The following is a 45,443-nucleotide window of genomic DNA, read 5'->3' as shown; positions in this document are numbered from 1 at the left end:
TCCTCTCTGAAAAATAAATGTTTTTATTGCTTATTATCCGCACCCAAAAAGTTGCATTTATAAGTTGAACTCAAGAGTTTATTGCGTGTTGGCAATTGGAAGAAAATATTTATCTTTGTGATACAAGCGATTGTAACAACGATTAATATAAAACCATGATGAAACAGAAACTTCTTTACCTTTTGCCACTCTTCCTATTGTCGGGATGTGGACAGGCTACTTACAAGAATGCATCTCTGCCGGCAGAAGAGCGTGCCGGACTTTTGCTGAAGGAACTGACGCTCGAAGAGAAGGTGTCCTTGATGATGGACAGCTCCAAACCAGTGGAACGCCTGGGCATCAAGCCCTATAACTGGTGGAATGAAGCGTTGCATGGAGTGGCGCGTGCCGGGCTGGCCACAGTGTTTCCCCAACCGATTGGTATGGCGGCATCTTTCTCGCCGGAGACTGTATACGAGGTATTTACTGCTGTTTCTGATGAGGCCCGTGCCAAGAATGCCTACTATGCATCCCAGGAAAGCCATGAACGCTATCAAGGATTGACAATGTGGACGCCTACGGTGAACATCTACCGCGACCCTCGCTGGGGAAGGGGTATAGAGACTTATGGGGAAGACCCTTATCTGACCAGCCGTATGGGGGTGATGGTTGTAAAGGGTTTGCAGGGCACGAACGATGGAAAATATGACAAGCTGCATGCTTGTGCCAAGCACTTTGCCGTACACTCCGGTCCGGAATGGAACCGCCATGAGTTTAATGCGGAAAATATCAAGCCCCGTGATTTGTATGAAACTTATCTTCCTCCTTTTGAGGCTTTGGTGAAAGAAGGAAAAGTGAAGGAGGTGATGTGTGCCTACAACCGTTTTGAGGGCGATCCTTGCTGCGGTAGCGACCGCCTGCTGATGCAGATTTTGCGCGATGAGTGGGGATTTGACGGTATTGTCCTTTCGGACTGTGGAGCTATTGCCGATTTTTACAGAGACTATGGTCATAAGACGCATCCTGATGCAGAGTCCGCTTCGGCGGCTGCGGTGCAGAGTGGGACTGACTTGGAGTGCGGTTCGAGTTACGAGGCCCTGGTAGAAGCGGTGAAGCAGGGAAAGATTGATGAAAAAGCAGTGGATGTAGCAGTCAAGCGTCTTTTGACGGCTCGCTTTGCCTTGGGTGAAATGGACGAGCCGGAGAAGGTGTCCTGGACCGGCATTCCTTTTTCTGTGGTGGCTTCTGCCGGACACGATTCTCTGGCGCTCGACATGGCGCGCAAGTCAATGACACTGCTTATGAACAAGGATAATACCTTGCCGTTGAAGCGTGGAGGGCTGACTATAGCCGTGATGGGTCCGAATGCCAATGATTCTGTGATGCAGTGGGGAAATTATAACGGTATGCCTCCGCACACAGTTACCATTCTGGACGGAATTAGAAAAGCTTTGGGGAGTGATGATCGGCTTATTTATGAACAAGGCTGCGGATGGGTGGAGAGAGCTCAGATACAGAGCGTCTTCAACCGTTGCAAGACTGCCGACGGGAAACCCGGATTTACTGCACGCTACTGGAATAACGTGACTCGTGACGGTGAGCCAGTCACTACTGCCCAAGTGACCACTCCTTTCCATTTTTGTACATCCGGTGCCACGGTTTTTGCTCCGGGTGTGAACCTTACCGACTTCTCGGCTACCTACAACAGCGTATTCACTCCCGACCAGTCGGGAGAGGTGGTCTTTGACATCTATGCTTATGGCTCAGGGAGATTGCGGATAAATGGGGAGGAAGTGAGAGGATTCTCCAATCAGCACGGTGGGCAGAAGAGTGCTTATACTTTGCAGGTACAAGCAGGAAAAACGTATGACGTTGAATTGGATTTTGAATATTTCCGTAGCGATGCACAGCTGAACTTCGACCTCGGATTTAAGAATGAAGTGGATGTGAGAAAATCTGTGGAGCGTGTAAAGGATGCTGATATCGTGGTCTTTGTGGGAGGAGTCTCTCCGAACCTCGAAGGCGAGGAGATGGGTGTTGAGCTTCCCGGATTCAGAGGAGGCGACCGTACTGATATTGAGTTGCCTGCTGTCCAGCGGGAACTGATTGCCGCTTTGCACCATGCCGGTAAAAAGGTGGTGTTGGTGAACTGTTCAGGTTCTCCTATCGGCTTGGAGCCGGAAACCGGGAGGTGTGGAGCTATCCTGCAGGCATGGTATCCCGGTCAGGCAGGCGGTACGGCTGTAGCTGAAGTCTTGTTCGGTGATTACAATCCGGCAGGACGCTTGCCGGTAACCTTCTACCGTAATGTGTCACAGCTTCCAGATTTTGAGGATTATAATATGACGGGCCGGACTTACCGTTACATGACCCAGGAACCGCTTTTCCCCTTCGGTCATGGATTGAGCTATACCTCTTTCAGCTATGGCGCTGTGGTGCTTGGTTCGGATAATATAAAGTCCGGTGAGAAATTGAGATTGAGTGTCCCCGTAACCAATACCGGCAAATGTGACGGTGAAGAGGTTGTGCAGGTCTATTTGAAGAAAAACGATGATGTAGAAGGACCGAGCAAGGCATTGCGTGCTTTCAAGCGGGTACATATCCCGGCAGGAAAGACGGTCGATGTAGAGTTTGATTTGGGCGATAAAGAGTTGGTGTGGTGGAATCCGCAAAGCAATACCATGTGCGTTTCCGAAGGCAGTTATGAACTTATGGTGGGCGGTAGCTCGCAGACTGCTGGTTTGCTGCGCCGGTCTTTTGTCATTCAGCCTTGATACATTGCTGACAAAGTCGAAAAAGAAAATTCCGCTTGAAGGTAAGTCATGACCCTCAAGCGGAATTTTTGTGTACTGGGGATACATGTTCTTAATAATCCTTAATACAATATGTTAACTTCCTTGCTTCTCTGTTCTTATCTAATTTTAATTGATATATTTGTGATATCATTATGATATCAATTAAATCTATAGAATATGGAAACAAAAGAGTGTGGTTTCAGTGGTTTCAAGATGAATGGCTTTTTGGCCTTGTTCCTTCATTTGGTAGTGCTTACGGCAGTGATAATCTTTGGGTTTATCATTTCTGTGCCTACCTTGATCCTTTCGGTGTGTCTGTGTCTGATATGGTTTATTATGTTTGCCGGCTATATGGAGCTGGAGCCGAACGAGGCGCGTGCTATGGTGTTCTTTGGTAAATATAAAGGGACGTTCAAGGAGACCGGCTTTTTCTGGGTAAACCCTTTCCTTAATAAGAAGAAGCTTTCGCTTCGTGCACGCAACCTGGATGTGGAGCCGATAAAGGTGAACGATAAGATTGGTAATCCTATTCTTATAGGACTGGTATTGGTGTGGAAGCTGAAGGACACCTATAAAGCCATGTTTGAGATTGATTCACAAACAATGGCTGCATCCGCTCCGACAGCGGGTAATGCGAACCAGGTCAGTCTTGGCAATGCGGTGGCCAACCGTATGAATGCGTTCGAGAATTTCGTCATGATACAGAGTGATGCCGCTCTTCGCCAGGTTGCCGGTCAGTATGCCTATGATGATAATGAGGCTGATACGGAAGAGTTGACACTTCGTTCGGGCGGTGAGGAAATCAATGAACAGCTGGAGCAGAAATTGAATGAACGCCTGGCCATGGCAGGTATGGAAGTGGTGGAAGCGCGTATCAACTATCTGGCATATGCGCCCGAAATTGCCGCTGTGATGCTGCGTCGCCAGCAAGCATCTGCCATTATTACGGCACGCGAGAAGATTGTGGAAGGGGCAGTCTCTATGGTAAAAATGGCGCTCCATAAACTTTCTGAAGAAGAAATTGTTGAACTGGACGAAGACAAGAAAGCAGCAATGGTCAGCAATCTGTTGGTAGTGCTTTGTGCGGACGAGGCTGCCCAACCGGTAGTCAATACGGGAACGTTGAACCATTGATAAAGGATACGGATGAAAGAGATGGGAGGCATAGGACGGTGGGCTCTTATACTGCTCTTGCTGGGCAATGTATATGGGGGCTTTGCACAAGATGCGAATACTGCGCGCGCGCAGCACATTTATGAATTGTTTGTGGCAGGGCAAGGTGACAGCATCCATGCGGCATTGAACCGGGAGTTGCAGGAGAAACTGGCTCCGGCACTCTTCAATGATTCTTTCCGGCAAGCAGAGAAAATGTTTGGTAAATCCATATCAAAAGGAGAATGGAAGACCGATTCTGCCCAGGGAATTACTATCTATTATTCCGATGTGGAATTTGAACGTTATAATCTCCGCTTTCTAGTGGCTTTTGATGCTGACGGGGCACTGAATACAATCCGGCTAGTCCCTGCACCTGCTGTTAGCACTGCCCAACCGGTAGCCTATGATAAGACAAAAATGGATGAAAGGGATATTACGCTGGGAGCCGACGGCTACAAGCTTCCCGGAACGTTGACTTTGCCCAAGAGGGCAGTCGGTTCGGATGTATGCAGGGTTCCTTGTGTTATTCTGGTACATGGTTCCGGTCCTCACGACCGTGACGAGACGATAGGTCCCAACAAGCCTTTCCGTGACCTGGCCTGGGGATTGGCGGAACGCGGCATTGCCGTCGTCCGCTATGAAAAACGGACAAAAGCATATGGTGCGGCTTGCGTTCCTGCCGGTCGCGAACTCGATTATGATACTGAGGCCGTGGACGATGCCGTTGCCATAGTGGAGCAGGTAAGGGCTTTGCCCGAGCTGGCTTCTGACAGTGTGTATGTGTTGGGGCACAGCCTGGGAGGTACATTGGCTCCCCGTATTGCCGGGCGTTCGAAAGGTTTGGCAGGTATCATTATCCTTGCCGGACTGGCAAGACCGCTTGAAGATGCTCTTGAGGAACAGTTTTATTATACCTCTTCTTTGACGGATTCTTCAGTCAATGTAAAGGCTCAACTTGATGAACTGAAACAACAGTTGGTGAATGTCAAAAAGCTTGGTACCGAAGAGTTCGATGAGGCAATTCCCTTACCATTGGGGCAGCCCCGCTCATATTGGCTGTTTGCCAACGCTTACAAACCGGTGGAGGTTGCCGCTAAACTAAAGCTGCCCATATTTGTTCTTCAAGGGGAGAGAGATTATCAAGTGACTATGGAAGACTTCGGTTTATGGCGTTCCGGTCTGTTGCGTTGTAAGAATGCGTACTTCAAATCTTATCCGAAATTGAATCACTTGTTGCAGGAAGGCAGCGGCAAGGCGACTCCGTTTGAGTATAGCCATGCTTCGCCCGTCCCGGCATATGTTATGGATGACATTGCCTCCTTCGTGCGGGGCAAGCAGAATACTCTTTGATTGGTACTTGGTTATATCAAAGTAACTTCAATCATAAATCGTAAATTGTTAAATAGTAAATAAATAGTGGCTAAAAAAGAAACTTCAACCAAAAGCTTTGTCCTCCGTGTGGATGCTGCAACGATGGATGCCATTGAAAAATGGGCAGCCGACGAGTTCCGTAGTACCAATGGACAGCTTCAGTGGATTATCGCTGAAGCATTGCGGAAGAGTGGGCGGATGAAGAAGTCCAAGAATCCTCCTCCGTCTGAAGAGAAAGCAAAGGAGGATTAGTGATAACAGATTCTAAATCGTAGATAATATGATTAATCTTGGTCCTTATTCCGGCAAGAAATGCCCTAATGTCCGTTTCCAACCCACTGTGCTTGACCGTATTCTGGAAGGTACGGCCCTGCTTATCGTGCTCGTTACGTGGATTAGCATTTTAATAGTTCTTTTACCATTTATCCTCCTTTTTCATCTTTATTTGTTGTTATAAATCTGCCATTACCTACTAATGGTTACTCTTTCTCTTCTTTTCGCAATTTTTAGGTATTGTTCTCCTTTTTAACTACCTCTACCTTTGCTCCCAACAAAATTTAAGATAAAAGATGAGAAAATTAACTGGCTTATTCGTTTTATGTTTTTTGCTTTCTGCCAATGCTTTGCAGGCTGCTGAACCTGAAAAAGTTACTTCTGCAGCAGAGAGTACGGAGATTTCAACAGACAAAGAGAAAAAGGAAAAAGTAGCGAATGATGGCGACAACTACAAGAAATTCCGTTTCGGTGGATACGGAGAAATGGTTGCAAGTTTTAAGGATTATGGTATTAACCGTTTCTATGGTGCACCTGAAGGCAATCCAGACAAACATAGGAATACAATTTCTATACCCCGTTTCGTGTTGGCTCTGGATTACAAGTTCAATTCCAAATGGATACTCGGTGCTGAAATCGAGTTTGAATCCGGTGGTACGGGTACTGCTTATGAACTTGAGAATACGGAAAACGGTGAGTATGAAACGGAGGTGGAAAAGGGTGGCGAAGTGGCTATCGAGCAATTCCACATTACCCGTTTAATTGTTCCACAATTCAACATACGTGCCGGTCACGTCATTGTCCCGGTAGGATTGACCAACGCCCATCATGAACCAATCAATTTCTTTGGAACTTATCGGCCGGAAGGAGAGACAACCATCCTTCCTTCTACGTGGCATGAAAACGGACTCGAGTTTTTTGGTTCTTTTGGAAAAGGATATGCCAGCTTTGATTATCAAGCCATGATAGTGGCCGGTCTGAATGCCAATGGTTTTGACCGTAACACCTGGATAGCAAGTGGCAAACAAGGCATCTTTGAAGAAGACAACTTTACTTCACCGGGCTATGTGGCTCGTCTGGACTACAAGGGGGTTCCGGGGTTGCGTATAGGCGCTTCGTTTTATTACTGCGCTGATGCCGGTTCCAATTCTGACAAAGCGGATACTTATTCGTCTACCGGTAAGATTCCGGTAAGAATCTACACGGCAGATGCCCAATACCGTAATAAATATGTGATTGCCCGTGCCAATATGGTATACGGAAATTTGGGCAATTCAGCGAAGCTTAGTGAGGCAAATACCAAATTGTCGAATAAATCTCCTTACAGCCGTATAACCCCCATTGCAAAGAATGTAGTCAGTTATGCAGCCGAGGCCGGTTTGAATATCAGCGCTTTCTTCAAAGGAAACAAGAAAGTTCCGGTTATCTACCCCTTTGCACGTTATGAATATTACAATCCGCAAGAAAAGGGAGAGGCTAGCCAGATAATGGAGAAACGTTGTCAAGTAAGCATGTGGACTGCTGGATTGAATTGGTATGCCTTGCCTAATCTGGTGGTAAAGGCTGATTACACTACCCGCCAAATCGGAACAAACAAGGTTTTTGGAACTGGCAAGTATAATAGTGAAAATGAGTTTTCGATCGGTATTGCCTATATCGGTTGGTTTGTCAAGAAGTAGATGAATAGTAATCAATTAATTTTATACAGATGAAGAAAAATTTCTTTTATGCGACAGCTTTGGTATTAGGGCTGGCATTTACGGCTACTGCTTGTAGCGATGATGATGACAACAGTACAGTTAATCCTGCTGACATTGAGTATAACTCGGAGAATGCGGCAAGTTGGCACAACTACATGAGAAATGTGGCGGCTTTGTTGAAGACAGATGCCACCAATCTTTATGATTCTTGGAATACGAGTTATAAGGGTGGGGCAAGTTTTGCAACTTCCTTCAAAGCTCATAATGGTGCCTATAACTTTTCAAGTGCCTGGAACTGTATAGAGCAGGTTATCGACGGTTGTGTTGAAATCTCCAATGAGGTAGGTGAGACGAAGATTGGTGATCCATATAATAAATATATGGCAAACAATGTTATAGAGGCCCTCTATGCTGTTGAGTCATGGTATAGCTGGCATTCCCGTGATGATTATACCAATAATATTTACTCAATCCGCAATGCCTATTACGGCTCTTTGGACGGTAAGGTGAGCGACAAGTCAATTTCAAAATTGGTGGCTGGAGCCAATGCGGAGTTGGATACGAAAGTGTCGGCAGCTATCACTACGGCAGCATCGGCTATTCAGGCTATTCCCCAACCTTTCCGTAATAATATCAACAGTCAGGAAACGGTAGCGGCTATCAAGGCTTGTGAAGAACTGGAAAGTGTATTGGATAAGGAGTTGAAACCTTATATCAGGGACAATAGCACCATTAACAGCAATGAAGCACTTGACCCGATTGTTGAAAATTATGTCAATGTTGTGGTTTTGCCTACCTATAAGGATTTGAAGGAGAAGAATAGTACGCTGTATGACGCTGTGGTGGCTCTTGCCAACAATCCCTCTAACAGTGCTTTTGAGACGGCATGCAATGCTTGGATAACAGCCCGTGAACCTTGGGAGGAAAGTGAGGCGTTCCTATTTGGGCCGGTGGATGAGCTGGGGCTTGACCCGAATATGGATAGTTGGCCTTTGGACCAGAACGCCATTGTCCAGATTCTGAATTCCCAGAAATGGGGCGATTTGGAATGGAGCGAGGGTGATGATGATGCAAAAGTTGAATCTGCCCAAAATGTACGCGGATTCCATACTTTAGAATTCCTGCTTTTCAAGGATGGCAAGCCTCGTACAGTTAAATAAGAATTATTTATAAACAATACTCAAGAAGTAAAGGGGGGGATTTGGAGAATCCTGCCTTTACTTCTTTGGCATGTTTGGATATGCCATTATTAAAAAGTAGATAAAGATGATGAATCATTTAATGAGATATTCATGTCTTCTCCTTTGTTTGTCGGCAGGTTTGACTGCTTGTGATGATGATGGGATTGACGTGTTGGATATAGAGATTCCTGAAGGATACGCTCTGTCTGCCGGAACGTCCACAATCTTCATGAATTCATCCAAGGCCTATGATTCACCGGCAGATTGGGTGTCGGGTGTTTACAACAGTCGCTTTAATGATGGTGACGGGCTTTACGATGATGTGCGTACGAGTAGCAATGGTATGGGAGGGGGGCTTGGCCCGGTCTATGCGGGGTATTCTTGTGGCAGTTGTCATCGTAATGCCGGCCGTACCAAACCGACGCTGTGGAGTGAAGGCGGATCGGGTAGTTACGGGTTTTCCTCGATGCTGGTTTATATAAGCCGCAAGAATGGTGCGTTTTTTCAGGATTATGGCCGTGTTCTCCATGACCAGGCCATTTATGGAGTGAAACCGGAGGGAAAGCTTTCTGTGGAGTATACTTATGAGACTTTTACCTTTCCCGACGGAGAGAAGTATGAACTTTGCAGACCGGCTTATTCCATATCCGAATGGTATGCTGACAGTATAAAGCCTGAAGATATGTTCTGTACGGTGCGTATCCCGTTGAGACATGTCGGTATGGGGCAAATGATGGCTTTGGAACCTACGGAGATTGAAGCGCTTGCTGCAAAAAGTAATTATCCGGAGTATGGTATAAGTGGCCGTTGCAATTACATTACCGAACGTGGTGTGAGAAGCTTGGGGCTGTCGGGAAATAAGGCTCAACATGCGGATTTGACTGTTGAACTTGGTTTTTCAAGTGATATGGGTGTTACCAATAGCCGCTATCCGGAAGAGATATGCGAGGGGCAGGCCCAGGTGAATCAAGGCAGCATGATGGGGCTTTCTTATGCCCAGTTGGATGTTTCTACAGAAGATATGGAAGATGTTGACTTGTATATGCAGAGTCTTGGTGTTCCTGCACGGCGTAATGTGAATGACCCGCAGGTGATAAGGGGAGAACAGAATTTCTATAAAGCCAAGTGCCATCTTTGCCATGTCACCACGTTGCATACCAAGCCTCGGGGCTCCGTGCTGTTGAACGGTACCCGTTTGCCATGGTTGGGAAGTCAGACAATTCACCCCTATTCGGATTTTTTGCTGCATGATATGGGCTCCGAAATTATGGGAGTCGGTCTGAATGATAACTATGTAAGTGGGTTGGCGCGTGGCAATGAATGGCGCACTACTCCGCTTTGGGGTATCGGGCTTCAGGAAAAGGTAAACGGACATACCTACTTCTTGCACGATGGCCGTGCCCGCAATCTTGTTGAAGCCATAATGTGGCATGGGGGAGAGGGAGAAGCATCGAAAAATCTCTTTAAGAACATGAGTAAGGATGACCGTGATGCCCTGATTGCATTTTTAAATTCACTTTAGAACTAATAAGCTTTATATAAAAAGTAATTATGAAGAAATTTTTATATGTCGCCATGCTGGCTGTTTTGCCTTTGACCGCTATGGCGCAACATGAGGAAGATACGGAGAATGGTGTAGTGTCATTGGCCGGAAGAGAAGGTTTTACCATTGAAACAAAGAAAGGTGATTTTGTTTTCAAGCCTTATCTGTTGGTACAAACGAGTGCTAATTTCAATTGGTATGATGATGAAGGCTTGGATAAGGCTTATAACCAAGATAATATTGCCAATTCGGGTTTTTCCATTCCTTATGCCGTACTTGGCTTTACTGGCAAGGCTTTTGGAAAAGTGGCTTTCAATCTGTCCATCAATGCTGCTGCAAGTGGAGGAGCGCTGTTACAGCAGGCGTGGTTCGATGTACAGCTGAAAAAACAATTTGCGATTCGTGTCGGAAAGTTCAAGACTCCATTCTCGCATGCCTATCTGACAACTCTTGGCGAAACACTGCTTCCCCAGTTGCCGGTTTCTCTGACGTCTTCTGTAATTTTGCCTTATTCGTTGAATGCCGTGACGCCTAATATCGGTACGGGATTTGACCTGGGTGTTGAAGTTCACGGTCTGGTGGCAGATAAGTTCGGTTATGAAGTCGGCTTGTTCAATGGAACCGGAGCTTCCGTGAATACAGCTTCAAAGACGATGAGTGATGACTGGCATATCCCTTCATTGCTGTATGCCGGACGTCTGACTTATATGCCCAAGGGGGTGATGCCTTCCACACAAGGTAATCCTAACCGTTTGAACGAGGATAAGATATTATTCGGTCTTTCGGGTTCTATCAATGTGGAGAGTGAAAATGAGAGTACCAATGATACCCGTGTGGGGCTGGAATTTGCCATGTTGAAGAACAAGCTCTATCTGGCGGCTGAAGCTTATTATATGAATGTAGGTTTCACCAAACGGCAAAAGATAAATGAATCGTATAGCTTTTTAGGCGGTTATGTGCAAGGTGGTTACTTTGTCGCTCCCCGCCTACAGCTTGCCGCACGCTACGATATCTTCAATCGTAACGGTACGGATGACGACGGTTTCCTGAATATGCCTGCTGTAGGTATGAATTACTTTTTCAGAGGATGCAACCTGAAATTGCAGGCAATGTATCAGTATGTAGCCCGTTGGGGACACGACACGCAGCTCGACCGTGATAATGATAATTTAGGTCTGGCCACTCACTCTGCCACGGTGATGCTTCAATATACATTCTAAATGAAGTCAGGAAAGGATTCGTCTATGAAAAAATACATTCTTTTCTTTTTTCTGCCCGTGCTTCTTATAGGTCTGCATGCATGCGATGAGGGGAGAATTTATGAGAATGCCGTAGTGGCCACGGGTGAAGGACGCACAGTGAAGATGACAGGCCGGATTAGTGGTGTGGATAAGTGGTCGGGCGACTATAGTGTGGTAGTGGCAGGATTTGATGATGAAAGCGATTATGCCATTGTTTCAAAGGTTGTTCCGGTATCCGAATCGGATAATGATGAAATCCAGTTGACAATGTCCGGCATAACGGATGAGGTGACAACAGTCGAGCTATGTGTAATCAATAAGTTGAGAAAGCGCATTGTCAGTTTGGTGGCAATGGAATGTACTGAAATCGCTGATACTATACTTATGGATGCAGGAACAGTTGATGCAAGTATGTACAATGCCATTCAACAAAAAATATTCAATGCCACTTGTACGGCTTGCCATGGTCTTAGCACCACTCCGGGTGGTGGCTTGAATCTGCTGGAAGGACATAGCCATGCTGAGCTGGTCAACCGGGCTTCAACAACGGTGGACGGTAAAATGAGGGTTATGCCCGGCAATGCGTCAGAAAGTGTCTTGCATCTCATATTGGGTACGGACATCAGCTCGGATTGGCGTATAGACCATTCTCAGATGATAACCTCATCTGATATGCAGTCTTTGATTGGCAACTGGATTGACGATGGTGCACAGCCGTAATAATGATGGGCCTTACTGGTAATACCGGTACTTTTTTGAACAACAACGACTAATTGATATTTAATATGAAAGATAAACAACAACAAACTAATCAATCGGAGAATACCTTAACCGAAATCTTTAAATATGAGGTAGAAGCGGGTGTTTCGGAATATCATGTAATGATTCATGCCACCAGACCGGGAGCGACTTATGAAGAACAGCTGAATGCGGTGGTCGACACTTACTGCCAACTGCGTGAAAGTGAACTACAAGGTGCTGTTGCCATCTTTAAACGCTACTTTCTAAGTGACGCCGCCAATCAGGCAGATATGCTACTGGCGCTTTCGGCAGAATGTTCGGATTGTGCACTCTCCGTGGTAGAGCAGCCGCCGTTGAACGGTACAAAGATTGCACTGTGGGTCTATCTGCAGAAAGGTGTGGAAACACAGGTGCTTCATAACGGATTGTTCGAAGTGAGACATGGCGCCTACCGTCACCTTTGGGGAGGCGGCTCTTTCAATCGTGCTGCCAATTCGGAATACCAGACCCGTCTGCTGTTGAATGACTATGTGATGCAGCTGATGGAACAGGGCTGTAAGCTGGCTGATAATTGCATACGTACCTGGTTCTTTGTACAGAACGTGGATGTGAATTATACCGGAGTGGTGAAGGCGCGTAATGAGGTGTTTGTTACCCAGGACTTGACGGAGAAGACTCATTATATTTCCAGTACCGGTATCGGTGGCCGTCATGCCGACCCAAAAGTGACGGTTCAGATGGATACTTATGCTGTAGATGGTTTGAAATCTGAACAAATTCACTACCTTTACGCACCGACACATCTGAATCCCACATACGAATACGGTGTGAGTTTCGAGCGAGGTACGTATGTGGATTATGGCGACCGTCGCCAGGTGTTTATTTCGGGTACTGCGAGCATCAATAATAAAGGTGAGGTGGTATGCCCCGGAGACATTCGCAAGCAGACGGAACGTATGTGGGAGAATGTGGAGGCTTTGTTGAAAGAGGCTGGCTGTACGTTTGATGATTTAGGACAGATGATTGTTTATCTGCGGGATGTTGCAGACTATACCGTGGTCAAAGGAATGTATGACGAGCGTTTTCCGGATACTCCGAGAGTGTTTGTATATGCTCCCGTATGTCGTCCGGGTTGGCTGATAGAGATGGAATGTATGGGAGTCAAGTCTTTAGAAAACAAGGAGTTTGCTCCATATTGATTTTTTACTTTTAATTGATAGCTCTTAATTGAAAAAGTTTCTCATAGTTGTTTATGGTTGTTTGCTGCTCTTACTTGCTGCAACTACGTTTGTAGAGCAGACATACAGTACGGATTTTGTAGAAAAGCATGTTTATCATACGATTTGGTTCTGTTGTTTGTGGGGAGCCCTTGCTGCGATGACTGTTGTTGTGCTTGTAAGACAGCGGTTGTGGCGGCGTCTCCCGACGTTGTTGTTGCATGGCTCCTTCCTCGTGATTTTGGCGGGAGCCATGACTACGTTTCTTTGTGGCCGAAAAGGATATGTGCATCTTACTGTCGGCAGTGAGGTGAACTGCTTTTTGGAACAAGACGGCAGGCAGGTTGTAGAGTTACCGTTCACCTTACGTCTGGACAGTTTCCGGATTGAGTACTATCCGGGTACGGATGCTCCTGCAGATTATATCAGCTATATTCACGGTGAGACGCCCGTCTCCATGAACCGTATTCTTTCACGGCAGGGGTTCCGCTTTTATCAGTCTTCCTTTGATGAGGATATGCAGGGGAGCTGGCTGACAGTGAATTATGACCCGTGGGGGATAGGGGTTACCTATAGTGGATACCTCTTGTTAGGTGTCTCCATGCTCTGGATGCTGGTCAGCCGGGGTGGAGAGTTCCGCAGGCTGCTGAGGCATCCGTTGTTGAAGAAGGGAGGAATGTTTGTTCTATTGTTGCTGTGTCTGGGAAGTGGGGTACATGCGCAGAAGAGAAGCCTTCCGGCACTGGCACGCAAGCAGGCGGATAGTCTCGCCCGTAAGCAGGTGATTTATAATGACCGTGTGGTTCCTTTCAATACCCTTGCGCGCGATTTTGTACTGAAACTGACGGGAAAACCGTCTTATGGAGGCATGACGCCGGAGCAGGTGATTGGTGGATGGCTTCTGCGTCCGGAAGTTTGGCAGAATGAGCCGATGATTTATATCAAAAACGAGGCACTCCGTCGCCTGCTTCATTTGGAGACACCCTATGCATGTCTGGCTGATTTGTTCGACGGTGAGAAGTATCGCTTGCAGAAGTTCTGGAAGGGGAAGCAAGACCATCATCAGAAAATGACTTCTCTGGAAAAGGCCATTGTAGAGGCGGATGAAAAGGTGGGACTGATTTTGATGCTCCAAAATGGTACATTGATTCGTCCTTTGCCGGAAGACGGGAGTGTGGAGCCTGTTTCCGATACTAAAATACAAGCCGAATTGCTGTATAACCGTATTCCTTTCAGTAAATTGCTGTTCATGTTCAACCTTACGGTGGGGATGCTGGCTTTCTTCCGTCTGCTGTATCGCGGCCTGCGTCGTTCGTCGGCATTGTCAGACTCTTCCGGTAGGATTGTAGCGCTCTCTTTCTCTTCGCGTTTGGCAGATACTTTTTTCCCGTTTTCTCTTTATGCGGCGTTTCTCTTTCAGCTCTTCGGGTATGGCCTGAGGTGGTACATCGGTGGGCGAATACCGTTGGGCAACGGATACGAAACGATGCAGTTCATGGCATTGTGTGCGCTGTTCCTGGCTTGTCTGTTTCGGCGGCGCTTCCCGTTTATGGTGCCTTTCGGCTTTTTGCTGTCCGGTTTTGCCTTGCTAGTGTCTTATTTGGGACAGATGAATCCCCAAATCACTCCCTTGATGCCCGTGCTTGTTTCTCCATGGCTCAGTACGCATGTGTCGTTGATAATGATGTCTTATGCTTTGTTTGCCTTTATGATGCTGAACGGCATACTGGCATTGTGTCTTCGCCGTTCAGCCCGGATGTTGATGCTGCTCAGCCGATTGCTGCTTTATCCCGCCGTTTTCTTTTTGGGAGCCGGTATTTTTCTGGGTGCGGTTTGGGCCAATGCTTCTTGGGGGCGATATTGGGCTTGGGACCCGAAGGAAGTATGGGCGCTGATTACCTTTATGGTTTATGGAGCGGCGTTCCATGCGCGCAGCCTACGCATTTTCCGCAGGCCGTTATTCTTCCACATCTATATGATTGTCGCCTTTCTGACAGTCCTGATGACCTATTTTGGGGTGAACTACATCCTTGGAGGAATGCATAGCTATGCCAATGCTTGATTTACGGGTGGTTCTACCTATTTATAATGACTGGCTTTTTTCATTATACCTAATTTGAGCGATTGCGCACTGTCTGCCGATGCCTTATCTTTGCAACATCAGATTTGAATGAATTAGTTAGTCATAATTACGTAACCACTTTTATGAAGATAAAAGGATCCCCACTTTCCGATGTGATATCGTGAAGTGGGGATTTGTGTATGGCGTGGCGGATACTGTGGGCAAGGTTGGTTAAGGCTACTTGTCAGACTGCTTGAGCCATAGCATGGGGAGGGCTGACATAGGGGATGAGCTTTGTCTTCAGCCTGAAGATGCACATCTCTATGCTGAAGATATACATCTTTACGCTAAAGATGTATATCGCCAGTCACAAGATAAACCTTAATCAATAGCCAGAGGCCTTTTCCCGTATGGGGGAGAATACTTTTGCAAGGGATTCATCCGTTTTTTCCCTATAGGCCGTAGTGGGTAGGGAAACAGTTGCCGGAAGAACCTTATAGAGAGTCCTTGATGTCGCCCAATTCCACCAGCTTGTTCACAATAGCGTAGATGGTAAGCCCTGCCGGAGAATGTATCTGCAGTTTGCGTGCAATGTTACGGCGATGGGTAATGACAGTATGAATGGAGAGGTAGAGTTTGTCGGCGATGGCTTTGTTGGTCATGCCCTTCACAACGCAGGTGATGATTTCTTTTTCGCGCTGGCTCAGGGTTTCTTGTTCGCTGTCTTTTTCCTCTTCCTCCTCGGTGTGCAGCAAGTGGTTGATTTTGGAGGTGATGACATCTATGTCATCGCACATGGCGAAGTTCTCGTCATATTCCTTCAATATGTTGTTGTCAATGACGGAGCATACCATAGCAATGTACTTGATGCCGGATTTTCCGTGTTCTGCCTTGAAGGCGGGCAGGTCGAACCAGCCACCGAAAGTGGGGTTGATGATGATAATGTCTGCCGGATGCATGTGAATATAGTTTTGCAGCGATTCCGGAGAAGAAACCTCAATAGGGTGTGCATTCAAGTTGGGAATACGCTTCAAAACAGCCGTCAGACCACTCCGGATGATGACCGAAGTTTCTGCAATGACAATCTTCAAAGAAGTATTATTGTTCATTTTTCAGTTTCCTTTCTATTTGCGCTACGGCGGGAACAAACATATAATCTTCTACCTGGCAGTGGGTGGCAAGGTCTTGTTCGCAGTTGAATATATCGAACAAGACCGCATTTAGGAGATTGTTGTTCTCCTTTTCCGGGTAGTATTTGATGATGATGTTCTTCAGCTCTTTCAGTTTGGTGTCTATCTGATTATGTTTGCTGGCAAAAGTGGCGATGTTGTATTCGTCCGATAGTCTGCCTTGGAGCAATTGCTCTACATAGGTGAATACGGCCTGGTTTTCATATTCCATGTGGCGGCGTACCTCCTTGGCATATTCATCGAAGAACTTCAGGATGAGGTAGGCTACATCGTTTGTACTGGAACAATCGATGGCTTCGATGAGTTTGCGGCGGATGGCCGGCAGGTTGAAGTCGAGGAAATACGTGTGGGCACGCTTCAGATAATCCATAAGGGCGGGAATGGAAAAGTCACTTTCATTGCCGCTGTAAGAGTATTGTTCTTCGCTGATAAAGTTGGCTACGGCGAGGAATGTGGGGCAATCTACGCCTTGCGCTTCGCAGACGTCCTTCACGCTCTTGTCTCCGAATCCTAATGACAGTCCGAAGCGGCTCATCACCATTAATAAGGAGTAATTGTCACAGATGAGGTCACTCATCTTGTCCGTGGAGCGGTACTTATGTTGCTCATTCATTGTATGTTATTGTTTTTAATTCTTTAATTCGTGCGCAAAGTAACGGCTTTTATCCGAGAACTGCAATCACTATTAGTAGGTATTTTGCTTGTCGGGAGATGGTTGGAGAGTGGTGTTTGCCGGATAAACTAAAAGCTTTAGTTTTATTTAACGAGAGAAATTAGTTTTTGAACTAAATAATTTAGTTATTTGCAGAAAACAAAGAATGTTATGAAAGGATTGACTGCAAAAGAAGAAGAAATCATGGGCTTTTTCTGGGAAAAAGGACCCTTGTTTGTGAAGGAAATGCTGGCATTCTATGAAGAGCCGAAACCCCATTTCAATACTTTGTCCACCATTGTGAGGGGATTGGAGGATAAGGGATTCCTGAGCCATCATACATATGGTAACACCTATCAGTATTATGCGGTGGTCAGCGAGGAGGATTTTCGCAAGCGGACACTGAAGAACGTTATCAGTAAATATTTCAATAATTCCTACCTCAGCGCAGTGTCGTCTTTGGTGAAGGAAGAGGATATATCCTTGGAAGAATTGAAGCAGTTGATACAAGACGTGGAAAAGGGAAGGGACTGAGATTGTTGAGACTCTAATAACTCTGGCTTATGAAAAATATCGGATTGGTTTGTTTGCTGCTGGTAAGTATTTGCTGCGGATTGCAGGCAAAGAAAATCGTAGAGGTACCCTATTTCATGGCATGCAATACGCGTAGCATTGAAGTGGAGCAAGTGACGCTTGGAAAAGATACGACCTGGCTGGCGGTAAGGCTTTATGGTATGCAGGGCGATAAGGTCAGGATTGATTCGACAGCTGTGTTGCGGGCATCCGGAAAGGATTACGGATATTTGGGAAATACCGGTTTTGCCAGGGATGAGTGGACGCATATTCCCGCTTCCGGTGAAATGGCTGCTGTTTTGAAGTTTAGTCCGCTTCCGATGGATACTGAGAGCTTTGATTTCGTAGAGATGCCGGGTAGTGATGAAGGATGGATAATTTATGGTATACAGCTCAACGGAGAGAAACCTCGGGTGGATATTCCCGAACGTTTGCGGAATAAGAAACCGGATGAGGTTTTGCCATTGCCCGGACCGGAACTGAATGTGGGAAAGACTGTCATAAAGGGGCGGATATTGGGGTATAAACCAGAGTATGGAGTGACGTTACGCTACTATGACTCGCCTTGGTTCTTCATGTATTTCACCGGTAAGGACTTGAAGATAGCGGAGGATGGCACGTTCCGCTATGAGACGGAGGTGCTGTTGCCGAGCGGTGCTACGCTGTGGATATCCCGTTCGAAAATAGAATTGTTTCTCGTTCCGGGTGGAGAACTGGATGTCACAATCAATCTGCCTGAAATATTCTATTCGCAAAGCCGTCTTTTAAGCCGGAAAAGGGATGGTGTAACGGATAGCCGTGTTTGGTTTGAAGGAGACTATGCCGGTCTGAATACCGAGTTGCTGCGGTTCGGTGAAATGAAAAGCTTATCGGGAACTGATGATTTTTATGCAGATATTTGTGGGATGACTCCGCAGGCATATAAAAAGTATCTGTTCAGGCATTATGAAGATGTGCAAAAGAAACTTGTAAAAAACAAGGATATGAGCCAGGCTTGCCGTACTTATATCCGGGCAAATCTGGATATGAATCTGTTCAGCCTTATCTATAATTACAAGAGTAACCTTAGTTATGCCCCGATGTTTTCGGGCAGGAAGGGGGTGAAAAGGGCGGACATGACGGTGGACAGTACCTCATACTTCAAGGAAATACTGCAACTGGATATTCTGCATACCCCCGAACAGAAATATTACAATTATTATACGGACTTTGTGAAGACCGCTACCGGAAATTTCCGGGATAAGTTTGTGCAAGACCCTCTTTGGCCGGACATGCTTCTTGCCGGGCGTGCTTCCCGTAATCTGAGCAAGTACATGCCTTTGACTGAGGAAGAGCGTCGGACGGTGGACAGCATCGCTTCTCCCGACCTCAGGCAATTGTTCCTGATGAGAAACGGGAGGATTGAAGCCGAACTGAAATCAGAGTTGGAAGCTACTAAGGGAAAGACCGGATATAAGATTGTTGAGGTGGAAAAGGAGGTAGCGGCAGACAGTTTGTTGCAGGTCATTACTCGTCCTTATCGTGGCAAGATGGTACTGGTGGATATGTGGAACACCTGGTGTGGTCCTTGTATGCGGGCCATGAAAAGCCTGAAACCGTTGAAAGAGGAGCTGAAAGAGGTGGTTTATCTATATATTGTCGACGAAACATCTCCTGAAGGAAAATGGAAAGTAATGATACCGGATATACCCGGTATTCACTGTCGCATTAGCAATGAGCAAAGTACGGCATTGGCAAAGCTGTACGAATATCCGGGTATCCCGACCTATTTCGTCGTGAACCGTGAAGGAGATATTTCCTACAAAGCAACCGGATTTCCCGGAGTGGAGATGCTACGGAATGAACTGACCAAGTAACTGTAAATAGTAAATCGTAAATCCCTAAATAGTAAATAATACCATGGGTCTGTTTTTTGTTTATATACTCAAATCTTCTGTTTGCCTGGCGATATTCTATTTGTTTTATCGCTTGTTGCTGGCACGCGAGACGTTTCATCGTTTCAACCGTTTTTCATTGTTGGGCATTTTGCTGTTGTCCTGCCTATTGCCTTTGGTAGAGGTAAGTGTGAAGCAGGAGACGGAAGTGCACCAGACGATGCTGACATTGGAGCAGTTGCTGATGATGGCGGATGCAGTGAATGCCACTGAGGCCGGAGCAAGGACTGAAACGGCAACAGTCACCTGGATACAAGTGGCGCTGCTTGTCTATCTGGCAGGAATCGTTTTCTTTGCCTTCCGCAACGTATATTCGTTGGTACGGTTACTGATGTTGCTGAAATCGGGTAAAAAAGAGGATATCGGCAGCTACTTACCGGGCAGGAAAGAGCGCGTTACTTTGATTGTACACAACTGTGACATCGCTCCGTTCAGTTGGATGGGATATATTGTCATTTCACGGAAAGACTTGGAGGAGAACGGACGGGAAATCCTTATCCACGAGCTTGCCCATATCCATAACCGCCATTCCTGGGACTTGCTGGTGGCTGATGTCTGCATTTTCTTTCAGTGGTTCAATCCGGCATCATGGCTCCTGAAGCAGGAATTGCAGAATATCCATGAGTTTGAAGCGGATGAAACGGTGATAAAGGAGGGTGTGGATGCAAAACAGTATCAACTATTATTAATAAAAAAAGCTGTCGGCACAAGGCTCTACTCTATGGCCAACAGCTTTAATCACAGTAAACTTAAAAAACGTATCACTATGATGTTAAAAGAAAAATCAAGCCCGTGGGCACGTTTGAAGTATCTTTATGTACTTCCGGTAGCTGCCATTGCAGTGACAGCTTTTGCCCGTCCCGAAGTCTCCGATAAAGTGGAGAAGATTTCAAGCGTCAAAGTTAACGATTTGGCTGCAATTGTAGAAACAAAAGTGGCGGAAAGTGCAGGTGACACTACGAAGCCTGCCGATGTGAAGTATGTACCGGCGGAAGTCCGCAAGCGGTTGAAGGGAACTCTGGTCTTCGAGGTGGCAGAGGAGATGCCGGAATTTCCTGGAGGTGGAATGAGTGCTCTTATGAGTTATCTGAAAGACAATATGCGCTATCCGGCATCTGCCAAAGAGAAAGGTACGCAAGGGCGTGTGACTGTCCAATTTGTGGTGGATAAAGATGGAAGTATCAAGGAACCGAAACTTCTCCGTTCTGTAGATAAGGATATGGATGCTGAAGCGTTGCGTTTGATAAGTAATATGCCGAAGTGGAAACCAGGGAGACAGAAGGGGCAGCCGGTGGCGGTGAAATATACGGTTCCGGTGATGTTCAGTTTGGATGATGACAAACTTGAGAAAACTTCTTCTGCCAATGGTATTACAGTTGAAGGATATGCAGGTAATGGGAAAGAACCACTGTATATTGTGGATGGAAAAGAGGTGACGCCATCTGTCATGAGTGCATTGGATCCTAATAAGATAGAGCGTGTAACGGTTTTGAAAGATAAATCTGCCACGGAATTATATGGAGAAAAGGGAAAGAATGGTGTTCTTTTGATAACCTTGAAACAAGGAACTCCAGGTATAGTTATCCGTCGGGATAAAGAGGTGACAGAGAACGCTAAAGTACAGCATAACGGTAGTCTTGATTTAACGAAGACTATTTATATTGATGGAGAAAAGGTTGATTTGGGTACTAAAACTATCGATGATTTAATACCTGCGGAGAATATTGAGAGCATTGAGGTGAAGAAAGAGGCAGGTGGAAAAGGTGAGATTTACATTGCTACTAAAAAAACTAAAGCTGTAGAAAAGACTTCCGTTCAAGGTAATATGAAAGTGGAAGGCAAAGTGGTGGATGAGCAGGGCGAGCCTATTATTGGTGCGGCTGTTCTGATAGAAGGTACCACTACGGGAAGCGTTACCGATGTCAATGGTAATTTTGTCCTTTCTGTACCTTCTAAGGATGCTGTATTGGTTGCTTCGTATATAGGCATGGCTACCGGCAAAGTGAAGGCACGACCCAAGCTTACGATTACACTAAAAAATGAATAGTCTCTAACAACTATGATAAAGAAAATTCTCTCTTTGTTTCTAATTCTGATAGCTGTGGGGGCAGGGCTTTGCTCTGCCCAGACAGCCGGTAAGAAATATTATTTGGTGGACGGGCTTTTCTTCGAAGGCATGCCGCCTTGTGTGAGTTCGGACAATGTGGCAACCTTCATTACACATGAGGACGGCGTGGGACACGAGGTTACGGAACTCCGTTTGCGCAAAGGCTTTGCGCTGCCTGAGGATGTAAGAAAATACGCCACTCCTGCCGAAGAGGTCCTTGGTGCGGAAGCCTTCTTGATGAGTTACCGCGGAGGGATGGGGAAGAAATGGCCGATAAGCGGTGCCGTGCAGACTTTGAAGAAGGAAGAATGGATAGGGAAGGCTTTCCCGGATTTTAAAGTGAAAGATACGGAAGGGAAGGAGTGGAGCAATACCGATGTGACGGGACGTCCTATGGTCCTGAACTTCTGGTATACCGGCTGTAGTCCTTGTATCCGTGAAATGCCGGAGCTGAACAAATGGATGGAAGTCTATCCTGATGTAACCTATCTTGCTACGACTTTTGACAGTGCTGCACAAATAAAGAAAATTGTAGAGAGCCGTCCTTTTCTCTTTACCCAGATAGCCGATGACTTGTTTTTCTTCGAGACCTTTCATGTGAGCGGTATGCCGGTCACTATACTGGTGGATAAGAAAGGCATTATCCGCCATATAGAACAAGGTACTGGAACTGCGAAACTTCGGTATATGCAGGATAAGTTGCAGAAACTTGTCAGCGAATAATTCTTTCTTGATGAATAGGGGATAAGGATTTCAGAGGATTTCTTTTGCTCTTTCACAGATTATCATACCTTTGCGAATATAAATCTAAGGAAGGGGAAGGTTATGATAAAACATCTTTTTTTAATATTGGGACTGCTTGCGGCACTCACTGCTGAGCCGGTTCTGGCTTGTACATCTGCCGTCGTTTCTGGAAAGGTTACTCCTGACGGCCGTCCGTTGCTATGGAAAAACCGTGATACGGACTATCTGCGAAATCATGTTGCTTATATAAAAGGGGAGAAGTATAACTTCATTGCCGATGTGAATAGTGCTAACTTTCCTGCCTTGAAAGAGGCATGGATGGGTACAAACTCCGTTGGTTTTGCCTTGATGAACACCCAATCCTACAATCTGGTGGAAGTGAAAGATGGGGAAGAACGGGGGGCAGCCAACGGGAGGATTATCTACCGTGCTTTGGAGGTTTGTGCCACGGTGGAGGACTTCTGCCATTTTCTTGATACCATCACCAAGCCCAGCCTGATAGAAGCCAATTTTGGCGTGATTGATGCCAAAGGCGGTGCCGCCATGTTTGAGGTGGATTACTATAAATATACGATGTATGATGCCAATGATCCGAAGGATGCTCCTTACGGTTACATTGCCCGTACGAACTTTTCTTTTGCCGGTGAGGTGAACCGGGGAGCGGGTTATGTACGCTATATGGAGGCAGACCGGGTACTGATGAGAGCTTCTGCAATGGGGGGAATTACGCCACAGGGTATCTTCAATGATCTTTCACGTTCGTTTCGCAATGGCATGCTCGATATTGATTTGAGGAGCGGGAAGTTTAATCGCCCGCAAGGTTCCGGTTGGTTTGTCGACCAGGATTTTATTCCCCGTAACAGCACTTCTTGTTCCATTGTGGTGCAGGGCGTAAAACCGGGTGAGAAGGCGGAACTTACTACGATGTGGACAATGCTGGGATATCCTCCTACGGGCATTGCCGTGCCACTTTGGGTGAAGGATGCGGATAAATTTCTGCTTTCGATGGTATGTTGGGACAAGGCGTGTGCTGCCGCTCCGCTCAGTGATTGGTCACTCCGGCTTTCCAATAATGTCTTCTGTTACAATCAGGGGATGGGAACCAATCGTTATCTGAATTGGGAAAAACTGTACAATATGGAGAATAACGGCTATATGCAACAGCTTGTTCCGGTGGAGGCGGAGGTGTTTCGCCGTACATGCCCATTGTTGGACAGTTGGAGACAGCAAGGAAGCATTGATTCTCAAGAAATGCAGAAGCTTTATCAAGATGTGGAAGCACTTGTCCGAAAGGCTTATACGCCTTTGATGGAGCAATGACAGTATTCCAGTATTTCCCTTTCCTGCTCCGGGTGGAACCAGCGGATTTCCTCGTCCCGTTTGAACCAGGTCATTTGCTTACGGGAATAGATGCGTGAGTTCTGCTTTATCTTCTCAATGGCAAAGGGTAATGTCCATTCGCCGTCCAGGTACTTGAATATTTCTTTGTAGCCTACTGTATTCAGGGAATTTAGACTTTTATGCGGATAGACCATGCGCGCTTCTTCCACCAAACCCTCTTCCACCATTTGGTCCACCCGGCAGTTGATGCGTTCATAAAGCTCTTCCCGGTCACGCGTTAATCCTATTTTGATAATACGGAAGGGGCGTTCTTTCTTTTGTTGGGTGCGGAAGGAAGTGTAGGTCTTGCCCGTCATATAGCAGATTTCCAAAGCATGGACTACGCGTTTTGGGTTTTTCAAATCTACTATTTTGTAATATTCCGGGTCCAACAGCTTAAGTTCCGCACAAAGTCTTTCCAGACCTTCTGTTTCGTATTTGTGCAGCATGAGCTGGCGTGTATCGGCATCTACGGTCGGAATGTCGTCAATGCCTTTACAGACTGCATCTACATACATCATTGAGCCTCCGGTCAGCAGTATGGTGTTATGCTTTGTAAACAAGTCTTCCAGCAGCTTCATCACTTCCGCTTCGTATTGGGCGGCACTGTAATAGTCTGTCAGCTTTAGGGTACCGACGAAGTGATGCTGTACCCGTTGCAGCTGCTCCGGTGTAGGGGCAGCCGTGCCTATCTTTAAATCTGCATAGAGTTGTCTCGAATCGGCCGAGACGATACAAGTATGGAAATGTTCTGCCAATCGGAGGCTTAATTCTGTTTTGCCTACTCCGGTGGGGCCGATAAGTACGATTAGGGTGTGCATGCGGGTATAAAATTCAGGCGCGAACCATAACAATCCGCGCCTTTCTGAAGGGGAATAATGTCTGTTTAATATTTTTCTTCTTCGAAGGAGTTCCCGGCTTCGTCCAAACCGCCGAAACCCTCTTTGTCGAAATCTTCCATATCGAAGTCTTGGTCGCCGTAAAAGTTTTCGTCCAAATCCAGGGAACCGCCGGCAGCTGCCATTTCTTCAAAGTCAACGGTCTGCTTGGGAGCTTCACCCGCTTTCTTGGTGCATTTGGCGCCTTTCATTTCTTTTCCGGTAATGATTTCAGAAAGCTCGATGAAGAAGCAGCGTTCAGTCATATAATCGAATACATAGAGAAGTTTCTGCTTCTCGTCTTCAACCAGTTCGCTCAGCTGGGTCTCTTTCATCACCCAACTGTCCATTTCCGGATTGTCGTCCATTTCTTCCAGCGTAATTTCTTTCTCTTTTTCCCAGTCATCATCGCAAATGAAGAAAGAAGTCATCTGGTCGTTGGTGTAGCCTGCCGACTTTAGAATCGCTTCATGGAAGTCATAAAAGGTAGCTTCCGGGTCTATCTGTATTTCTCTGACAAAATCGTCCACCTCATCAGAGATGATTGTAAATCTGTAGATCATGATGATTTATAATTTATGATTTCTGACTTCTGATTTTGTGTAAATCATACGTTTTTCATTTTCCTGCGGGGATAATGCCGCGGGCTGATTCACGTATAAAGTTTACGATATAGCTTATTTCCGGTGTCATTTCCATTTCATCCTCGATTTTCTTCAAGGCATCCGTATTGTTCAGACCGCCTTGATAGATAATACGATAGGCATCATGGATTTTCTCGATGGTCTCGTTGGAGAAGCCACGGCGGCGTAACCCTACCACATTGATTCCCGCATAGCAGATAGGCTCGCGTCCGGCAATGATGTACGGCGGGATGTCCTTGCTGAAACGGCAGCCGCCCTGTATCATACCATAACCGCCCACATGGCAGAATTGGTGCATCAGTACATTGGCGCTGATGATGGAATAATCGTCGATGACAATTTCACCCGCCATTTTTGTAGAGTTGCCAATGATACAGCCGTTGCCTATCAGGGCATCGTGCGCCACGTGCACACTTTCCATTAGGAGATTGTTATTGCCGACGATGGTTCTGCCTTTGGCAGCTGTACCGCGGTTGACAGTTACGTTTTCACGTATGATATTGTTGTCTCCGATTTCAGCAGTGCTTTCCTCCCCTCTGAACTTTAAATCCTGGGGAATGGCACCGATAACGGCTCCCGGGAAAATGGTGTTTCCATTACCGATGCGTGCACCGTACAGAATGTTGGCGTTTGCCATAATCTTGTTGTTATCACCGATTACCACATTCTTGTCAATGAAAACAAAAGGAGCAATCTCTACGTTTTCCCCGATTTTAGCTTCGGGATGAATATACGCTAAGGGACTTATCATATTATTTACGATTTAGCTATTTACGATTTACGATTGAGAATACTTGCGATTTACTGTATATACGATTTTATCCGAATGTGATAATTCTCACGAGTAATTTGAATCGTAAATCGTAAATAGTCTAATCGTAAATTTTATTATTTGTTCTTAACTATTTGTGCCATAAACTCTGCTTCGCAGACCACCTTTTCGCCTACGAACACATAACCTTTCATGGTGGAGATGCCGCGGCGTATGGGGGCCATCAGCTCTACACGGAAGATGAGCGTGTCTCCCGGTACCACTTTCTGGCGGAATTTCACACCGTCAATCTTCATGAAGTAGGTGGAGTAACGTTCCGGTTCGTCCACTGAATTCAGTACAAGCAAACCTCCCGTCTGTGCCATTGCCTCTATCTGCAACACACCGGGCATTACGGGTTCCTGCGGGAAGTGTCCCTGAAAGAAAGGTTCGTTGGAAGTTACGTTCTTGACACCTACAATGTAGTTGGCACCTATTTCTATGACTTTGTCCACCAATTGCATCGGGTAACGGTGAGGCAGAAGTTCGCGGATGCGGTTTACATCCATAATCGGTTCGCGGTTGCAGTCGTAGGTAGGGGCTTGTATTTCGTGCAAACGGATTTCCTTGCGCATCTGGCGGGCGAACTTATTGTTGATAGTGTGTCCCGGGCGGGTAGCGATGATACGGCCCTTGATGGGCTTGCCTATCAAGGCCAGGTCACCGATGACATCAAGTAACTTGTGGCGGGCGCATTCATTGGGCCACACCAAAGGTTTGTGGTTGATATATCCCAATTGTTTGGCGTCCATATGAGGAACACCCATCACGTCGGCCAGCTTGTCATAGTTCTCCTGGGACATTTCGCGTTCGTAAATAACAATCGCATTGTCAAGGTCGCCGCCCTTGATAAGACCGGCTTGCAGCAACGGCTCAATTTCGCGTACAAACACGAAAGTACGGCTTGCGGCGATTTCATCCTTGAACTTCGTCATGTCCTCCAGCGTTGCAAACTGGTTGGGGAGGATGTTGGAATCGTATGATACCAATACATTCAAGCTGAAGTTCTCGTCCGGCAACACGATGATGGAAGAGCCGGTTGTTTCGTCACGGAATTCAATTTTGGACTTGATGATATAGAAATCTTTTACGGCATTTTGTTCTACAGTGCCTACGCGCTCTATTTCGTTGACATAATATTGGGCGCTTCCGTCCAGAATGGGAAATTCCGGTCCGTTTAGCTGTATCAAGCAGTTATCGATACCCAATGCATAGAGGGCTGCCATACCATGCTCCACTGTGCTCACCTTTACTCCGTTTTTGGAGATTACAGTTCCACGGGTAGTTTCGGATACGTTGTCTGCAACGGCATCGAAGGTAGGCTGTCCTTCCAAGTCGATACGTTGGATTTTGTATCCATGGTTATCCGGAGCAGGATTGAAAGTAACGGTTAGGTCAAGTCCCGTATGAAGACCTTTTCCACTAAGCGAAAAGCTATCTTTTAGAGTCTTTTGTTTTAACATTGGTTACTTATTTAATAGTTGTTTAAGTTCATTCAATTCTTTGCGGAGCTGGCGCAGTTCCACTTGCATTTCCGGCAAACTTCTTTGTGCGATGGATGCCTTGAAATATTGTTTCAGCTCCATAGGAGGGGTACCGATAAGCTGGCTACCGTCCTTTATGCTACTGGGAACACCAGACTGTGCGCCAAGGTTCACTTTGTTGCCAATATGAATATGACCTGCAATGCCTACCTGCCCGCCGAACATGCACCATTCTCCTATCTTGGTAGAACCTGCTACACCTACTTGCGCCGCCATTACGGTGTGGGAGCCTATTTCATCATTGTGTGCCACCTGAATCAAATTATCCAGTTTCACACCGCTATGTACGATGGTGGCTCCCATAGTAGCACGGTCCACACACGTGTTGGCACCGATTTCCACATGGTCTTCCAGGATAGTGATACCTATTTGCGGTATTTTTTCATAGCCCTCGGAAGTGGGGGCGAAGCCGAAACCGTCTGCACCGATAACGCAACCGGAGTGCAGGATGCAGTGGTTTCCTACCCGGCAATCGTGGTAGATGGTGGAGTTAGCGTAAATAATACAGTCATTGCCCACTTTGGCACCGCTGCCAATCGTGACGTGCGGATGAATGACCGTATTGTCTCCCACCTCTGCGTATTCGCCAATGCAGGCAAAAGGCGCAATGTAAACATCCTTGCCAATTTTAGCTGTCTCGGCAACAAAGGCCAGAGAGTCAATTCCCACCCGCTTTGGCTTGCTTTGCTCATAAAGATTTAGCAATTTAGCAAGACTTTCATACGCATTGTCCACTTTAATCAGGGTGGCTTTCACTTCTTGTTCCGGAACAAAGTCCTTGTTTACCAGAACAATGCTTGATTGGGTTTCGTATATGTAGGGGGTATATTTGGGGTTGGATAGAAAGGAGATGGCTCCCGGTATTCCCTCTTCGATTTTCGCAAAGGTGTGAACGGTAGCATTCTCGTCTCCAACAATTTCTCCTTGGATAAATGTTGCAATTTGTTTAGCAGAGAACTCCATGTCTTATTCTTGTTAGATGGTTTCAAAACGCAAATAACGGACTTTTTTTTTATATTTCCTTGTCCTGAGGTGAATATTTTATACTTATCTATGCAAACGTTGGTAGCATAAGTAGTACTTTTTTACTTTCTTGGACAGAAGAGAGATATTGAGCATATCCGATGCTTCGGCAATATTCTTGATGCTGCCGTCGTTGTAGAGGATGTCAATACTGTCATCTGCCTCGTCGTACATATTCTTCTCGATGCTGGGGGTAGAGATGAAATATCTCGCTTCGGAGAGAGGGATGTTCAGTTGTTCACTGATTTGCAAAGTTAGTTCTTTTTTCCGTTCCTCACTAATAGGTTCGGTAGAAATCTCGACTTTGAAGATGTTTCGGTTAATCATGCCGGCGCTCAAGGTGGACAAAACCTTGTCCGAATGGCGGCTCCATACCTTGAGGGCAGTCCAGATGTCATTATCGTCCAACTGAATGAAATTCTCCAAACATTCGGGATTGTTGTAGAATGCCTCCCGGCTGATGTCGTTGTATAGAAAGAATTTCAAGGCGGGTGAGGCAAAGAGGTCTATGCCGCGGCTTGCCAGTTCCTTGGCGCGGAGCAGGGTGCTAATCAGCATTTTCTCGTAGGCAACGGAGGTTTTGTGCAGATAGACTTGCCAGTACATCAGGCGGCGGGCAGTGAGGAAGTTCTCAATAGAATAGATGCCTTTGGACTCTACTACCAGGTGGTCATCCTTTACATCCAGCATCTTGATAATGCGGGCGGAGCCAATGTTGCCTTCGGTCACTCCGGTATAGAAGCTGTCGCGGCGCAGGTAGTCCAGGCGGTCCATATCCAGTTGCCCGCTTACCAGTTGGTGCAGGAAGCGCTTGGGGTATTCATCCTTGAAAATTTGAATGGCGAGTGTCAACTGTCCGTTCATTTCCTTGTTGATACGTTCCATCAGCATCAAGGAGATGTCTTCGTGGGAGACGCCCTGCACGATGGTATTTTCCAGTACGTGGGAGAAGGGGCCGTGGCCGATGTCGTGCATCAGGATAGCGGCTTCCACAGCTTCGGCTTCGCTGTCGAAGATAAAGTTTCCTTTGGTGGCAAGTTGCTGGATGGCCTCACTCATTAGGTAGAAGGCTCCCAAAGAGTGTTGGAACCGTGTATGCTGCGCACCGGGATATACGACAGAGGACAACCCCAGTTGCTTGATACGGTTTAGACGTTGCAAAAGGGGATGTCGTACAACATCGTACAACAACCCCTTTGGTATGTTGATGAACCCGAAGACAGGGTCGTTGATAATCTTTCTTTCGAACATTAAGCGTTAGTCGTTAATCACTTTTTTCAACTCTTCCGCCATCTGTGCCTGCACTTCTTGGGCTGCTTTTCGGCTGGCGGCGGCGAAGTTCTCTGTCTTGTCCACGTAGATGATGCCACGGCTGGAGTTGACAATCAGGCCGCAAGTCTTGTTCATGCCATACTTGCAGACTTCTTCCAGGGAGCCGCCTTGTGCGCCTACGCCGGGAACCAATAGGAAGTGTTCGGGAACAATCTTGCGGATATCTTCGAAGGCGCGGCCTTGTGTGGCGCCTACTACGTACATCATCTGTTCGTCACTGGCCCACTCCTGGGATTTGCGGAGCACTTTTTCGAAGAGGCGTTCGCCGTTGGTGTCTTCCGTCAGCTGGAAGTCGTGTGAGCCTTTGTTGCTGGTCAACGCAAGCAGGATTACCCATTTGCCTTCGTACGTAAGGAACGGGGTCACACTGTCTTCGCCCATGTAGGGAGCTACGGTTACGGAATCTATATCCAGCTCTTCGAAGAAGGTACGGGCATACATGGCAGAGGTGTTCCCGATGTCACCGCGTTTGGCGTCGGCGATGATGAATTGGTCGGGATAGTTCTGCTTGATGTAGTTTACGGTTTTCTCGAAAGCTATCCAGCCTTTCACGCCCATGCTCTCATAAAATGCCAGATTGGGCTTGTAGGCGATGCAGAGGTCGGCAGTAGCGTCGATGATGGCTTTGTTGAAAGCGAATATAGGGTCTTCCTCTTTCAGAAGATGTTCGGGTATTTTCTTGATGTCGGTGTCAAGACCTACGCAAAGGAATGACTTCTTGCGCTTGATGTTCTCGAATAATTGCTGTTTGTTCATATTATTTTTTAGTTACGGGTTACTTATCACTGCCTTACAGTTCGCTCTCTTTCAGTCTTTCTGCATTTTCCGCCACAATCAGGTGGTCGATGCAGTCTTGGATGTCTCCGTCCATGAAGGCGGCGAGATTGTAGATGGTGTAGTTGATGCGGTGGTCCGTGATGCGTCCTTGCGGATAGTTGTAGGTGCGTATCTTGGCGGAGCGGTCGCCAGTACTGACCATCGTCTTACGCTTGGAGGCGATGTCGTCGATGTACTTCTGGTGTTCCTTGTCGTAGATGAAGGTACGCAAGCGCGAGAGGGCGCGTTCCTTGTTCTTGGGCTGGTCGCGCGTCTCGGTACATTCGATGAGGATTTCTTCGACTATGCCTGTGTTGGGATTCTTCCAGTTGTAGCGCAGGCGCACGCCGGATTCCACCTTGTTCACGTTCTGACCGCCGGCACCACCGCTTCGGAAGGTGTCCCACTTGATTTCACCTTCGTTGATAACTACGTCGAACTCTTCGGCTTCGGGAAGCACGGCTACGCTGGCAGCTGAGGTGTGTACCCGTCCTTGCGTTTCTGTGGCCGGTACGCGCTGCACGCGGTGCACGCCCGATTCATATTTCAGTGTGCCGTATACATTGTCGCCCGTCACGGAGCAGACAATTTCCTTGAAACCGCCGGCTGCACCTTCGTTGGCACTGGATATCTCCATTCTCCATCCCTTGGATTCGCAGTACTTGGTGTACATGCGGAAGAGGTCGCCGGCAAAGATTGCCGCTTCGTCACCACCCGTGCCGCCACGAATTTCGAGGATGGCATTACGGCCATCCTGCGGGTCGGCGGGGACGAGCAGCAGCTTTATCTGCTCTTCCAGTTCCGGTTGGCGGGTTTGGCAGGCATCCAGCTCTTCGCGTGCCATTTCCCGCATTTCCTGGTCTGTTTCGTTGGCGATAATTTCTTTGGCTTCTTCTATGCCGCCCAGTACTTGCATGTACTCTTTGCGGGCATTCATCAGGTCGCCCAGTTCTTTATATTCTTTGGTGAGCTTGACGTAACGCTTCTGGTCCGCAATCACTGCCGGGTCTGTAATCAAGGTCGACACTTCTTCGAAGCGGGCGACAAGCCCTTCCAGCTTTTCGAGTATGGTATTGTTGTCTGCCATATATTTAATACTTGAACTCTCCGAATTCGCTCTTGATAATCAGTTCTTTCTTGTCGCTTTCTTCCACGCGGCCTACAATCTGTGCATCAATGTTGAAACTCTTCGAAATAGCAATCACCTCTTCTGCATGTTCGGGAGAGAGGTACACTTCCAGGCGATGCCCCATATTGAACACCTTGTACATTTCGCTCCAGTCCGTATCGCTCTGCTCCTTGATGGTCTTGAACAACGGTGGAACGGGGAAGAGATTGTCTTTGATGACACGGCAGTTGTCTCCCACAAAGTGCAGTACCTTGGTTTGTGCGCCGCCCGAGCAGTGTACCATACCGTGGATTTGGGGACGGAGCGCATCAAGCAGTTTCTTAACTACCGGTGCGTAGGTGCGGGTGGGGGAAAGTACCAGCTTTCCTGCATCCAGCGGACTGTCTTCGACACTGTCTGTCAGTTTTAGCTTGCCACTGTATACCAGCTCTTCGGGTACAGCCTTGTCATAGCTTTCAGGGTATTTCTCTGCCAGGTATTTGGAGAATACATCGTGGCGTGCGCTGGTCAGTCCGTTACTGCCCATACCGCCATTGTATTCTTTCTCATAAGTAGCCTTTCCGTAAGATGCCAGACCTACAATCACATCGCCCGGACGGATATTGGCATTGTCTATAACATCTGAGCGCTTCATGCGGCAGGTCACTGTCGAGTCTACGATAATGGTACGTACAAGGTCGCCCACATCGGCTGTTTCGCCACCGGTGGCATAAACGCCTACTCCCATTTCGCGGAGTTCGGCAAGCAGTTCATCCGTACCGTTGATGATGGCTGAGATTACTTCGCCGGGGATGAGCAGTTTATTACGTCCGATGGTAGAGGATACCAGAATGTTGTCTACCGCACCCACACAAAGCAGGTCGTCGATGTTCATAATCAGTGCATCTTGTGCAATGCCTTTCCACACACCCAGGTCGCCGGTTTCCTTCCAGTACATATAGGCAAGACTGGACTTGGTGCCTGCTCCATCGGCATGCATAATGTTGCAATACTCCGGGTCACCGCCCAAAATGTCGGGGATAATTTTGCAGAAAGCCTGCGGGAAAATACCTTTGTCGATATTCTTGATGGCGTTGTGCACATCTTCCTTTGATGCGCTGACGCCTCGCATCATGTATCGTTGATTACTCATGAGATAATAGGTTTGTTCAATTGAATGTGCAAAGATACATCTAATCTTCTACAACACAAAGCGAGGCACAAAGTTTCTCGCCTTTGTGCCTCGCTATAGAGTTGTGTATTTATCAGAATTGTACCTGGGGAGCTTGTTCCGCTCCTTCTGCCGCTTCGAAATAAGCTCGTTTCTCAAAACCGAAGAGACCGGCAAGGATATTCTTGGGGAAACGGCGAATGGCTGTATTGAAGTTCTTGGCTGCATTGTTGAAGTTGGTACGTGCTACGTTGATACGGTTTTCCGTACCTTCCAGCTGTGCCTGCAGTTCCAGGAAATTCTGATTTGCTTTCAAGTCCGGATAGTTCTCCGTGATGGCAAGCAATTTACCGAGGGCGGAAGTCACCGCACCTTGTGCTTTCTGATATTCAGCCAGCTTTTCCGGAGTAAGGTCTGCAGCATCCACTTTGATTTGAGTGGCTTTGCTGCGGGCTTCTACTACACCTTCCAGTGTTTCCTTCTCGTGCGTGGCATATCCTTTCACGGTATTCACCAAGTTCGGAATCAGGTCGGCACGGCGTTGGTATTGGGTTTCTACGTTCGACCATTGTCCGCTGACATTTTCGTCCATGGTTACGAGTCCGTTATAGCCAGTTACCCCCCAAATGGCGAGAAGAGCTATAACAACGATAATGATAATGGTTGATTTCTTCATACTTTTCATTTTTAGGCCTCACCTCCGATTCCTCTCCGATAGAGAGAGGGGAGGAGGGGAAGGCAGTTATTAATCATTTAATTATATTCTATGTAAACGTTTTATTTTCTTCCAGTATCCTCGAAGGTGTGTCAAAACGGTTGATGGCACACAGATGACACATCCTCGGCGTTAGAACCGGGAACCGGCTCCACCGCCACCTCCCATACCGCCTCCGAAGCTGCCGCCGCTGAAGCCTCCTCCGCCACCTCCGCCGAAGAGACCTCCACCACCGAAGATGACCGGACCACCTCCGCCTCCTCCCCGGTAATTTTCATCGTATGACTGCTGGCGGCGCACTACTTTATGTCCGCAATTGCGGCAGGTGTAGGTCACATCTTCCGTTTTCACTCCATTGCGGCGTGAGATGAGTACGCTGCTGCTACGTTGCAATTTATGTTGTCCGCAGTTGGGGCATTTGTTGGCAGCGCGTTGGGCAAGGATGCCTATAATAGATGCCACTGCGAGGAAACCGATAAGCCCCAGTAGGATACCTCCTACGGAGAGGTCATCCTCCTCTTCCGTGTCATTCACCATAGTGCCGTCAAGACGTGAACAGACTGCCTTTACACCCGCTACCATTCCGGCATCCCAATTACCGTCTTTCAGATAGGGAATCATGTATTTGGTCTGTATGCGTTTGCAGATGGCATCAGGAAGGTCCCCTTCCAAGCCGTATCCCGTATAAAACTGGATGCAGCGTTGGTCGGTTACCAGCAGAATGACCAAACCGTTGTTTTTCTCTTTTTTCCCTACTCCCCATTCATTGAGCAGCTGATGTGAGAAATCAAAACAGTCTTCTTGTCCGATGGAGGGAACAACGGCAACTACCGTTTCAATACCAGTCTGCTGCTCCAATGCATAGAGCATACGGTCTATATTGTCACATGCCTCCGTTGATAGGATTCCGGCTGGGTTGCACACATAGCGTGTCTTGTCCTGAAGGTGTACTTTAGGAATATTCTTAGTGGTGTAGACTTCTTGTGCCTGCAAGGATAAGAGCAGGCATAAGAAGGATGCTATAGAAATAAATCGTCTCATACTACCAATATTTGTTGCGGCGAAGATAGGAAAAATCACGTCAATGTATGTATTTCCCTACGAATTTCTTTACATGCTCGGTGTATTCCTGCGGATAATCCTTGTAAGACATGGCATGTGTGGCACCGGGTACAATCCATAATTCTTTGGGTTCGGGCTTGGCTTCATAGAGGGGATAAACCATCCACGTCGGTACAAAGGTGTCGGCATCACCGTGGATGAAGAGCATCGGCAAAGTACATTTCTTTACTTGCTCCAGGGCAGAAGCTTCGCGGAAGTCCCACCCGTACTCCTGCCGGCAAAGCCAGCTTGCAGTATGCAGTAGGGGGAAAGCGGGCAGTCCGAACTGTTCTTTCAACTCCCCGCGAAACTCATCCCATACGCTTGTGTAACCGCAGTCTTCCACAAAACACTTGATGAATGGCTGTTGGTATTGTCCGTGTTCCACTTCGCCGGATACCATCATGGTGGTGGCGGCTCCCATGGAGATGCCGTGTACTACCATCTTTGTACTGCGGGACGCTATGCTGTCCGCATGGTTGCGTCCGAAAAGCTCATCGGCGGTCTCGGTCCATTGCAACACGTCGAGCCGGTCTTTCCAGCCCATCTGTACATGGTTCCCTTCGCTCATCCCGTGTCCGTAAAGGTCGGGCAGCAGGATGTTGAACCCCATCTCCTTGCTGTACAGATAGCCTATCATCAGCATGCGCACGGCATTATCCGTATATCCGTGTACGATGACTGCTGTTTTGAGGGTGGGGTGGGCGGCGGCAACGTAGAGTGCATGCAGCGTCTCTCCGCGGTCGTTCTCGATGTAGAAGTCCTTCAGTGCTCCTGCGGTCATCAGGCTATCCACCCAGGGGTGCAGTTCGGGATAGCGCTCGTACATGAAATCGTAGGATGCGGCTATGTTGCGGCTGCGTGAAACGAGGTCGTCCGGTTTCAGGGAATAGCCCAGCATATAGTACCCTCCGCACAACAGTACGGTGCAGAGGGCAGCCAGACCGAGAATCGAATATTTTATGGCTTTCTTCATTATTTATTCCAAATTTCCCATGCAGCAAAGGCCTGCAGCAGCAACATCTCCAGTCCGTTCTTGGTGACGGCTCCTTGTGCCTGGCCTTTCTTCATGAAGAGGGTTTCGTTTGGATTATATAACAAATCGTAGAGCAAATGGTTGGGAGTCAGTAGCTCGTAAGGAATGTTGGGGCAGAAGTCCACTTTGGGATACATGCCTACTGGGGTACAGTTGACAATCACTGTGTACTCTTGCATGATTTCCGGTGTCAGTTCCTCATAAGTGAGGTATTTATCCTCTTTCTTGGCGCGTGATACGAAGGTACTTTTTATACCCAGGTTCTCCAGCCCGCGATATACGGCTTTCGATGCGCCGCCGGTGCCCAGAATCAAGGCTTTTTTGTGATGTGGTTGCAAAAGTGGTTCTATGGATTGTGTAAATCCTATGATGTCGGAGTTGTAGCCAACCAGTTTCACTTTGCCTTTGGAAAGGCGGATAATCTTAATGACATTGACGGCGCCTATCTTGGCTGTGTCTTTGTCCAGTTCGTCCAGGTAGGGGATGACTTGCTCCTTGTAAGGGATAGTCACATTCAGTCCACAGAGGTTGGGATTTTCCTCGATAACTTCCATGAAATCCTCGATACGTGGAATTTCGAAATTTACATATTCTGCATCAATATTTTCTGCCGTGAATTTCTCATTGAAATATCCGATGGAAAAGGAATGTTTCAACGGGTAACCTATTAAACCGTATTTCTGCATAATGAGGGTGTGTTAAAGGGGAATTAATGATTATTTTCTGGCTGTATACAACGTGCATATTCCGAAAGTGAGCCGCTTGAAGTGTACTTCACTGAAACCGGCCTTGCGGATAACTTCCTGCATCACTTCTCCTTGAGGGAAGGCGCGGATGCTCTCCGGCAGATAGGTGTAGGCGCTGTTGTCTTTCGAAATACATTTACCGAGCAGGGGGATAACGACTTTGGAGTAAATGGTAAACAGTTGTTTCATCGGGAAGCGGTCCGGTGTGGAGAGTTCCAGTATGACGAGATGTCCGCCGGCCGTCAGTACGCGGCACATTTCGGACAGTCCTTTATCCAGCCCTTCGAAGTTGCGGATGCCGAACGCTACGGTTACAGCATCGAAACTCTCATCGGCAAACGAGAGAGAGGTGCAGTCCTCCCGGGCAAATGAAATCTTGTCCGAGAGGTGCGCCCGTTTTACTTTTTCGCGCCCCACATTCATCATGCCTTCCGAGATGTCGGTACCAATCAAAGCATCGGGTTGCAGTTCGCGACATGCAAGGATGGCGAAATCACCGGTGCCGGTAGCTACGTCCATGATACGTTGGGGGTGGAAAGGAAGGAGGTATTTGATTGCCTTCCTGCGCCAGCTGCGGTCAATACCCATGGATAGGGTGTGATTCAGCTTGTCGTAGGCGGGAGCGATGTTGTCGAACATTTCTTCCACTTGTTCGCTCTTCTTACCGTCAGCGCCGTAGGGCTTGATGTGTTCTTGGGGGTAATCCATGATTTTTTTATGTGCTAATGTGCTGATATGCCAATGTGCTAATTGGCTGCGCTATTATGCCGCAAGGTCATTAGCACATTGGCATATTATCACATTAAGTAATTAGTTACATTCTTTTCAATGCGTTCGGCAATGTTGTCGGTATCTTCCTTTACGAATTTCTCGCCGGTGATGTGTTCGTACAGTTCGATGTAACGTTCGCTGATTGAAGTAACGATTTCGTCTGTCATTTCCGGTACCTGTTGTCCTTCCTTACCCTGAAAACCGTTGTCCATCAGCCATTCGCGTACAAATTCCTTGGAAAGTTGTTTCTGCGGTTCGCCGTTGGCAAAACGTTCTTCGTAGCCTTCGGAGTAGAAATAACGGCTGGAGTCCGGGGTATGGATTTCGTCCATCAGATAAATCTTGCCGTCGTGCTTGCCGAATTCGTATTTGGTGTCTACCAGAATCAATCCGCGTTCCGCTGCAATCTCTGTACCGCGTTTGAAGAGAGCCATTGTGTATTTTTCCAATACGGCATATTCTTCGGGCGTGGCAAGTCCTTGTGCCAGGATTTCTTCTTTGGAGATGTCGGCATCGTGTTCGCCGATTTCGGCTTTGGTAGTCGGGGTGATGATGGGTTCGGGGAACTTCTGGTTCTCCTTCATTCCTTCGGGCAGCTTCACACCGCAGATTTCACGGACACCGCTTTTGTAAGCGCGCCATGCACTGCCGCAGAGGTAACCGCGTACAATCATTTCTACGGGGAATCCTTCACACATCACGCCTACCGTCACCATCGGGTCGGGAGTAGCCATTTTCCAGTTGGGGCAGATGTCGGTGGTGGCATCCAGGAACTTGGCTGCAATCTGGTTCAGCATTTGTCCCTTGAAAGGAATGCCTTTAGGCAATACTACGTCGAAGGCTGAGATACGGTCGGTAGCTACCATGACCAACTTCTCGCCATTGATGTTGTACACATCACGAACTTTTCCATGATAGACACTTTTCTGTCCGGGAAAGTTGAAATCTGTTTTTGTTAATGCTTTCATCTTTGTAATATTTACGATTTGAGAATTTACTGTTTCTGTTCAATCTTGCTATCGGCTTGTTCGGCCTTGCGTCTTTCGCGCTCCGCTTTTGCTTCTTTGTCAAACTTTTCGTAGGCCTCCACAATTTGGGTGACAAGCTTATGCCTTACGATGTCTTTCTTGTTCAGTTCCACGAAGATGATGCCTTTCACTCCTTTCAGAATACGGAGTGCCTGCACCAGACCGGATGTCTGGGAGGAAGGCAAGTCAATCTGCGTCATGTCTCCCGTGACAATCATCTTGGTGTTCATTCCCATGCGGGTGAGGAACATTTTGATTTGCTGGGTGGTGGTGTTCTGCGCTTCGTCCAGAATGACGACGGCATCGTTCAGTGTGCGTCCGCGCATAAAGGCGAGGGGGGCAATCTGGATGATGTTCAGCTCCATGTACTCTTTCAGCTTGGTAGCAGGTATCATGTCCTGCAGGGCGTCATAGAGCGGTTGCAGATACGGGTCTATCTTGTCCTTCATGTCACCGGGCAGGAAACCGAGCTTTTCTCCGGCTTCTACAGCGGGGCGGCTGAGGATGATTTTCTTGATTTCTTTGTTCTTCAGTGCCCGCACAGCAAGCGCGATGGCAGTATAAGTCTTTCCGGAACCGGCAGGACCGATGGCAAACAGCATGTCGTTCTTGGCAAAAGCCTCCACCAGTTTCAGCTGGTTCTCGCTGCGCGGGATAATCGGCTTTCCGGTTACGCTGAATACAATGACATTGCCCGATTTCTCTGCTTGCGGGGCATTGCCTTTGATGATGTCTATAATGACCTCTTCTTTCAAAGAGTTGTATTCGGCACAGTATTTCTCCAGCTTGGTGATGTTCTCCTCGAATGCACACATTTCCTCCTCATCACCCAATACTTTGATGACATTGCCGCGGGCAACGATGCGAAGCTTGGGATACAAGGCCTTTATCAGCTGCATGTTGGCGTTGTTTACGCCATAAAATATTACCGGGTCAATATCTTCAAGAACAATCAGTTTTTCTATCATTGATATGTTTTAAAGTTCAATTCGTTCTTTTAGTGAAACGTTCTGCAAATGTAGTGAAACGTTTGGATACTTAAACAGTTCCATTGGGTATTTTTTTTGCAGTGGCTTCGGGTAGATTGTCGGTAATTGTTGCACGACGATGCCGTTTCCTTTTTTTGAGCATCCGATACGTTGTCGGTTCAGCGTCTGTTCCTTCATGTTGAAGATAATATTGGGGTCGAAGTGCTGCCCGTTGACGCGTGTCTCGAAGTGCAGATGCTCAGTAGAGGCGCGTCCGGTGCGTCCGGTCAGTGCGATGGGCTGTCCGGCTTTGACTGTGTCGCCACAATGTACAAGGTTTTTGAAGTTGTGGCTGTATATCGTTTCCAGTCCGAAGTCATGGCGTACGACGACGACATTGCCGTAGGCGCTATAAGGCTTGGACATCCGTACTACGCCGTTGAAGGCACTCCGTATGGTGTCTTTGGCGTAGGTCTTGATGTCTATGCCACTGTGGCGTCCCCGCCCCCGTCCGTAAGGGGAGATGACTTTTCCTCCAGGCAGGGGAAAGGAGTATTCCGTGTCCGGAATGTCCTCCAAAGGTAGCTCTATCAGTTCTCTTTGCGAAAACAGTCCCGGAGTGGCAACGCGGATATGGTTGGTTTCCATGGTGGAAAAGACCGTTTTCTTCCCTTGTGCCGTGGCACCAAGGGCTATAAGCAGGAGAGGGACAAGAATACGGATTCTCATTTATTCAAAATATTGTATAGTCCCACTGGTAGAGGAAGCATATTTCTCCAACAGTTCCAATATCATTTCGGCTGCTTCTTTCAGACCTTCCTGCCCGTTGTAGCCGTTGACAATGGCAAGGATATGGCGGGTTTCAAGTTTCATCTTGGTGCGTTCGTGGTCGCTGGTCGGGGTACCGATACCGCCTATACGGTCGCGGTAGACGGGCAGCCCTTCTATGTTCAGCATGCCGCGGCCTATACCCTCGAACAATTCCTCGGCACGTCCTATGCCTAGCTCAAGGTCGGTCCCTTGTATCTCGTCGGCATCAAATCCGCCGATAGAGTGGCCCGTACGTAGGGAGACAAGGTTGATAAGGTCTACCAACGTATCTATCTGATAGAGTTCCAATCCGCGCAGCAGTCGCCGTCTCAGTGCTTCGGCCGAGGGACGGTAGCGGCTGGGGTCCTTGCCGCAACGTTTGTAGGCTTCGCGGGTGGCGACAATGACGGGTTGGTACTTGATGCTGTCCGTGGTTTCACGGGCTCTTAGCTCTTGGGTGAAAGTTGCGATTTCTTGCCACAACCCTTCGCAATATGGGGTATTTGTCACTTCGGCAAATACGGCTGCACCGCGGAATTCGGGGCAATTCTGCTTGATTTCTTTAGAAAGTGTGATATGATACATTAATGCAATCCGTTTGAATGGGTTAACATGATTCCCGACAATATCCTTCCGGATTTGATACCCATCCGGCGTGCCGAGAAAAACTCTTCATATTGGGTAAAAGTACATATATTGGCTGTCTCCACTTGTGCGGAAGGTACTCCGAAGTCCAGTAGTTGCAGTCGGTTGGCAGCCCATAGGTCGATATGGTATTTGTGGGTGGCGGGTTTCCATTCGGAGATGTAATCCATCTGGAAACCGTTCTTGCGGAATGCTTCATAGACTTCGTCGCCTACCTCGAAGGCGGAAAGGGAGATGCCGGGGCCGATGCAGGCTATCACTTCTTTGCCCTCTGTGCCATAGCGGGCACGCATCTTGTCGAGTGTGTGGCCGAGGATGTAATTCACAGTGCCGCGCCATCCGGCATGAACAGCGGCTATCACGGCATTCTTCCGGTCGTAGAGCAGGATGGGAATGCAGTCTGCCGTAGAGATGCAGATGCAGCAGCCCGGTTCACGGGTTATCAGTGCATCAATGCCCTGCAACATGGAGTGGCGTTCTTCTGCTGTTGCATGCAGATAAGTTCCGTCAATGACAAGTGCCTTTGTCCCGTGGGTCTGAAACGGGATGACCAGTTCTTGGGGGCGTTGGGGCAGGGAAGAACATACTATTTCCTGGTTGCGGCGTACAGCTTCGGCTTCGTCTCCCGTGTAAGGTGTACAGTTGAGGGAGGCATAGTTACCTTGGCTGCATCCACCGTGGCGGGTGGTTACAAAACAAGAAATGCCGGGATATGAGGCAAGCAGCTCATATCCCAACATTTTCCTATCTTCTGTAAGAGGAATCATTTTTTATCTTCCTCCCAATCTTCTTCGTATTCAAAGTCCTCGAGGTCCTCTATGTCCTCGTCGTCGTTGACGTATTCATAGCTGAGGTCCTCGTCCTCACCCTCTTCTTTCAATTCTTCCTGCAGGTGGCTGAGGTCTTTGGCGCGATGGGCAATGCTGTCCACTTTGCCTTCTATCTTATTACTTTCCTTGTTCAGCTCTTCCCAAAGGATGTCTTTCAGCGTAGAGATGCCCATGCCGGAGACAGCAGAGATGAATATATGCGGAATCCCTTCGGGCAGTGTCGGCTCTATCTCGTCCATCAGTTCCTGGTCGAGCATGTCGCATTTGGTGACGGCAAGCACTCTCTGTTTGTCCAGCATTTCGGGGTTGAAAGTGCGAAGCTCGTTCAACAGGATTTCGTATTCCTTACGGATGTCGTCACTGTCGGCAGGCACCATGAACAGCAACAATGAGTTGCGCTCGATGTGGCGCAGGAAACGCAATCCTAAGCCTTTGCCGGCACTGGCTCCTTCGATGATGCCGGGAATGTCTGCCATCACAAACGATTTGCTGTCGCGATAGGACACGATGCCCAGATTGGGTTCCAGCGTTGTAAACGGATAATTGGCGATTTTGGGCTTCGCCGCAGAAACGGATGCCAGTAAAGTGGATTTTCCTGCATTGGGGAAACCTACCAGACCGACGTCTGCCAGCAGCTTCAGTTCCATGATTACCGTCAACTCCTGCATCGGTTCGCCCGGTTGTGCAAAGCGGGGAGCCTGGCGTGTGGCGGTTTTGAAGTGCCAGTTACCCAGACCTCCGCGTCCGCCTTTCAGCAAGATGACTTCTTGTTCGTGCTCGGTGACGTCGCAGATATATTCACCCGTTTCGGCGTTGTACACCACCGTGCCGCAGGGCACTTCAATCACCTTGTCCGCTCCGTCTTTTCCGAAACTGCGGTTTTTGGAACCGGATTCTCCGTGACCTGCCAGGATGTGGCGATCGTACTTCAGATGGAGTAGCGTCCAGTAGTTGCGGTTACCCCGCAGGATGACATGGCCTCCTCGTCCTCCGTCACCTCCGTCGGGGCCTCCGTTGGGTATGTATTTCTCACGCCGCATATGCGTAGAACCTCGTCCGCCCTTTCCGGAGCGGCAATATATTTTTACGTAGTCAACAAAATTCGATTCAGCCATATTCTGTTTTATTGTTATTTCACTGCGTCAATAGCCTTGCAAACATCGGCAAAGATTTCTTCCAATACGCCGAAGCCCTGGATGTGTTGGTATTTGCCGTCCTGCTTGTACCAGTCAATCAGCGGAGCTGTCTGTGAGTGGTAAACCACCAGACGCTTCTTGATTGTCTCTTCATTGTCGTCTGCACGTCCTGATTCTTGTCCGCGCTTGATAAGGCGTTTCATCAGTTCTTCTTCGGGCACGTCGAGGTCGAGCATTACGCTGACTTCCTGTCCGCGTTCGGCGAGCATCTTCTTTAATGCTTCAGCCTGGGCGATTGTTCTGGGGAAGCCGTCGAAAATCACGCCTTTGCTATCCTTGAAGCTGTCGAATACGCTTGCCAGAATATCAATCATCAACTCATCGGGAATCAACTGGCCCTGGTCGATATAACCTTTAGCAGTCTTGCCCAGTTCTGTACCGTTTTTCATTTCAGCACGGAGCACGTCTCCGGTAGAGATGTGGTTGATGCCATACTTTTCTACAATCTTTTCACTTTGTGTTCCCTTACCTGAACCGGGAGCACCAAAAATTACAATGTTCAACATTTGCTTAGTTATTATTTAATGATTTACTATATTATGTCTGTATCAGTCTACTACAGTATAAATGTCGGGATAGTTGCGCCCGAAGCCGTCATAATCCAACCCGTAGCCCACGATGAAATCGTTCGGAATATTCATGGCCACATATTCTATGTTCAAATCAACTTTCAGCTTATCGGGTTTCACCAGTAGAGAGGCAATATGAATCTCCCTGGGACCGCGAGTGCCGAGGGTGTCCAGTAAGCGTTGCATGGTGAGTCCCGTATCTACGATATCCTCTACAATGACCACTGTACGGTCTGTGAGGTCTTCATTGATGCCTATTACTTCTTTGATTACCCCGGTAGAGGATATTCCTTGATAAGATGCCAATTTGACAAACGAAATTTCGCAGGGAATCGTGATTCGTTTCAGCAAATCGGCGGTAAACATGAACGAACCGTTCAGTACGCTGAGGAATAGAGGATTCTTTCCTGCCAGGTCGCGGTTGATTTCGTTCGCTACACGGGTTACTTCTTTCAGTATGTCCTGCTCCTTGATGGAGACTGTGAACATCTTGTCTTTTATTTGTATGGTATCCATAGATGGGATGTTTTTAGAAAGTTGCCGCAAAAATACGATATTTGTTCGAAAGTGAAAAGTTTTGTTCTGGTATATTCTCAAAGGGCTATAAATTAATCGGTTTCGTCACTTAGTGCTTTAAAAGAACGGGATTAAAGAACGTAAAAAAAGAACGAACTTAAAGAACCGCCTTATGAATGCACAGTTTTTCATCAACGAGATCGGATGCAAATTCAACCTTAGAAAACCCAAGTCCGAAAAGCCGACGAACGTTTATTTTGTAGCACGCGTCAGGAACAAGCAGATAAAACTTTCTACTGGAGTAAGGGTATATCCGGACCAGTGGAACGTCAAGAAACAGGAGGCTTATATCAGTTGCCGGTTAACTGAGCTGGATAACGAGAACAATACCATCGTCAATGAAAAGATTGGCAAACTGAAACTTTATTTTTCGGAATACAAGCAGTACCTTTGCGACCACCCTGAGGAGATAGAACGCAGGGCCATCATTTTACTTAAACAATATATCTATAAGGATACTATGAAGAAAAAAACGGAGAAACCAGCTACCTTCATCATGAAACAGATCGTAGAGGAGAAGGATATCGTGGATAGTTCCAAAATCCAGTACCGATCCAATATCAACAAGTTCAAACGGTTTCTGGACGAGAACTCCATACCCGACATTTGGGAAAGTATGAACCTGGATACATTCACCAAATACCAGCAACACTTGATTGAAGAGGGTAAGGAGGACAATAAGGAAGGTAAGAAAGCTTCTACCATAAAGAATATTATCAAAGGTACATTCTTTGGGGTGCTTAGAGAGGTTTCCAAACGACTTGACATTCCTTTCAAGTGGGAAGAGAGTAATCTTGAAAGCTTTGACCTTGTGAAAGACAAATCCAACAAGGAACTGGCGCGTAATAAGGAAGTAGCACTGACAGAAGAGCAGATTAAACAACTCTATGAGTACCAACCGAGCGGTACCGAGAATCAAATCAAAAAGAAAACGGAGATAAAGGACTTGTTCGTACTTCAGTGTCTAGTTGGTCAGCGTATCAGTGACATGTATAAGTTCTTCAACGGTGATAACGAGAGGGATGAGGAGAACGGTACAATATCTATCGTCCAGCAGAAAACCGGTGCCAGGGCTATCATTCCTCTAGTGCCATTAGCAGAAGAAATCATAGACAAGTATACCGGTGCAGAAATCAAATATTATAAGGAGAGACGTTCCGCATTGAATGGTGAGTTAAAAGTCATAGCCCAGGAAGCAGGCCTTAACGAATGTAGCTAACACTTGAAAAGGGACCCGGGTAGCATTTGAAACGTGTACCACCCGATAGGTTTTGCAAAGTTAATTAA

41 protein-coding genes are annotated in these 45,443 nt (G+C 47.4%); 17 read left to right on the top strand and 24 right to left on the bottom strand.

What is annotated here, in order from left to right:
* Positions 1-158: 158 nt before the first annotated feature.
* The 11 genes from xyl3A (at position 159) to ccsA (ending at position 15,258) form a co-directional block, all read left to right on the top strand.
* Entirely contained in the window at positions 159-2,753 is a 2,595-nt protein-coding gene (gene xyl3A / locus ACESTD_RS16495) for a xylan 1,4-beta-xylosidase (RefSeq protein WP_117991040.1), read from the top strand.
* Positions 2,754-2,951: 198 nt separating this feature from the next.
* Complete coding sequence (locus tag ACESTD_RS16490) at positions 2,952-3,908, top strand: SPFH domain-containing protein (protein ID WP_117588956.1); 957 nt, start codon at positions 2,952-2,954, stop codon at positions 3,906-3,908.
* A 12-nt stretch (positions 3,909-3,920) separates the two neighbouring features.
* Positions 3,921-5,279 (top strand): alpha/beta fold hydrolase, encoded by a 1,359-nt coding sequence (locus ACESTD_RS16485; protein ID WP_117588957.1) that lies wholly within the window; start codon positions 3,921-3,923, stop codon positions 5,277-5,279.
* Between the two features lie 66 nt (positions 5,280-5,345).
* Positions 5,346-5,552 carry a hypothetical protein gene (locus tag ACESTD_RS16480; protein ID WP_005823802.1) on the top strand — a complete coding sequence of 69 codons (207 nt, stop codon included), beginning with the start codon at positions 5,346-5,348 and terminating at the stop codon, positions 5,550-5,552.
* A 317-nt stretch (positions 5,553-5,869) separates the two neighbouring features.
* Positions 5,870-7,252: a hypothetical protein gene (locus ACESTD_RS16475; RefSeq protein ID WP_005835326.1), complete on the top strand. Its 1,383-nt coding sequence runs from the start codon at positions 5,870-5,872 to the stop codon at positions 7,250-7,252.
* A gap of 29 nt (positions 7,253-7,281) precedes the next feature.
* Positions 7,282-8,433: an imelysin family protein gene (locus ACESTD_RS16470; protein ID WP_288856863.1), complete on the top strand. Its 1,152-nt coding sequence runs from the start codon at positions 7,282-7,284 to the stop codon at positions 8,431-8,433.
* Between the two features lie 109 nt (positions 8,434-8,542).
* Positions 8,543-9,976 (top strand): di-heme oxidoredictase family protein, encoded by a 1,434-nt coding sequence (locus tag ACESTD_RS16465; RefSeq protein WP_034523352.1) that lies wholly within the window; start codon positions 8,543-8,545, stop codon positions 9,974-9,976.
* A 29-nt stretch (positions 9,977-10,005) separates the two neighbouring features.
* On the top strand, positions 10,006-11,217 hold the full coding sequence (locus ACESTD_RS16460) for a porin (RefSeq protein WP_087332953.1): 1,212 nt from the start codon (positions 10,006-10,008) through the stop codon (positions 11,215-11,217).
* Positions 11,218-11,241: 24 nt separating this feature from the next.
* Positions 11,242-11,958, top strand: coding sequence for a hypothetical protein (locus ACESTD_RS16455; RefSeq protein ID WP_098032543.1), 717 nt, complete (start codon positions 11,242-11,244; stop codon positions 11,956-11,958).
* Positions 11,959-12,023: 65 nt separating this feature from the next.
* On the top strand, positions 12,024-13,178 hold the full coding sequence (locus ACESTD_RS16450; protein ID WP_373159012.1) for a Rid family hydrolase: 1,155 nt from the start codon (positions 12,024-12,026) through the stop codon (positions 13,176-13,178).
* A 28-nt stretch (positions 13,179-13,206) separates the two neighbouring features.
* Positions 13,207-15,258 (top strand): cytochrome c biogenesis protein CcsA, encoded by a 2,052-nt coding sequence (ccsA, locus tag ACESTD_RS16445; RefSeq protein WP_373159013.1) that lies wholly within the window; start codon positions 13,207-13,209, stop codon positions 15,256-15,258.
* Between the two features lie 494 nt (positions 15,259-15,752).
* Here the strand turns inward: ccsA and ACESTD_RS16440 are convergent, their stop codons facing one another.
* Positions 15,753-16,367 carry a response regulator transcription factor gene (locus ACESTD_RS16440; protein WP_005835337.1) on the bottom strand — a complete coding sequence of 205 codons (615 nt, stop codon included), beginning with the start codon at positions 16,365-16,367 and terminating at the stop codon, positions 15,753-15,755.
* Entirely contained in the window at positions 16,357-17,061 is a 705-nt protein-coding gene (locus ACESTD_RS16435; RefSeq protein WP_005835338.1) for a hemerythrin domain-containing protein, read from the bottom strand. The genes ACESTD_RS16440 and ACESTD_RS16435 overlap by 11 nt, the downstream gene beginning before the upstream one ends.
* A 210-nt stretch (positions 17,062-17,271) precedes the next feature.
* Between ACESTD_RS16435 and ACESTD_RS16430 the strand changes: the two genes are divergently transcribed.
* From ACESTD_RS16430 to ACESTD_RS16410, 5 genes are all read left to right on the top strand, one after another.
* The gene (locus tag ACESTD_RS16430; protein ID WP_005823785.1) at positions 17,272-17,634 is read left to right on the top strand and encodes a BlaI/MecI/CopY family transcriptional regulator; all 363 of its coding nucleotides are present in this window, start codon (positions 17,272-17,274) and stop codon (positions 17,632-17,634) included.
* Positions 17,635-17,663: 29 nt separating this feature from the next.
* On the top strand, positions 17,664-19,529 hold the full coding sequence (locus ACESTD_RS16425) for a TlpA disulfide reductase family protein (protein WP_005835342.1): 1,866 nt from the start codon (positions 17,664-17,666) through the stop codon (positions 19,527-19,529).
* 43 nt (positions 19,530-19,572) lie between these two features.
* A complete protein-coding gene (locus ACESTD_RS16420) occupies positions 19,573-21,654 on the top strand; it encodes a M56 family metallopeptidase (RefSeq protein WP_117958574.1) in 2,082 nt (693 codons plus the stop codon).
* A gap of 12 nt (positions 21,655-21,666) precedes the next feature.
* Positions 21,667-22,437 carry a TlpA family protein disulfide reductase gene (locus tag ACESTD_RS16415; RefSeq protein WP_373159014.1) on the top strand — a complete coding sequence of 257 codons (771 nt, stop codon included), beginning with the start codon at positions 21,667-21,669 and terminating at the stop codon, positions 22,435-22,437.
* Between the two features lie 102 nt (positions 22,438-22,539).
* The gene (locus ACESTD_RS16410; RefSeq protein ID WP_117958573.1) at positions 22,540-23,778 is read left to right on the top strand and encodes a carcinine hydrolase/isopenicillin-N N-acyltransferase family protein; all 1,239 of its coding nucleotides are present in this window, start codon (positions 22,540-22,542) and stop codon (positions 23,776-23,778) included.
* On the opposite strand, the gene miaA is transcribed toward ACESTD_RS16410, so the two are convergent.
* The 22 genes from miaA to hpt form a co-directional block, all read right to left on the bottom strand.
* Positions 23,754-24,659 carry a tRNA (adenosine(37)-N6)-dimethylallyltransferase MiaA gene (gene miaA / locus ACESTD_RS16405; protein ID WP_087333005.1) on the bottom strand — a complete coding sequence of 302 codons (906 nt, stop codon included), beginning with the start codon at positions 24,657-24,659 and terminating at the stop codon, positions 23,754-23,756. The genes ACESTD_RS16410 and miaA overlap by 25 nt on opposite strands.
* 65 nt (positions 24,660-24,724) lie before the next feature.
* Positions 24,725-25,279, bottom strand: a complete 555-nt coding sequence (locus ACESTD_RS16400; protein WP_057282010.1) for a hypothetical protein — start codon at positions 25,277-25,279, stop codon at positions 24,725-24,727.
* 55 nt (positions 25,280-25,334) lie between these two features.
* Positions 25,335-26,111, bottom strand: a complete 777-nt coding sequence (lpxA, locus tag ACESTD_RS16395) for an acyl-ACP--UDP-N-acetylglucosamine O-acyltransferase (protein WP_009037103.1) — start codon at positions 26,109-26,111, stop codon at positions 25,335-25,337.
* 137 nt (positions 26,112-26,248) lie between these two features.
* On the bottom strand, positions 26,249-27,634 hold the full coding sequence (locus ACESTD_RS16390; protein WP_373159015.1) for a bifunctional UDP-3-O-[3-hydroxymyristoyl] N-acetylglucosamine deacetylase/3-hydroxyacyl-ACP dehydratase: 1,386 nt from the start codon (positions 27,632-27,634) through the stop codon (positions 26,249-26,251).
* A gap of 3 nt (positions 27,635-27,637) precedes the next feature.
* Entirely contained in the window at positions 27,638-28,678 is a 1,041-nt protein-coding gene (lpxD, locus tag ACESTD_RS16385) for a UDP-3-O-(3-hydroxymyristoyl)glucosamine N-acyltransferase (protein WP_005823705.1), read from the bottom strand.
* Between the two features lie 84 nt (positions 28,679-28,762).
* Positions 28,763-29,989, bottom strand: coding sequence for an HD domain-containing protein (locus ACESTD_RS16380; RefSeq protein WP_005835351.1), 1,227 nt, complete (start codon positions 29,987-29,989; stop codon positions 28,763-28,765).
* Positions 29,990-29,995: 6 nt separating this feature from the next.
* Positions 29,996-30,826 carry an orotidine-5'-phosphate decarboxylase gene (gene pyrF / locus ACESTD_RS16375; RefSeq protein ID WP_005835353.1) on the bottom strand — a complete coding sequence of 277 codons (831 nt, stop codon included), beginning with the start codon at positions 30,824-30,826 and terminating at the stop codon, positions 29,996-29,998.
* A gap of 34 nt (positions 30,827-30,860) precedes the next feature.
* Positions 30,861-31,973 carry a peptide chain release factor 1 gene (gene prfA / locus ACESTD_RS16370; RefSeq protein WP_005823698.1) on the bottom strand — a complete coding sequence of 371 codons (1,113 nt, stop codon included), beginning with the start codon at positions 31,971-31,973 and terminating at the stop codon, positions 30,861-30,863.
* Positions 31,974-31,977: 4 nt separating this feature from the next.
* On the bottom strand, positions 31,978-33,147 hold the full coding sequence (locus tag ACESTD_RS16365) for an AIR synthase-related protein (protein WP_005835357.1): 1,170 nt from the start codon (positions 33,145-33,147) through the stop codon (positions 31,978-31,980).
* A gap of 112 nt (positions 33,148-33,259) precedes the next feature.
* Entirely contained in the window at positions 33,260-33,841 is a 582-nt protein-coding gene (locus ACESTD_RS16360) for a LemA family protein (protein ID WP_005835359.1), read from the bottom strand.
* 171 nt (positions 33,842-34,012) lie between these two features.
* Positions 34,013-34,921 (bottom strand): YgcG family protein, encoded by a 909-nt coding sequence (locus tag ACESTD_RS16355; protein WP_016272585.1) that lies wholly within the window; start codon positions 34,919-34,921, stop codon positions 34,013-34,015.
* A 40-nt stretch (positions 34,922-34,961) separates the two neighbouring features.
* Entirely contained in the window at positions 34,962-35,957 is a 996-nt protein-coding gene (locus tag ACESTD_RS16350; RefSeq protein WP_016272586.1) for an alpha/beta hydrolase, read from the bottom strand.
* Entirely contained in the window at positions 35,957-36,703 is a 747-nt protein-coding gene (locus tag ACESTD_RS16345) for a shikimate dehydrogenase (protein ID WP_117958572.1), read from the bottom strand. Before ACESTD_RS16345 ends, ACESTD_RS16350 begins: the two co-directional genes overlap by 1 nt.
* A 30-nt stretch (positions 36,704-36,733) precedes the next feature.
* A complete protein-coding gene (gene ubiE, locus ACESTD_RS16340; RefSeq protein ID WP_117958571.1) occupies positions 36,734-37,471 on the bottom strand; it encodes a bifunctional demethylmenaquinone methyltransferase/2-methoxy-6-polyprenyl-1,4-benzoquinol methylase UbiE in 738 nt (245 codons plus the stop codon).
* 89 nt (positions 37,472-37,560) lie between these two features.
* Entirely contained in the window at positions 37,561-38,502 is a 942-nt protein-coding gene (locus ACESTD_RS16335; protein WP_151853003.1) for a phosphoribosylaminoimidazolesuccinocarboxamide synthase, read from the bottom strand.
* A gap of 26 nt (positions 38,503-38,528) precedes the next feature.
* Positions 38,529-39,530, bottom strand: coding sequence for a PhoH family protein (locus ACESTD_RS16330; protein ID WP_373159016.1), 1,002 nt, complete (start codon positions 39,528-39,530; stop codon positions 38,529-38,531).
* A 9-nt stretch (positions 39,531-39,539) separates the two neighbouring features.
* Entirely contained in the window at positions 39,540-40,259 is a 720-nt protein-coding gene (locus tag ACESTD_RS16325) for a M23 family metallopeptidase (RefSeq protein ID WP_005823679.1), read from the bottom strand.
* On the bottom strand, positions 40,260-40,925 hold the full coding sequence (locus ACESTD_RS16320; RefSeq protein ID WP_151853005.1) for a B3/4 domain-containing protein: 666 nt from the start codon (positions 40,923-40,925) through the stop codon (positions 40,260-40,262).
* Positions 40,925-41,752: a peptidoglycan editing factor PgeF gene (gene pgeF / locus ACESTD_RS16315; protein ID WP_009037100.1), complete on the bottom strand. Its 828-nt coding sequence runs from the start codon at positions 41,750-41,752 to the stop codon at positions 40,925-40,927. The genes ACESTD_RS16320 and pgeF overlap by 1 nt, the downstream gene beginning before the upstream one ends.
* The gene (obgE, locus tag ACESTD_RS16310; protein ID WP_005823673.1) at positions 41,749-42,930 is read right to left on the bottom strand and encodes a GTPase ObgE; all 1,182 of its coding nucleotides are present in this window, start codon (positions 42,928-42,930) and stop codon (positions 41,749-41,751) included. The genes pgeF and obgE overlap by 4 nt, the downstream gene beginning before the upstream one ends.
* A gap of 14 nt (positions 42,931-42,944) precedes the next feature.
* Positions 42,945-43,517: an adenylate kinase gene (locus ACESTD_RS16305; RefSeq protein ID WP_005823672.1), complete on the bottom strand. Its 573-nt coding sequence runs from the start codon at positions 43,515-43,517 to the stop codon at positions 42,945-42,947.
* A 42-nt stretch (positions 43,518-43,559) separates the two neighbouring features.
* Positions 43,560-44,096, bottom strand: a complete 537-nt coding sequence (gene hpt / locus ACESTD_RS16300; protein WP_098032552.1) for a hypoxanthine phosphoribosyltransferase — start codon at positions 44,094-44,096, stop codon at positions 43,560-43,562.
* A 172-nt stretch (positions 44,097-44,268) separates the two neighbouring features.
* Here hpt and ACESTD_RS16295 point away from each other — a divergent pair, with 172 nt between their 5' ends.
* Positions 44,269-45,375, top strand: coding sequence for a hypothetical protein (locus tag ACESTD_RS16295; RefSeq protein ID WP_373159017.1), 1,107 nt, complete (start codon positions 44,269-44,271; stop codon positions 45,373-45,375).
* The last annotated feature ends 68 nt before the right edge of the window (positions 45,376-45,443 follow it).

Source organism: Bacteroides sp. AR20, assembly GCF_964250605.1.
In the GTDB taxonomy this organism is placed as follows: Bacteria; Bacteroidota; Bacteroidia; order Bacteroidales; family Bacteroidaceae; genus Bacteroides; species Bacteroides uniformis.
The sequence above is the reverse complement of the archived record's forward strand: the minus strand, read 5'-3'. Positions and strand labels throughout refer to the sequence as shown.

Excerpts from the sequence above, each read along its gene's own strand:
- xyl3A (WP_117991040.1), top strand. The coding sequence starts at position 159 with ATGAAACAGAAACTTCTTTACCTTTTGCCACTCTTCCTATTGTCGGGA.
- ACESTD_RS16490 (WP_117588956.1), top strand. The coding sequence starts at position 2,952 with ATGGAAACAAAAGAGTGTGGTTTCAGTGGTTTCAAGATGAATGGCTTT.
- ACESTD_RS16485 (WP_117588957.1), top strand. The coding sequence starts at position 3,921 with ATGAAAGAGATGGGAGGCATAGGACGGTGGGCTCTTATACTGCTCTTG.
- ACESTD_RS16475 (WP_005835326.1), top strand. The coding sequence starts at position 5,870 with ATGAGAAAATTAACTGGCTTATTCGTTTTATGTTTTTTGCTTTCTGCC.
- ACESTD_RS16470 (WP_288856863.1), top strand. The coding sequence starts at position 7,282 with ATGAAGAAAAATTTCTTTTATGCGACAGCTTTGGTATTAGGGCTGGCA.
- ACESTD_RS16465 (WP_034523352.1), top strand. The coding sequence starts at position 8,543 with ATGAATCATTTAATGAGATATTCATGTCTTCTCCTTTGTTTGTCGGCA.
- ACESTD_RS16460 (WP_087332953.1), top strand. The coding sequence starts at position 10,006 with ATGAAGAAATTTTTATATGTCGCCATGCTGGCTGTTTTGCCTTTGACC.
- ACESTD_RS16455 (WP_098032543.1), top strand. The coding sequence starts at position 11,242 with ATGAAAAAATACATTCTTTTCTTTTTTCTGCCCGTGCTTCTTATAGGT.
- ACESTD_RS16450 (WP_373159012.1), top strand. The coding sequence starts at position 12,024 with ATGAAAGATAAACAACAACAAACTAATCAATCGGAGAATACCTTAACC.
- ACESTD_RS16440 (WP_005835337.1), bottom strand. The coding sequence starts at position 16,367 with ATGAACAATAATACTTCTTTGAAGATTGTCATTGCAGAAACTTCGGTC.
- ACESTD_RS16435 (WP_005835338.1), bottom strand. The coding sequence starts at position 17,061 with ATGAATGAGCAACATAAGTACCGCTCCACGGACAAGATGAGTGACCTC.
- ACESTD_RS16430 (WP_005823785.1), top strand. The coding sequence starts at position 17,272 with ATGAAAGGATTGACTGCAAAAGAAGAAGAAATCATGGGCTTTTTCTGG.
- ACESTD_RS16425 (WP_005835342.1), top strand. The coding sequence starts at position 17,664 with ATGAAAAATATCGGATTGGTTTGTTTGCTGCTGGTAAGTATTTGCTGC.
- ACESTD_RS16420 (WP_117958574.1), top strand. The coding sequence starts at position 19,573 with ATGGGTCTGTTTTTTGTTTATATACTCAAATCTTCTGTTTGCCTGGCG.
- ACESTD_RS16415 (WP_373159014.1), top strand. The coding sequence starts at position 21,667 with ATGATAAAGAAAATTCTCTCTTTGTTTCTAATTCTGATAGCTGTGGGG.
- ACESTD_RS16410 (WP_117958573.1), top strand. The coding sequence starts at position 22,540 with ATGATAAAACATCTTTTTTTAATATTGGGACTGCTTGCGGCACTCACT.
- miaA (WP_087333005.1), bottom strand. The coding sequence starts at position 24,659 with ATGCACACCCTAATCGTACTTATCGGCCCCACCGGAGTAGGCAAAACA.
- ACESTD_RS16400 (WP_057282010.1), bottom strand. The coding sequence starts at position 25,279 with ATGATCTACAGATTTACAATCATCTCTGATGAGGTGGACGATTTTGTC.
- lpxA (WP_009037103.1), bottom strand. The coding sequence starts at position 26,111 with ATGATAAGTCCCTTAGCGTATATTCATCCCGAAGCTAAAATCGGGGAA.
- ACESTD_RS16390 (WP_373159015.1), bottom strand. The coding sequence starts at position 27,634 with ATGTTAAAACAAAAGACTCTAAAAGATAGCTTTTCGCTTAGTGGAAAA.
- lpxD (WP_005823705.1), bottom strand. The coding sequence starts at position 28,678 with ATGGAGTTCTCTGCTAAACAAATTGCAACATTTATCCAAGGAGAAATT.
- ACESTD_RS16380 (WP_005835351.1), bottom strand. The coding sequence starts at position 29,989 with ATGTTCGAAAGAAAGATTATCAACGACCCTGTCTTCGGGTTCATCAAC.
- pyrF (WP_005835353.1), bottom strand. The coding sequence starts at position 30,826 with ATGAACAAACAGCAATTATTCGAGAACATCAAGCGCAAGAAGTCATTC.
- prfA (WP_005823698.1), bottom strand. The coding sequence starts at position 31,973 with ATGGCAGACAACAATACCATACTCGAAAAGCTGGAAGGGCTTGTCGCC.
- ACESTD_RS16365 (WP_005835357.1), bottom strand. The coding sequence starts at position 33,147 with ATGAGTAATCAACGATACATGATGCGAGGCGTCAGCGCATCAAAGGAA.
- ACESTD_RS16360 (WP_005835359.1), bottom strand. The coding sequence starts at position 33,841 with ATGAAGAAATCAACCATTATCATTATCGTTGTTATAGCTCTTCTCGCC.
- ACESTD_RS16355 (WP_016272585.1), bottom strand. The coding sequence starts at position 34,921 with ATGAGACGATTTATTTCTATAGCATCCTTCTTATGCCTGCTCTTATCC.
- ACESTD_RS16350 (WP_016272586.1), bottom strand. The coding sequence starts at position 35,957 with ATGAAGAAAGCCATAAAATATTCGATTCTCGGTCTGGCTGCCCTCTGC.
- ACESTD_RS16345 (WP_117958572.1), bottom strand. The coding sequence starts at position 36,703 with ATGCAGAAATACGGTTTAATAGGTTACCCGTTGAAACATTCCTTTTCC.
- ubiE (WP_117958571.1), bottom strand. The coding sequence starts at position 37,471 with ATGGATTACCCCCAAGAACACATCAAGCCCTACGGCGCTGACGGTAAG.
- ACESTD_RS16335 (WP_151853003.1), bottom strand. The coding sequence starts at position 38,502 with ATGAAAGCATTAACAAAAACAGATTTCAACTTTCCCGGACAGAAAAGT.
- ACESTD_RS16330 (WP_373159016.1), bottom strand. The coding sequence starts at position 39,530 with ATGATAGAAAAACTGATTGTTCTTGAAGATATTGACCCGGTAATATTT.
- ACESTD_RS16325 (WP_005823679.1), bottom strand. The coding sequence starts at position 40,259 with ATGAGAATCCGTATTCTTGTCCCTCTCCTGCTTATAGCCCTTGGTGCC.
- ACESTD_RS16320 (WP_151853005.1), bottom strand. The coding sequence starts at position 40,925 with ATGTATCATATCACACTTTCTAAAGAAATCAAGCAGAATTGCCCCGAA.
- pgeF (WP_009037100.1), bottom strand. The coding sequence starts at position 41,752 with ATGATTCCTCTTACAGAAGATAGGAAAATGTTGGGATATGAGCTGCTT.
- obgE (WP_005823673.1), bottom strand. The coding sequence starts at position 42,930 with ATGGCTGAATCGAATTTTGTTGACTACGTAAAAATATATTGCCGCTCC.
- ACESTD_RS16305 (WP_005823672.1), bottom strand. The coding sequence starts at position 43,517 with ATGTTGAACATTGTAATTTTTGGTGCTCCCGGTTCAGGTAAGGGAACA.
- hpt (WP_098032552.1), bottom strand. The coding sequence starts at position 44,096 with ATGGATACCATACAAATAAAAGACAAGATGTTCACAGTCTCCATCAAG.
- ACESTD_RS16295 (WP_373159017.1), top strand. The coding sequence starts at position 44,269 with ATGAATGCACAGTTTTTCATCAACGAGATCGGATGCAAATTCAACCTT.